Raw genomic sequence first — 45,118 nt, forward strand, 5'->3', positions numbered from 1 at the left:
GGTCGCCGCGCCGGTCGGCCTCTACTCGGCGATCTACCTGTCGGAATACGCCAGCCGCCCGGTGCGTGGCGTGGTGAAGCCCCTGCTCGAGGTGCTGGCCGGCGTGCCCACCGTCGTCTACGGCTTCTTCGCCGCCCTGACCGTCGGTCCGCTGTTCCGCGCCGGCTTCAACGCCATCGGCGCGGCCCTGCCGCCCGGTCCGATGGCCACCTACCTGATGGAAGTCCAGAACCAGATGGCCCTGGTGGCTGGGGTGGTGATGGGTATCATGCTGATCCCGTTCGTCTCCTCGCTGTCGGATGACATCATCAACGCCGTGCCGCAAAGCCTGCGCGACGGCAGCTATGCGATGGGCGCGACCAAGTCCGAGACGGTCAAGAAGGTCGTCCTGCCGGCCGCCCTGCCTGGCATCATGGCCGCCATGCTGCTGGCCATGTCCCGCGCCGTCGGCGAGACCATGATCGTGACCATGGCCGCCGGCCTGCAGGCCAAGCTGACCGCCAACCCGCTCGACACGGTGACCACCGTCACGGTCCAGATCGTCACCCTGCTCACCGGCGACCAGGAGTTCGACAGCCCCAAGACGCTGTCGGCCTTCGGTCTTGGCCTCACCCTGTTCGTGGTGACGCTGTGCCTGAACATCATCGCCCTGCGCATCGTCCAGAAGTACCGGGAACAATATGACTGACGCGACCCTCGGCGCGGCCGCCCCGCGCTCGGCCTTCTCGGCCGCCGACGACCGTCTGAAGAAGCGTCACCGCGCCGAGCGCCTGTTCAAGGCGCAGGGCATGGCCGCCATCATCATCGCCATGATCTTCCTGGTGGTGCTGGTCGGACGCATCGTGGCCCAAGGCTACACGACGTTCGAAAGCCACACGCTCAGCGTGCCGGTCTATCTGAACCCGGACCGCATCGACACGTCCGACCTTTCCGGCGTCAATTACGACTATATCGTCGCCGAGGCGGTGATGAAGAAGCTGGGCGTGCAGGACGACGACCTGGGCACCACCTCCAGCAAGGTCCAGGACCTGGTGTCGCGCGACTTCGGCTTCCAGCTGCTGAACAAGATCAAGGCCGACCCCAAGCTGATCGGCCAGACGATCACCGTCTCCGGCCCGCTGAAGGCCGACGCCGACCTCTACTTCAAGGGCGAGCTGAAGCGCTCGACCGCCGAGGGCGACCGCAAGCTGGACAACCAGCAGCTCGACTGGCTGGACCAGCTGAAGAAGGCCGGCGCGATCAAGTCGGGCTTCAACTTCGCCTTCTTCACCAACTCCGACTCGACCGAGCCCGAACAGGCCGGCGTGCTGGGCGCGGTGGTCGGCTCGGCCATGATGCTGTTCATCACCGCCCTGATCGCGGTGCCGGTCGGCGTGCTGGCGGCCGTCTACCTGGAAGAGTTCGCGCCGAAGAACCGCTGGACCGACATCATCGAGGTCAACATCAACAACCTGGCGGCCGTGCCGTCCATCGTCTACGGCCTCCTGGGCCTGGCCTTGTTCATCAACTGGCTGAACGTGCCGCGGTCCTCGCCGCTGGTCGGCGGCCTGGTGCTGGCCCTGATGGCCCTGCCGACCGTGATCATCGCCACCCGCTCGGCGCTGAAGGCCGTGCCGCCCTCGATCCGCGAGGCCGCCCTGGGCGTCGGCGCGAGCAAGACCCAGACGGTCTTCCACCACGTGCTGCCGCTGGCGATGCCCGGCGTGATGACCGGCGCCATCCTGTCGCTGGCCCACGCCCTGGGCGAGACCGCGCCGCTGCTGATGATCGGCATGGTCTCGTTCGTGCCCGGCGTGCCGGAAGGCTTCACCGGCGCGGCCACGGTCCTGCCGGTCCAGGTGTTCATCTGGGAGAACGCGTCCGAGCGCGCCTTCCACGAGCGCACCGCCGCCGCCATTATCGTCCTTCTCGTCTTCATGATCGTCATGAACGCCGCGGCCGTCATCCTGCGCCGCCGCTTCGAGCGCCGCTGGTAGGTTTCCCATGACCCAGATCCTGAACCCTCTCGCCCATCCTCTCCTGCGCGGACACGCCATGACCGTCCAAAGCCCCGATGACACCGCCGGCAAGCCGGTGATCCAGACCACCGTGCCGCAGGCCGCCGCCGTCGCTCCGGTGGGCGAGCCCAAGATCAAGGCCCGCGACGTCAAGGTGTTCTACGGCGAGAAGCAGGCGCTGTTCGACGTGAACCTGGATATCCCGGCCAAGTCGGTCACCGCCTTCATCGGCCCGTCGGGCTGCGGCAAGTCGACCTTCCTGCGCTGCATCAACCGCATGAACGACACGATCGCCTCGGCCCGCGTCGAGGGCTCGATCGAGATCGACGGCGCCGACGTCAACGCCAAGAGCGTCGACCCGGTGGTCCTGCGCTCGCGCGTCGGCATGGTGTTCCAGAAGCCGAATCCCTTCCCGAAGACGATCTTCGAGAACGTCGCCTATGGCCCGCGCATCCACGGCCTGGCCACCGGCAAGGCCGAGCTGGAAGCCATCGTCGAGAGCAGCCTCAAGAAGGCCGGTCTCTGGAACGAGGTCGCCGATCGCCTGCACCAGCCGGGCACCGGCCTGTCGGGCGGCCAGCAGCAGCGCCTGGTGATCGCCCGCGCGATCGCCGTGTCGCCGGAAGTGATCCTGATGGACGAGCCCTGCTCGGCCCTGGACCCGATCGCCACCGCCAAGATCGAGGAGCTGATCGACGAACTGCGGACCCAGTTCTGCATCGTCATCGTCACCCACTCGATGGCCCAGGCCGCCCGCGTGTCGCAGCGCACGGCCTTCTTCCACCTCGGCAAGCTGGTCGAGAGCGGCCCGACCGAGGAGATGTTCACCAATCCTCGCGACAGCCGCACCCAGGACTACATCACCGGCCGCTTCGGCTAATCGAGCCCGGGAGGATCACGCCATGACCGAACATACCGTCAAATCCTACGGCGAAGAGCTGGCCCACCTGACCGCGGAAGTCACCCGCATGGGCGGCATCGCCGAGAGCCAGGTCGCCGATTGCATCGCCGCCATCGCCCGCCGCGACGGCCCGCTGGCCCAGGCCGTGGTCCAGGGCGACGAGCGCCTGGACGCCCTGCAAGGCGAGATCGAGCGCAAGGCGTTCCGCCTGATCGCCCTGCGCCAGCCGATGGCCGTGGACCTGCGCCACGCCGTCGCCGCCCTGAAGATCTCGATGAGCCTGGAACGTTGCGGCGACATGGCCAAGAACATCGGCAAGCGCGCGCTGATCCTGACCGAGGCCGACCCGATGACCGCCCTGACCCGCTCGATCGAGCGGATGGGCAAGCTGGTCCAGGGGCGCCTGAAGGACGTGCTCGACGCCTACACCACCTCGGACCTGCAGCGCGCCATCGGCGTGTGGAGCCGCGATGAGGAGGTCGACGAGCACTACAACTCGATCTTCCGCGAGCTGCTCACCTACATGATGGGCGATCCCCGGACGATCAACGCCTGCGCCCACCTGCTGTTCGTGGCCAAGAACCTCGAGCGTATCGGCGACCACGCGACCAACATCGCCGAGATCATCCACTTCGAGCTGACCGGCGAGGAACTGGTGTCCCAGCGGCCCAAGCTCGACGTCGTTGCGCAGTAAGGCGGGAGGCGATCCGAAGTGACTCCCTACGTTCTGGTGGTGGAAGACGAAGACGCCCTCGCCACCCTGCTGCACTACAACCTCGACAAGGAAGGCTATCGCGTCACGGTGGCCGGCGATGGCGAGGAAGCCCTGACCCTGGCCAGCGAACGCGCGCCGGATCTCGTCATCCTGGACTGGATGCTCCCCAAGGTGTCGGGCATCGAGGTCTGCCGCCGCCTGCGGGGCCGGGCGGAAACCCGTAATGTGCCGATCATCATGCTGACGGCGCGCGGCGAGGAGAGCGACCGCATTCGCGGCCTCGACACCGGCGCCGACGACTATGTGGTCAAGCCGTTCTCGATGGTCGAGCTGACCGCCCGCGTCCGCGCCGTGATGCGCCGCATCCGTCCGGGCTTGGCCGACGACCGCATCACGGTGGGCGACATCGTGATCGACCGCGTCGCTCACCGCGTGAAGCGGAACGGCAAGGAGGTCCATCTGGGCCCGACCGAGTTCCGCCTGCTCGACTATCTGATGCAGCATCCGGGCCGGGTGTTCAGCCGCGAGCAGCTGCTGGACGCGGTCTGGGGCTCGGACGTCTATGTCGAGGCCCGTACGGTCGACGTCCACATCGGCCGCCTGCGCAAGGCGCTGAACGGCTCGTCCGATGGCGATCCCATCCGCACGGTCCGCTCCGCCGGCTATTCGCTGGATCTCGACGCGGCCTGATCCGCCTCGTCACCCCGACTTCACGAAGCCGCGCGCCACCTCTGGCGCGCGGCTTTTTGTTTGCGGCGGACATGGGCGAGCCAATGGCCAAGGTAACCTCGGCGTGTTTTCGCAAGGATCTTACGTCTTCGTCTGAAGGTCGTGAGGCGGAATGTCGCTATCTTGTGGGTTGCCGAATTCATGACCCATTAACCGCGCCCGGCCGACCCTTCGCTGGGCGTATCGCGGACTTCTACTCTATATTCGGCGCCATTTCGGCGGTTAAGAGCTCAGTAATCATGAGTGAAATCGCATTCAACTGTGTTGGTGCTCCCGATTTTAGCCAGATATTAGCGTTCGCATGTTTGGTCTCTAGATGCGTCTGTAGGCGCAGGATGGCGGCCTAGAGGCGAAGGGGCGTCATTTGTGAACAAAGAAAAAGAGCAACGCCCTCCACTGCTTTTACAATCTCTTTGTCTTGGTCCTGATGAAGGTCGGAGCCTCCCATGCGTATGACAATCAAGCTCAAACTGGCCCTGACCTTCGGGGCCCTCATCCTGATGATGGCGTTCGCCACCCTGTTCGGCATAAGCGAACTCCGGGTCCTGAACCGAGGCCAGGCGGCCATGGTCGAGGGCCCCGTCGCCCAGCTTCAGCGCAGCCAGGGTCTGGGCATGGCGCTGCTTGAGGTGATCCGCGCCGAAAAGAACATGGCCTTGGCGGACGACGCCAACGAGCTGAAGACCCAGAACGCCAAGGCGGACGAGAGCAAGGCCAAGGTCGCCAGCCTGCTCGAGGCTGGTCTCGCCCACGCCTCGGTGGCGGGCAAGCCCAAGTGGGAGGCGATCGCCCGCGATTGGGAGCTGTTCTCCGAAAGTGACGACTCCGTCCGGCGCGACCTGATGGAAGGCCGGCGCGAGCAGGCGAACTTGCTGATGCGCACCGGCCAGCGCCAGGTCACCAACCGCATCACCGCCGCGGTGGATGATCTGGTGAAGGTGCAGGAGGACCGCCTGGCCGAAGCCGCCGCCGAGAGCGAGCGCGCCTACGCCACGTCGCGCAACGCTTTGCTGGCCGTGATCGTGGTCTCGATCCTGCTCGCCGCCGCCGCGGCCGTCTGGATCGCCCGGACCATCGCCCAGGGCTTCGCCAAGATCAGTGGACTGGCCAATGCGGTGGCGCTGGGAGACTTGGACCAGAACGTCACGGTGAAGACCAATGACGAGATCAAGGATCTGGTCGAGACGGTCAACCGCATGACCGCGAACCTGCGCGCCACGGCGGGCCTGGCCGACCAGGTGGCGGCCGGCGACCTGTCGGTCCAGATCACCCCGCTGTCGGACAAGGACGTGCTGGGTCACTCGCTGAAGGGCATGGTCCAAAATCTCCGGGGAACCGCCGACGTGGCCGACCAGATCGCGGACGGCGACCTGACCGCCCAGGTCAAGGTGCTGTCCGAGCGCGACATGCTCGGTCTGGCCCTGGAGCGCATGGTCGATCGTCTGCGTGGGATCGTGGCGGACGCGGTGACCGCCTCCGAGAACGTTTCCGCCGGCAGCCAGGAGCTGTCCTCGGTGGCCGAACAGGTCAGCCAGGGCGCCACCGAGCAGGCCGCCTCGGCCGAGCAGGCCTCGGCCTCGATGGAAGAGATGGCCGCCAACATCAAGCAGAACGCCGACAACGCCAGCCAGACCGAGAAGATCGCCCGCCAGTCGGCGGTCGACGCCGAGACCTCCGGGCAGGCCGTCGCCAAGGCCGTCGCCGCCATGCAGACGATCGCCGAGAAGATCACCATCGTACAGGAAATCGCTCGCCAGACCGACCTGCTGGCCCTGAACGCCGCGGTCGAGGCCGCGCGCGCGGCCGAGCATGGGCGCGGCTTCGCGGTGGTGGCCTCGGAGGTGCGCAAGCTGGCCGAACGCTCGCAAAGCGCCGCCGCCGAGATCGGCGAGGTGTCGACCGAGACCGTCAAGGCCGCCCAGGCCGCGGGCGACATGCTGACCACCCTGGTGCCCAATATCCGCCGGACCGCCGAGCTGGTGTCCGAGATCAGCGCCGCCTGCCGCGAGCAGGATATCGGCGCCAGCCAGATCAACGACGCCATCCAGCAACTCGACAAGGTCACTCAGCAGAACGCCTCGGCGTCCGAGCAGATGTCGGCCACGTCCGAGGAGCTGGCCGCCCAGGCCGAGGAGCTCCAGACCTCCATGGCCTTCTTCCAGATCGACGCCGGGGAACGTCGCGCGCCGGCGCGGGCGCCCGCCAAGCGCCCCGTCCCGCGCAAGCCGGCCAAGCCCGACGCCCGCAAGAGCGTGGCCGGGCAACAGGCCCGGGCCAAGGGCTTCGCCCTGGACATGATGCAGGGCGGCCCCGACGCGGATGACGAGGCGTTCAAGGGCTACGCCGCCTAAGGGCGCGCGGGTTCCGCCCTTGACCCGGCGGCGCCCGCGCGTCACACCCCGCGCTCATGGAAAAGCTGACCATCCTCCTCGTCGGGTCCGGCGGGCGCGAGCACGCCCTGGCCTGGAAGATCGCCCAGTCGCCGCTATGCGGTCGTCTCGTCGCCGCGCCCGGTAATCCCGGTATCGGCAAGGTCGCCGAGCTGAGGAACGTCAAGGCGACCGACGCCGACGGCCTCGTGGCCCTGGCCCAGGAGATCGGCGCGGACCTCGTGGTGGTCGGCCCCGAGTCGGCGCTGGAGGTCGGCCTCGCCGACAAGCTGGCGGCGGTCGGCATCCCCTGCTTCGGCGGCAGCCAGCGGGCGGCCCAGCTGGAGACCTCCAAGGCCTTCACCAAGGACTTCTGCCAGCGTCACGGCCTGCCGACGGCGGCCTATGGCGTGTTCGAGGACGCCGCCTCGGCCGGCGCCTTCCTCGACACCCTGGAAGCGCCGTTCGTGATCAAGGCCGACGGTCTCGCGGCCGGCAAGGGCGTGGTGATCGCCGCGACCCGGGCCGAGGCCGAAGCGGCGGTGCTGGACATGCTGGGCGGTCGGTTCGGTTCGGCCGGCGCGCGGGTGGTGATCGAGGAGTTCATGCACGGCGAGGAGGCCTCGCTGTTCGCCATCTCCGACGGCAAGACCGCGGTGCTGTTCGGCGCGGCCCAGGACCACAAGCGCGCCTATGACGGCGATGAGGGCCCCAACACCGGCGGCATGGGCACCTATTCGCCGCCGCCGGTCCTGACGGAGGCCCTGATCGACCAGGCTTGGCGCGAGCTGATCGTCCCGACGGTCGAGGGCATGGCCGCCGAGGGCAACCCCTATGTCGGCGTGCTCTACGCCGGGCTGATGCTGACGCCGACGGGTCCGAAACTCGTCGAGTACAACGCCCGCTTCGGCGATCCCGAGTGCCAGACCCTGATGCTGCGCCTGGAAAGCGACATCGTGCCGATCCTGCTGGCGGCCGCGAAAGGCGAACTGGCCTCCGCCGAGCCGCCAAAGTGGCGCAACGAGGCGGCGATCTGCGTGGTGCTCGCCGCCGAGGGTTATCCCGACGCCCCAAAAACCGGCGGTCGCATTCAGGGCGCCGACGCCGACTTCGGCGGCGAGGTCGTGGTCTTCCACGCCGGCACGACCCGCGAGTTCGAAGGGCGGCTCGTCGCTTCCGGTGGGCGTGTGCTGAACGTGTGCGCCCTGGGCGCGACGCTCAGCGAAGCCCGCGATCTGGCCTACGCCGCTCTGGGAAGCGTCAGCCTGGAAGGCGGCTTCTACCGTCGCGACATCGGCTGGCGGGCGCTTTCCAAATAGCTCCCGCTCTCCACGAGGGTTGCGCGGCGCGTCGCACCCTCTAAACTCCCTTTCAAACAAGCGTTGGGGAGAAGCGCGCCATGGCTCAAGCCGCCGAACAGTCCGCCCAGGACCTGAACTCGGGCACCAAGCCGGTCGACCCGCGCCACGCGATCGACGAGGTCAAGCTGGCCGCCTGGCTGGAAGCCAATGTCGAGGGCTATGCCGGGCCGCTGGAGGTGCGCCAGTTCAAGGGCGGCCAGTCGAACCCGACCTACCAGCTGGTCACGCCGGGCCGGAAATACGTCCTGCGCCGCAAGCCGCCGGGCAAGCTGCTGCCCAGCGCCCACGCGGTCGACCGCGAATACAAGGTGATCTCCAGCCTGAACAAGGCCGACTTCCCGGTCGCCAAGGCCTACGCCCTGTGCATGGACGAGGACGTCATCGGCACGATCTTCTACGTGATGGAGAACGTCGAGGGCCGCATCCTGTGGGACGGGACCCTGCCGGACTACCAGCCGGCCGAGCGGCGGGCGATCTACGAGGCGCAGATCGACACCCTGGCGGCGCTGCACAACGTCGACTACGCGGCCGTGGGCCTAGCCGATTACGGCAAGCCCGGCAACTATTTCGCGCGCCAGATCGACCGCTGGACCAAGCAGTACAAGGCCAGCGAGACCACCCCGATCCCGGAGATGGACCGGCTGATCGACTGGTTGGCCAAGACCGTGCCCGCCGATGACCAGACCTCGATCGTCCACGGCGACTACCGTCTCGACAACATGATCCTCCACCCCACCGAGCCGCGCGTGATCGCGGTGCTGGACTGGGAGCTGTCGACGCTGGGCAATCCGCTGGCCGACTTCAGCTACTTCCTGATGAACTGGGTGATGCCGTCCGACCAGCGCGGCGGCCTGGCCGAGATCAAGGACCTGGAAGCCTACGGCATCCCCACCATTCCCCAGGCGGTCGCGCGCTACTGCAAGGCCACGGGCCGCGACGGCCTGCCCGAGCTGGACTGGTATTTCAGCTACAACCTCTTCAGACTGGCCGGCATCTGCCAGGGCATCGTCGGTCGCGTCCGAGACGGCACGGCCGCCAGCGCCCATGCGCAGCTGATGGAGGCGCGCGTGCCCGTCCTGGCCAAGGGGGCCTGGGAGTTCGCGCGCAAAGCGGGGGCTTGAGGGGCTTTATGAGGAAACTGCTGTCGGGCGCGTGCGCCCTGGTTCTGGCCGGGGCGCTGGGCGGCGTCGCTTGCGCCGAAACCGTCTTCGTCCAGGCTGGCCGCCTGCTGGCCGATCCCGCCACGGGCAAGGTCGAGACAGCCAAGACCCTGGTGCTGGAGAATGGCAAGGTCGTCCGCGTCGTCGACGGCTATGTCGCCGAAAAGGGCGGCAAGGTCGTCGACCTGAAGGACAGCTTCGTCCTGCCGGGTCTGATCGATAGCCACGTCCACCTCACCGGCCAGCAGGGCCCGACCTCGCGCCTGGACGAGGTGACCCAGTCCTCCGCCGACCAGGCGATGGTCGGGGCCGGCTATGCGCGCAAGACACTGATGGCGGGCTTCACCACCGTCGCCGATCTGGGCGCCGAGAACCAGGCGATCTTCGCCCTCCGGGCGGGGATCAAGCGCGGCGACGTGCCGGGACCGCGGATCATCGCCGCCGGCTCGGCCGTGTCGATCCATGGCGGCCATGGCGATATCAACGGCTTCTCCGACGAGGTCATGCACGTGCTGCGGCCGGCCTCGGTCTGCTCGGGCGCCGACGATTGCCGCCGCGCCACGCGCGAGCAGGTCTGGCACGGCGCCGACATTATCAAGATCACCGCCACCGGCGGCGTGCTCTCCAACACCGCCGCGGGCCTGGCCCAACAATTCTCGGACGACGAGCTGAAGGCGATCGTCGACGCCGCCCACAAGATGGGCCGCAAGGTCACGGCCCACGCCCACGGCGTCGACGGCATCAACAGCTTCCTGCGGGCCGGCGGCGACTCGATCGAGCACGGCACCTATCTCGACGCCGAGAGCATCGCCCTGTTCAAGAAGAACGGCGCCTATCTCGTCCCGACCCTGATGGCCGGCGACTTCGTCTATCGGGTCGCCTCGGGCCCCAACAACTTCCTGACCCCCGCCCAGACCACCAAGGCGCTGGACGCCGGTCCCAAGATGCTGGCCATGGCCCGTCGCGCCCACGAGGGCGGGGTCAAGATCGCGTTCGGCACCGACACCGGCGTCTCGGCCCACGGCGACAACGCCGGCGAGTTCGCCCTGCTGGTCAAGGCCGGCCTGACCCCGCTGGAGGCCATCCAGACCGCCACGGTCAACGCCGCCGACCACTTCTCGCTGAGCAGCGAGATCGGCAGCCTGGCGCCCGGCAAGGCCGCTGACCTGATCGCGGTGAAAGGCGACCCTCTGAAGGACGTCACCGAGCTGCAGCATGTCACGTCGGTGATCAAGGGCGGGGTTGTCTACAAGTAGGGCCATGAACCTTCCGCCCCGTTCGGGGGCGGACGATCGCGAAGCGGTCAGGTGGGGGCGGGTAAGGTGATTTCGCGCGGACTGACCCCCTCCGCGCCTATCGGCGCTCCTCCCCCTGAGGGGGAAGAAGGTTCGGCTACACCCCAGCCTTCGCCAGCAACTCCGCCAACGCCGCCTCGTCATCGAAGCGGGCGCGGACGGGCCAGGGCGTCACCCGCGCGCGCCAGGCGGGCGGCAGGCGGATCCAGTCCTTCTCAGTGGTGACAAGGCCCGCGTCATAGGTCTTGGCGCGGTCGGCCAGCATGTTCAGCGTCGCCTCGTCATAGGCGCCGTGGTCGGGGAACGGCGCGAAGTCCACCAGCTGGCAGCCAGCCGCGGTCAGGGCCTTCTCGACCTTCCACGGCTTGCCGACGCCGGCGAAGCCGACCTGGGGACCTTTGGGCACGGGGGCGGCGGACTCCAGGCGCGCGACGAGCACCGGCATGTCACCGAACGTGACCAAGAGATCAAAGTCCGGCAGCGGCATGTCGATCGGCAGCAGCACGATCACCGCGTCGGCGCGGGCCAGGCCGGTCTTCAGCGGCTCGCGCATGGGGCCGGCGGGAAAGACCCGGCCGTCGCCGAACGGCCACTCGCCGCCGCGCGTCTCGCCGTCGACCACGACCAGCGACAGCGCCTTGCGGACGCTGGGGTTCTGGTGGCCGTCGTCCATGACGATCGCCCCGGCGCCCGCCGCCGAGGCCGCGATGGCCCCCGCCGCGCGGTCGCGGGCCACCCACATCGGGAAGTCCTGGGCCAGCATCAGCGGCTCGTCGCCGACCTCGGCGGCCGTATGGCTGGCGGGGTCGACGCGCACCGGGCCCTTCAGCTTGCCGCCATAGCCGCGCGACAGGCCGTGGGCTTCGACGCCGCGACGGGTCAGGGTCAGCAGCAGCTCGCGGACGATCGGCGTCTTGCCCGCGCCGCCCATGGTGACGTTGCCGACGCAGATCACCGGCGCGGCGACTTCGGTCGGGATGGTCTTGGCGATCCGGCGCGCGGTCGAGGCGGCCCACAGCCACGAGATCGGGGTCAGCAGGGCGCGGGTCAGCGGGGCGGGCCCGCCGCTTCTCACGTACCACCAGCGGGGCGTGCCGAGTTTCATGGAACCAGCTCAAGAATACGGGAGAGGCCCGCGCGCGCCTCGGCGTCGCGGGCGTCGACATAGGCGCGAGCGCGTGCGGCGCGTTCGCGCGCGGCGGCGGGGTTAGCGAGGTCGGCGGCCAGAGTCGCCCCAAGCCCTTCCGGCGAGGTCATCACCACGCCGCCGGCGGCTTCGAGCCCGGCGAAGGCCGAAGCCCAGTTCTCGACGAACGGGCCGCTGATCGCCGGACAGTCCAGGCGCGCGGCCTCAAGCGGATTATGGCCGCCGATGCCCTCGACCAGGCTGCCGGCGATGACGGAGGCCTGCGCCAGGCGGAGCCACAGCCCCATCTCGCCCAGGGTGTCGGCGACCACGACATCAGCGCTCTCGCCCGGCGCCTGGCTGCGAAGGACTGCGGTGAGGCCCCGCGCCTCAGCCAAGCTCGTGATCGCCGGACCGCGCTCGACATGGCGCGGCGCCAGTACGACCGGTGGTCGATCGGGCAGGGCGGCGACGGCGTCCAGAACGATCTCGTCCTCGCCGGGATGGGTGCTGGCGATCAGCAGGGGCGGACGGAGGAAACGCGCGCGCTCGACTGAGAGGGCGGGCTCGTCGACCGGCAGCGGCGCGGCGCCGAACTTCAGGTCGGCCTCGCCGGCGACCCGGCCGCCGAGGGCCTCGAAGCGTTCGTGGGCGCGGGCGTCCTGGGCCAGGATCAAATCAAAGCCCGACAGCAGCTGGCGGGCCGCGTCGGGACGCTTCTTCCAGCGGGCGAAGCTGCGGTCCGACATCTTGGCGGAGACGAGCGCCAGGCGCGTTCCGGCGGCCTTGGCCTCCAGCAGCAGGTTGGGCCACAGCTCGCTCTCGACGAAGACGGCGAGGTCGGGCTTCCAGAGCGTGATGAAACGCCTCGCCGCGCCGGGCGCGTCGACCGGGACGTACTGATGGATCGCGCCGGCCGGCAGGCGCTTGGCCAGCAGGGCGGCCGAGGTGGTGGTGCCGGAGGTGACCAGCACCGTGACCTCGCGGCGTTCCGCGCGCAGGCGCTCGACCAGGGGCAGGATCGACAAGCTCTCGCCGACGCTGGCGCCGTGCAGCCAGACCAGCGGACCGGCCGGCCGCGCGCGGTCGCTTCGTCCCAGGCGCTCGGAGAGGCGCGCCGGATCTTCCTTGCCCCGGCGGGCGCGGCGGGACAGCAGCGTCGGCGCGAGCGGTTCGAGCAGGCCTGTGGCGGCCCGGTAGAGGCCCAGGGACAGGGTCACACCACGCCCCTAGACCACGCCGGCGGGCGCCAGGCGGCAGGCGTGGGCGCCGTGGCTGGTCTCGACCTGGATGGTGGCGTGGCCGATGTTGAACTTGCTGGCCAACTCCGCGCAGGCGTCGTGCAGGAACTGGTCGTGATCGGCGTCCAGCGGACGGACGACATGGGCGGTCAGGGCGTTCTCGGTCGTGCTCATCGCCCAGATGTGCAGGTCGTGCACCTCGGAGACGCCGGGACGGCTCGCCAGCCAATCGCGCACCTTGCCGGGATCGATGCCGCGCGGCGTGGCGTCGAGCGCTAGGTCTAGAGAGTCGCGCAGCAGGCCCCATGTGCCCAGCACGATCACCGCGACGATGGCGAGGCTGACCACGGGGTCCAGCCACAGCCAGTTCGTCAGGCTCATCGCGAAGGCGGCGACTACTACGCCCGCCGAGACGGCCGCGTCGGCGGCCATGTGCAGGAAGGCGCCGCGAACGTTCAGGTCTTCCTTCGAGCCCTTCATGAACATCAGGGCCGTGGCGGTGTTGATGGCGATGCCGACGGCGGCGACGATCATCACCGGGCCGGTCTCGATCGGTTGCGGATCGGCGAAGCGCCGCACGGCCTCCCAGGCGATCGCGCCGACGGCGACCAGCAACAGGGCCGCATTGGCCAGCGAGGCCAGGATCGTGCCCTTGCGCAGGCCATAGGTGCGGCGAAGGCTGGGCGCGCGCTTGGCCAGCACCGCCGCGCCCCAGGCCATCAGCAGGCCCAGCACGTCAGACAGGTTGTGCCCGGCGTCCGCGAGCAGGGCCAGGGAGCCGGTGATCAGGCCGGCGGCCGCCTCGACGACCACGAAGCCCACGTTCAGCGCGGTGCCGATCGCGAAGGCGCGGCCGAAGTCCTTGGGCGCGTGGCTGTGGCCGTGATGGCCGTGGCCATGATGGTGATGGCCGTGACCGTGCGCGTGATCATGATCGTGATGATCATGGTCGTGGTGATGCGCGTGTCCGGGGTGATCGTGAGCCATGGTCCTACATCCCACCAAGCAAGGGCCGGATCAATCTTCGACCAGGGCTTCGGCCCGCCGGGTGACCGCCGAAAGGCGCGCGGCCCATTCCTCGACCAGTTGGTCGGGGTCGTCGCCGCGCCCGGCGCCGGTCGGGCCGTCCCACACCATGGCGGCCTTGGCGAAGGGCAGGGGGATCATGGTCTGGTCCCAGGAGCCCAGGCGCAGGCAGGGCTTGGCCGCCAGGCCCACGAAGATCACCGGCGCGCCGGTGACGCGGGCCAGGGACGGGGTGCCCTTCTCCATGTGCTCGGCGGGGCCGCGCGGACCGTCGGGGGTGATGGCGACGCCGCCGCCGTCCTTCACCCACTTGACCATGTCGCGGAAGGCTTGCTCGCCGTGCTTGTTCTTGGCGAGGTCCGTCTTCTTGGCGGACGAGCCCCGGATCGCCGGAAAGCCCAGCTTCTCGACCGTGCGGGCGATGAACTCGCCGTCGTTCGAGCGCGAGATCAGGGCGCGCATGTCCTGGCGGCGCGAGAGGTCCTGCGGCCAGCTCAGCGGCGACATCGGGATGCGCGAGTGCCAGAAGCACAGGATCGCGCCGACGCCCGTCTCGCGGCCTCGCGCCCAGACGGCTTCGGCCTGCTCGCGACCCTCCTCGGTCATGCGGAGGGTCTTGAAGACCAGTTTCGAATAGCCGGCGAAGATCGAGGACAGCAGCCAGATCACGAACGGCGAACGCAGAGGCCTCAAGCGTCGCCCTCCAGGGTCGGCGCGTCCGGGCTGTGGTCGAGATCCTGGGCCTTGGCCAGACGCGCATAGAGGCCGCCGGCCTGGACGAGCGCGACGTGCGATCCGGTCTCGACCACCCGGCCCTTGTCGATCACGTAGATGCGGTCGGCGTTCCTCACGGTCGACAGGCGGTGGGCGATCAGGATGGTGGTCCGGCCGGCCATCAGCCGCTCCAGCGCCGCCTGGACCTGGGCCTCGCTCTCGGTGTCGAGGGCGCTGGTCGCCTCGTCCAGAAGCAGGATCGGGGCGTTCTTCAGGAAGGCGCGGGCGATGGCGATGCGCTGGCGTTGGCCGCCCGACAGGCGCGCGCCGGCCTCGCCGACGGGGGTGTCGTAGCCCTCGGGCAGGGCCAGGATGAAGTCGTGGGCGGCGGCCTGACGCGCGGCGGCCTCAATCTCCAGCTGGCTGGCCCCGGGACGGGCGTAGGCGATGTTGGCCCGGATGGTGTCGTCGAACAGGAACGGCTCCTGGGTGACCAGGGCGATGCGGTCGCGCAAGGACGCTAGGGTCACGGTCCGCACGTCGCAGCCGTCGATCGTCACCGCCCCGCCGTTCACGTCGTAGAAGCGCGGGATCAGGTTCAGGATCGAGCTCTTGCCGCCGCCCGAGGGACCGACCAGGGCCACGGTCTCGCCCCGGCGCGCCTCGATCGAGACATCCGACAAGGCCGGGATGTCGGCGCCGTACGAGAAGGTGACGTGGCTCAGGGCGATGGCGCTGTCGCCGGCCGGCAGCGGCTTGGCGTCGGCGGGATCGACGATGGTCGGCTGGACGTCGAGGGCCTCGAACAGCCGGCGGGCGGCGGTCAGGCCCTCGCTGAACACCGTCTGCAGATTGGCGACCTGGCGTAGCGACTGGGCGGCGATGCCCAGCAGGATCACGAACTTCAGGAAGCCGCCGGCGGTGATCGGCGGCAGGGTGAGAGGCCCGACGGCCAGGGCGCCGGTGATGGCGCGCCAGCCCGCATAGGCGAACACCGCCGCGATCACCAGCTGCGAGAAGAGCTCGGTGGCCGGGGCGGCCATGGCTCGGGCGTTGCTGCCCTTGATCAGGTGACGCTGGCGGCGCTCGACCACGGCGGCCACGCGGCCTTCCTCATAGGCCTCGCGGTTCTCCATCTTGACGATCTTGACCCCGTCCAGGCTTTCCATGATCGCGGTGGAGAGGTTGGAGGTCTCGCCCATGGCGCCCTTGGCGGCCTTGGTCGTGCGCTTGGAGAAGTTGCGGATGATGCCGCTGACCCCAGGCACGATGATCAGCACGCCAGCCGCCAGGATCGGATCGCTCTTCAGCAGCGCCCAGAGGGTGATGGCGACGGTCAGAGCCTCGCGGACGTAGTTGATGACACCGGTGGTCGCCGCTTCGCGGATCAGGCCCGCATCGTAGAGCACCGACGAGACGTAGGAGCCCGAGTGCGCGCCGCGCAGGCGGGCGAGATCCGCGCGGATCAGGCGGCCGAACAGGCGGGTCTGCATGTCGCCGACCACGCCATTGCCGATCCGGTTGATCAGGCTGGCCTGAATGACCTGGAAGACGCCGCGGGCGATGGCGAGGGCCGCGATCGTCAGGGGAACCCAGATCATCGCGCCGGGCTGCGGCTTGGCGATCAGCTTGTCGACGGCCGGCTCGACATACTCGCCCAGCATGACGGTCAGGCGGGCGACGATCACCGCGCTGATCATCGAGACCGCGAAGCCCTTCCAGCGGGGCGCCAGGAACTCGCGCCACATCCGGCCCATCAGGGCGCGGTTCGAGGGCTGGCGGTCCGGTGTCGTCATGGGGGAGGGGTCGGATTTCAGGCGGAGGCTGTCAATGACTTGCGAGCCGCACTGGCCGGTAAAAGCGACAGCATAAGGGCCGGTTTTGCCTTTCGGGCGGCTCTATCCTACTTAGACCGCGCATTTCGCAAGGATCGTCCCGCTTGGCTAAGTTCGACCTCACCACGCCCTGGGGCCGGTTCAAGACCTATCTCCACTATCTGTGGAACGACCACGCCTATCTGCGGCTGGGCTTTTCCAACGCCCACTGGATCAGCCCCGAGATGGTCCGCGCCAACCAGCCCTGGCCGTTCCAGCTGGCCTGGTGGAAGAAGCAGGGCATCAAGACGATCGTGAACCTGCGCGGCGGCTTCGACGGCAGCTTCTACGCGCTGGAAAAGGACGCCTGCCAGCGCCTGGGCCTGAACTTCGTCGACTTCACCATCACCTCGCGCGAGGTCCCGATCCGCGAGCGGGTGCGGGGGGCCAAGGAGCTGTTCGAGACGATCGAGTATCCGGCCCTGATGCACTGCAAGTCCGGCGCGGACCGGGCCGGGATCATGAGCGTCTTCTACGCCCACTACCGCCTGGGCCAGCCGATCCGTGAGGCGATGAAGCAGCTGGGCCCGCGCTACCTGCACATCAAGCACGGCAACACCGGCGTGCTGGACTACACCTTCGAGCAGTACCTGGAGAAGGGCGAGCCCAAGGGGCTGAGCTTCAGCGAATGGGTCGAGAGCGAGGACTACGATCCGGTCGCGATGAAGAAGACCTTCCGGGCGGGAATGCTGGGGAAGGTGCTGACGGACAAGATTCTGCGGCGGGAGTAGGGGCGCAAAATCCTCCCCCCGTGGGGGAGGCGGCCGAAGGCCGGAGGGGGGAGGGCTGTTGAGCGGGCCTCATCCCCCTCCGTCGGCTTCGCCGACACCTCCCCCGCTAGGGGGAGGATTTTTTGTTAGCCCTCGCTCGGATCCAGCAGCTTGTGGGCGTGGATGATGAAGTAGCGGGCGTGGGCGTTGTCGACCGTGGCCTGGGCCTTGGCCTTCCAGGCCTTGTGGGCCTCGTCGTAGTTCGGATAGGCGCCGACGAATTCGACCTTCGACAGGTCGCGGAATTCGGTGCCGGCGACGTCCTTCAGTTCACCGCCGATGACGAGATGAAGAAGCTGCTTATCGGGCATTTGGAGCAAGTTCCTGCGAGGAATTGGTTTTATGGCAGCTCGATATGCCCGACGCGGTTAAGGATCAATGGCGCAAGCGCCTGATTGGCGCAGACCAGGCTCGGAACCTGCGGGACAGGCCGATTATAGGCGAAGCTGTGACCCTTATGATCACTTAACGTGGCGCCCGCGCGACGAACGATCAGGTCGGCGGCCGCCAGGTCCCATTCGCTCTTGGGCGACAGCGCCACCGCCGCGTCGAACGCGCCGGAGGCCACCAGGCACATGCGATAGGCGATCGAGTTGCGGCTCTCGATCCGCATCTGCGGCCAGGGCTCGCGCCAGGCGGGATGGGCGAACATCTTGGCGTCGCCCAGCATCGCGGCTCCGAGCAGTTCGTCCGTGGCGCTGGGCGCGATGGGAACGCCGTTCAGGGTGGCGGGGCCGTCCAGCGTGGCGGCGTAGGTCTCCGACAGGGCCGGGGCATGGACCACGCCGGCGATCGGCCGGCCGTCCTCGACCACGGCGATCGAGACCGCGAACCACGGCTTGTTCTTCATGAAAGCTACGGTCCCGTCGATCGGGTCGACGACGAACTGGCGGCGGGTGGCCAGACGGGCCGGATCGTCGGCGGTCTCCTCAGACAGCCAGCCGTAGTCGGGGCGCTCGGCCTTCAGCTCAAGTTTCAGAAGGGTGTCGACGGCCAGGTCGGCGTCGGTGACCGGCGAGCCGCCGGACTTGGACCAGATCTTCAGGCCGCTCTCGCGCGCCGAGAGCGCCAGCTCTCCCGCTTGCCGGGCGGCCTCGATGATCAGGTCTAGGTCGTTCATTTGCCCGCGATGGCCAGGGCGTCGACCAGCAGCGACGGACTGTTGCTGGCGCCGCGCAGCTCCAGGTCCGAGCCGGGCACGAGACGCGCATAGATGTCGATCAGGTTGCCGGCCACGGTGATCTCGGTCACCGGCCCGGTGCTCTCGCCGTTCTCGAACCAGAACCCTGCGCAGCCCACCGACCAATCGCCGGTGTTGCCGTTCAGCGAGGGGCCGAACATCGAGGTGACGACGAGGCCGGTCCCCGCGTCCCTCATCAGGCCCTGCAGGTCTTTCTCGCCCGGCTGGACCGTGAGGTTATGCGGCGAGACGCCGGAGGGGCCGGCGAGGCCCCGCGAGGCGTGGCCGGTGGTGGCGAGGCCCAGCTGCTTGGCCGAGCTGGTGTTCAAGAGCCAGGTGGTCAGCACACCGTCGTCGATCAGGGCGCGAGCCTGTGTCGCCACGCCTTCGTCGTCGAACGGCGCCGAGCCGAGGCCGCGCACCCGGTGCGGGTCCTCCAGCAGATGGACGCCGCGGGCGAAGATCGGCTGGCCCAGCCTGTCCTTCAGGAACGAGGTGCCGCGGGCGATCGACGGGCCGGAGATCGCGCCGATCAGAGGGCTGATCAGGCTCATGGCCAGGCGGTTCTCGAAGATCACCGGGGCGGTGGTCGAGCTGATCTTGCGCGGGTTGAGGCGGGCGACCGCCTGGCGGCCGGCCTCCATGCCGATGTCGCCGGCGGCCGGCAGGTCGCCGAAATGACGGGTCGAGCGGCCCTCGCCGCCGCGCTCCATGCCCGCGCCCTCGCCGGCGATGGCCGAGGCCGAGATCGAATGGCCGGTGGCGGCGTGAGTGGCGTGGAAGCCTTCGCTGGTGACCATGGCCCAGCGCGACGACGACCAGGCGGCCGAGCCGCCGTCAGAATTGGTTACGCCCTTGACCGCGCGGGCGTGCGCCTCGGCGGTGCGCGCCTGGGTCTCGAGCGTCTCGGCCGTGGGCTCGTAGGCGTCGACGAGGTCTAGGTCGGGATAGGGCGCGCGGGCCAGGCGGTCGGCCGGCGCCAGGCTGGCGTAGGGATCCTCGGGCGCCAGGCGGGCCATGGCCACGGCGCGCTCGATCAGCTTGGCGCGGGCCTCGGCCGAGATGTCGGAGCCGGAGACCGTGGCGCTGCGCTGGCCGATGAAGACGCGCAGGCCGAGGTCCCGGGCCTCCTCGCGCTCGACTTCTTCCAGGTCGCCCAGGCGGACGCTGACGGAGAGCGACTGGCGCTCGGCGAAGACAGCCTCGGCCGCGTCGGCCCCGGCCTTGCGCGCGGCGGCGACCACGTCATGCAGCAGGTTTTCGTCCATGCGGTCTTATGGACGACGCGCGTGGGCCGGGGCAAGGGTTTCAACCCCTTCCTCCCCCTCTGGGGGAGGGGGACCGCCGAACGGCGGTGGAGGGGGCGAACCACGCTTCGCGACCCCCTCCGTCTCGCCGCGTATTCGCGGCGATCCACCTCCCCCTAATGGGGAGGAAGGATAGCTAGGCGATGGCCGAGATCAGCAGGGCGACGCCCGCGAAGATGTAGGCCAGCCAGGTGGCGATCATGCCCGCCGCGCGGGGGATCGATACGCCGCCGCTGTTGGAGAGGCCGATGGCGTGGGTCACGCGGCCGGCGAACAGCAGGAAGCCGATGATGTGGATGGTCAGGGCCGAAGCGCCGGCGACGGCCAGCACCGCCAGGGCGGCGATACCGGTCGGGACGTACTCCGTGGCGTTGCCGAAGGCGCGGATGGCGCGCGCCAGTTCTGGAATGCCCTCGTCGCCCAGCGCCACCTTGTGTTTCTGCCGCAGGCGCACGACCAGCACCGACAGGATCAGCAGGAGAAAGAGGTGCAGCCCGGCCCAGAGGGCGGCCGCATGGCCTGAGACGATCGTATCCATGACTTGCACAAACCCTATGACGCCGCCCGCCCCGAGCGGCCGGTCATATGAGACCTTCCGCCCGGTGACGGCAACCCGGTGCTACTTCGCCGCCTCGCGGGCGATCGGATAGAGCAGATGGTGGTCGTCGTAGAAGGGCGTGCGCTTGTAGAACCACGCGAGACGCGCGTCGGGATCGGCGGCGAACTTGGGATCGGCGGCCAGCTTGGCCTCGAACTCGGCCTTCAGCTTCGGGTCCGCCGCCATCATCTTCTCGGCCAGCGGGGCGATGGCGTAGGGCTCGATATATTCGACGCGGCTCAGCACCTCGGGGACCATGCCCCAGGCGAAGACGCTCTCGTTCGACTGCGGCTCAAGCAGGAGGACGACGAGGTCGCCCAGCGGCTGGTCTGTCGGCACGCGCACCGAGCCCTTGGGGAAGGTCCAGTCGCGCGTTTCCGTGGTGACCTTCTCGACGCTGATCTGCACGTGGCCCTCGTTGGCGCGCGTGGCGATCTTGGGATCGACCAGGCGGATCATCTCGACCTTGAGCGTTGTGTCGGCGGGCAGGGTCTCCAACGCCACGCCGTGCAGCTTCAGGCGCTCGATGATGTCGGCGCGGTAGCTCGGCACATAGTACGCCGCCGGGCGCTTCAGGGTCAGCGAGGGCTTGGAGCCATAGAACGGGACGTTCCAGATCTCCGGATCGGCCTCGCCCAGCCAGCGCACTTCCTTCCGGCCCGAGGCGGGGCTGTCGTAGTATTCGTATTTGATGCCCTTGAAGGCGCGCGTGTAGGCCGGCTTGTCGTCGGACACGAAATTGGCCGGGATCTCCGCCGGGCGCAGGGCGCTGTCGGCGGCGATGGCGGTCCGCAGGTCACCGCCCTTGTCGGCCAGCAGCTTCATCGCCGTCTCGATGAAGACATAGGTCCCGAGCACCCGCTGGGCGTGGGGCTTGAGGCTATGGTTCTCGATCAGGATGGTCGGCACGTGGGCCGCCGCGCCCCAGCCGTTCGAGAAGCGCTCGCCCAGGCCCCCATCCGAGAAGCCGGCCTTGGGATTGTGCTCATCGACGCCGAACACCAGCTCGCCCGGGATGTGGCCCTCGGCCTCCAGGCTCTTGTTCATGACGGGCTTCAGCACCCCGTCCAGCCACTTGGCGATGGCCGGCGAGCGGTTCCAGACGCCGTTCTCGCCGTTGAAGCCGTAGGTGACGTCGTATTGGTAGTCCATGCCGTCGGTCACGTGGACATCGACATAGAGATCGGCCTTGTACTTGGCCTGCAAGCGCTTCAGCGCCTGCATCTCCGGCTGGTCCAGCTTCATGAAGTCGCGGTTCAGGTTCTGGTTGGTCGCGGTGTTGCGCCAGCCCTGGATGCGCGGCCCGCGCTGGTTGGGGCGAGAGTAGGGGCCCGAGCGCTCATGGCCGTCGACCGACAGGATCGGGATCAGCACCAGGTTGACCTTGTCCAGCAGCTTGTCCTTGCCGTGGAAGGCCATGTCCCGCAGCAGCATCATGCCGGCGTCCTTGCCGTCGATCTCGCCGGGATGGATGCCGGCCTGGACCAGCAGCAGTGGCTTTTGGGGATCGAGCTTGTCGCCGTCCTTGGAGGCGATGACCGCGAAGATCGCGCGGCCCTGCGGCGAGACGCCGAAGTCTTCGACGCGGATCAGCTTGCTGGCCTTGTCGAGCTTGTCGAACCAGGCGCGAGTGTCGGCGTAGGTCGGCGAGAAGTCGTGCTCGGCGTCGGCCTCGAACGGCGTCACCCAGGGATCGGCCTTGTCGCGGATCAGCGCCTGGCTGGCGCCCTGCCAGTGCGGGGCTGGCGGCAGGAAAGCTTCGTCCCACGGGGCTTTAGCGGGAGGCGTTTGGGACATGGCGGGACTCGCGGACAGCAAAAGAACGGCGGCGATCGACAGAATGCTTCGCATGGATTGTTCCTCGACCATGCCGCGGCGCCCGGCAAGAGGTCAGTCCGCGAACACACGCCTCAGGATGTCCAGAAGCTCCGAAAGGGCGGCTTGGTCCAGCGTCCCCACCTTGCGCAGCATCCGTTCACGCGCGACCGACTTGATCTGGTCGGGCAATATCAGGCCGCTTCGTCCCGCGAACGCCACCGTCGGCCGGAAAGGCGACGGGCGACTGCCGGTCGTCATCGGCACGACGATGTGGACCGGCAGGTGGTTCAGGCCATCGGGCGATACGACCACGCAGGGTCGGGCCTTCTTGCTTTCGCTGCCGACGGTTGGGTCCAGCCGAACCAGCCAGATATCGCCACGGGCTACCAAACCCAGTCCTCGTCGTCAGTCAGAGGCGCATCTAGCCATTCCCGCTCTTCTTCGGTCAGGCCCAGGGCGGCGAGCTCCTTGGCCGCCTCTTCCCAGCCTTCGCGCGGATCGGCGGTGACAGGCGACAGATAGACCCGACCGTCTTCCGCCACGAAATCGATGCGATCGCCAAGCTTGGCGCCCAGCGTCTCAAGAACCGGCTTGGGGATGATCACCCCCGCCGAGTTGCCGATCTTACGAATGGCCGAGGATATGGCTTACTCCGTTAGAACGGAGTAATAACACGCCTTCGTCGCTACTTCCAGATCGGCTTGCCGTCACCCGGCAGGCCCAGCCGCGCCCACTTCTCGCTGACGGCGTCGACGACGGCCTGGTCCATGCGGATCTCCTCGCCCCACTCGCGCTTGGTCTCGGGCGGCCACTTGTCGGTGGCGTCGAGCCCGATCTTGGAGCCGAGGCCGCTCTCGGGGCTGGCGAAGTCGAGGTAGTCGATTGGGGTGTGCTCGATCACCGTGATGTCCCGCGCCGGGTCCATCTTGGTGCTGATCGCCCACATCACGTCCTTCCAGTCGCGGGCGTTGATGTCGTGGTCCACGACGATCACCCACTTGGTGTACATGAACTGGCGCAGATAGCTCCAGACGCCCAGCATCACGCGCTTGGCGTGGCCAGGATAGGCCTTCTTCATCGACACCACGGCGATGCGGTAGCTGCAGCCCTCGGGCGGCAGCCAGAAGTCTACGATCTCGGGGAACTGCTGGCGGATGAGAGGGATGAACACCTCGTTCAGCGCCTCGCCCAGCACCGAGGGCTCGTCCGGCGGCCGGCCCGTGAAGGTGGTCAGGTAGATCGGGTCCTTGCGCATGGTGATCGCCGTCACCTGGAAGACCGGGAACTTCTCGACGCTGTTGTAGTAGCCGGTGTGGTCGCCGTAGGGCCCCTCGTCGGCGAACTCGTCCAAGAGGACGTGGCCCTCGATGACGATCTCGGCGTGGGCCGGCACCATCAGCGGCACGGTCTTGGCCGGCACGAGATCGACCTTGGCGCCGCGCAGCAGGCCGGCGAACTGGTATTCCGACAGGGTGTCGGGCACCGGCGTCACCGCCGCCAGGATCGTCCCTGGATCCGCGCCCAGGACGGCGCAGGCGGGCAGGGGCTCCTTGTTGCCCGCCTTCTTGTGGCGGGCGTAGTGCTGGGCCCCGCCGCGGTGGGCCAGCCAGCGCATGATGCACTTATCCTTGCCCAGCACCTGCATGCGGTAGATGCCGAGGTTGAAGTCGTCCTCGCGGTCCTTGCCCGGCCCCTTGGTCACGACCAGCGGCCAGGTGATCAGCGGCGCGGGCTCGCCCGGCCAGCAGGTCTGCACCGGCAGCTTGGTCAGGTCGATCTGGTCGCCGGTCAGGACGACCTCCTGCACGGGGGCCTTCTTCACGGTTCCGGGGCGCATGCTCATGACCGTCTTGGCCAGAGGCAGCATGTCGAGGGCGTCCTTGAGGCCCTTGGGCGGCTGGGGCTGACGCAGGAAGGCCAAAAGCTCGCCGACCTCGCGCAGCTCGCCCGCCGTCTCGCGCGGCTCGCCGCCCAGGGTGACGCCCATGGCCACGCGCTTGACCGTACCGAACAGGTTGGCGAGCGCCGGCATTTCCGAGCGCGAGCCGTCGGGCAGCAGGACGTTCTCGAACAGAACCGCCGGACCGCCCGTCGCCAGCAGGCGCGTCTGGATCTCGGTCATCTCGAGCACACTGGACACGGGCTCCTTGACCCGGACCAGTTCGCCCTTGGCCTCCAGAACGTCAATGAATTCGCGGAGGGATCGGTAGGCCATGGGGATGCTCGTAACTGGAAACGTCTAGTTGGCTACGGCCAGGTCGTCGGCGTGGATCATCGGGCCCTCGGTGAACCCGAGCTCGGCCTCGATGGCGTCCGAGCGCAGGCCCGCGATGCGCTGGGCGTCGGCGCTGTCGTAGCGGACGATGCCGCGCGCGACCTCGCGGCCCGTCTCGTCGCGGACCCGGACGGCGTCGCCCTTGTCAAACGGGCCCTCGATGGCGCGCACGCCCGCTGACAGCAGGCTCTTGCCTGCCTCCAGCGCCTTGGCGGCGCCGGCGTCGACCGTGACCCAGCCCTGGGGCGCCAGGGAGCCGGCGATCCAGGCCTTGTAGGCGGCGGCGGGGGACGCGCCGGCCTCGATCAGCGTCGCCTTCTCGCCGTCGGCGATGGCGGCCAGCGGCCGCGGGCGCGAGCCCAGGGTGATCAGGGTGGCGCAGCCGGCGGCGCGGGCGATGCGGGCGGCGGCGATCTTGGTGGCCATGCCGCCCGTGCCGACCCCGGCGGCGGCGTTGGCGCCCTCGGCCATGCCGGCGATCTCCGCCGTGATCTCGCTGACGAGCGGGATGTGCTCGGCCTTGGGGGTCTTGCGCGGGTCGGCGGTGTAGAGGCCGTCGATGTCCGACAGCAGCACCAGCAGGTCCGCGCCCGCCATCTGGGCCACGCGCGCGGCGAGGCGGTCGTTGTCGCCGTAGCGGATCTCTTCGGTGACGACGGTGTCGTTCTCGTTGACCACCGGCACGACGTCCAGGCCCATCAGGGTCTCGGTCGTGGCGCGGGCGTTCAGCCAGCGGCGGCGGGTCTCGGTGTCGTCGCGGGTCAGCAGGATCTGGGCGACGCTGAGGCCATGCGGCTCGAAGGCCTCCTCCCAGGCGCGCATCAGCAGGGACTGCCCGGCGGCGGCGGCGGCCTGCTTTTCCGGCAGGGTGGCCTTGCGGCCGGACAGGCCCAGGCGCCGGCGGCCCAGGGCCACCGCGCCGGACGACACGACCAGCAGCTGCTTGCCCTGCTCGCGCAGGGCGGCGGCGTCGGCGCAGAACGCCTCGAGCCACGCGCGGTCGGCCGCGCCCGTCTCGTCGTCGACCAAGAGGGCCGAGCCAACCTTGAAGACGATGCGGCGGGCGCTCTTGAACGCCTCGCTGGCCTGGCTCACGGCGTCCAACCCCCGGGGGTCTCGTCGACGTGGTCCTCGTCGTCGTCGATCTCCTCCTCGAGATCGCCGCGACGGATGCGAACCTGCTTGTAGGCGGCGCGCAGCAGCGCCGTCACGCCCTGGCCCGAGACGCCCGAGACCAGGCGCGGCTTGACGCCGGCGACGGCTTCCAGAAGGGCGACCTTCTCGGCGAGCGTCTCCTCATCGAGGGCGTCGATCTTGTTCAACGCCAGGATCTCGGCCTTGTCGGCCAGCTCGTCGCCATAGGCTTCCAGCTCGCCCCGGATCGTCTCATAGGCGCCGACGATATCGTCCTGGGTGGCGTCGATCAGGTGGATCAGGGTGGCCGAGCGCTCGACGTGGCCCAGGAACCGCGTGCCGAGGCCCGCGCCCTCCGATGCGCCCTCGATCAGGCCGGGGATGTCGGCCAGCACGAAGCGTTCGCTGCTGGACAGGTCCACGACGCCGAGGTTCGGGGTCAGGGTGGTGAACGGATAGTCGGCGATCTTGGGCTTGGCGGCGCTGGCGGCGGCCAGGAAGGTCGACTTGCCGGCGTTGGGCAAGCCCACCAGGCCGACGTCGGCGATCAGCTTCAGCCGCAGCCAGATCCAGCGTTCCTCGCCTTCCTGGCCGGGATTGGCGTATTTCGGCGCCTGGTTGACCGGGCCCTTGAAGTGCAGGTTGCCCCAGCCGCCGTTGCCGCCCTTGGCCAGCAGGATGCGCATGCCGGCGTGGTCGAGGTCGGCGATCAGGGTCTCCTTGTCCTCTTCGAGGATCTCGGTGCCGACGGGAACCTTCAGGACAACGTCTTCGCCGGCGGCGCCATGGCGCGCGCGACCCATGCCGTGCACGCCCGTGCCGGCCTTGAAGTGCTGCTGGTAGCGATAGTCGATCAGGGTGTTGAGGCCTTCGACGGCCTCGATCCACACGTCGCCGCCGCGGCCGCCGTCGCCGCCGTCCGGGCCGCCGTACTCGATGTACTTCTCGCGGCGGAACGACACCGATCCGCCGCCGCCGTTACCGGAGCGGATGTAGATCTTGCATTGGTCCAAGAATTTCATGCGGTCCTTTTGTCCCAAGGCGTCCCGCGCGTCGAGCCAAAACCCTGCTGGCGCCGTGACGCTTGGCCACAGCCCCTTGCCCCAGAAAAGGGTGATCACCTGTCGGCGTCGTGACGAAATGTTAAAACACGGTATGCGACAAAGTGTCATGGCAGCAAACCGACGTGTGTTCGCGGCGGAACTGGAGGCTGACCTTGGCGACCGAAGTAGAAGGTGACGTTATTCTCGAGAAGGATCTGGTCGAGCTGTCGACCCAGGAGATTCATCGCAAGTATAGCGCCGAGGCCTCAGTTCACCGCAACATCCTGATCAGCCGCGGAACCGGCGTCGCGCCGCAATGGCGCGACTTCAAGGTGTTCCTGGGCGAGGTCGGGCTGCGCCCATCGCCAGAGCACACCCTGGTCCTGCTGAACCGCTACGAGCGGACCTACGGTCCTGGCCGGGCGCGATGGATGACGGCCGAGGAGCAGGCCGCGCACGAGGAAGAATTCGACCGCCTGCGCGCCGAGCAGCAACGCGAGGAGCAGTTGCTGCTGCACAAGGCCGCCGCCACCAAGCGCGCCAGCACGCCGGGCGCGCCGTCGTTTGGCCAATGGACACCGATGGCCGGCAAGCAGGTCGCCTATCCCGACGTCGCCAAGAAACTGGCCATTCCGGTCGCGGCGCTGTCCAAGACCATGCCGCCCGGCGCCAGCGCCGACGAGCTGGTCAAGCGCGCCGACACCGCCAATGACCTGATCAACGAGAACGCCTCGTGGCTGCCGCCGGACCCGGCGCGGAAGGCGGGCTTCTTCGAGGCCTACCGCATCTGGCACCTGCAGGTGCAGCCGCAGTTCAGCAAGGCCGCGACCCCGACCTTCCTGTTTCTCTACATCGCCCTGCCGGTGATGAAGCAGTGCCGGGATGAGCTGGTCGATCTGGACCTGTGGAATCCGCTGGGCCAGCGCGCCCTGAACGCACGCGACAACCATGTGGCCTGGAAGAAGTACACCGAGTTCATGCCGCGGGCCCAGGTGGCGATGATGGAGATCCCCATCTACGCCACCTATTCGCTGCTGACCGACCTGGACGCCCTTTGTGAGCGGATCCTGGTCGCCGAGAAGCGATTCCGCGAAGGCCCGCAGAAGGTGATCCACACCCACCGCGCGGCCTGAGGGCGGCGAGACGCCCCTAGGCCAGCCAGACCATCATGCGCGTCGCGGCCGGCTCGCCGCGCGCGACCGACGGCTTGTGCTCGACCACGCCGGTGTAGAGGAAGCCGGCCTTGACCAGAACGCGCCCCGAGGCCTCGTTATCGGCGAAGTGCCCTGCGGTGACATAGCGCTTGTTCCAGGCGCCGCGCGCCCAATCCAAGGCGCTCTTGGTCGCCTCGGTGGCGTAGCCGCGCCCCCAGTAGGGCCGGCCGATCCAGTAGCCCAGCTCGACCTGGCCCTCCAAAGTCGTGAACAGGCCAACCACGCCGATCAGCCCCTCGTCGGCCAGCTCGATCGCGAAGGTGTTGTCGCGCGAGCGATCCTGGGTTCCGCAGCGGGCGACGAAGTCTTCGGCGTGAGCGCGGGTGTAGGGCGAGGGCATGCGCGTGGTCATGCGCGCCACGTCATGATCGACACAGAAGGCCGCCACGCGCTCGACATCGGCCTTGACCGGAACGCGCAGCGTCAGCCGCTGGGTTTCGATGACGGGTCTTTCTTCGATGACGCACATCGGCGCCTCCCAAAGGTTCCTCCGGTCCTCCTTGAAGTGGGACCGTGACGCCGCCATGGCGAAGCTTGGTTTGGATGGCGGCGAGACAAAACAAAAGCGGGGAGCCCGGCGTTCCGGACTCCCCGCTAGAGATCGTCTGTCCGGATCGTCTTCAACTGAAGCACGATCCGCAGAAACCTTGGTTCGTGCTTACTCGGCCGGTTGAGCGGCCGGGGTAACGGTCACGTAGGTGCGGTTGTGCTTCTTGGTCACGAAGCCCACCGCGCCCTGTACGAGCGCGAAGAGGGTGTGATCCTTGCCAATGCCCACGCCCGAACCCGGGTAGAACTTGGTGCCGCGCTGACGCACGAGGATGTTGCCGGCGAGAACCTTCTCGCCGCCGAACTTCTTCACGCCAAGGCGCTTCGACTCTGAGTCGCGACCGTTGCTGGACGAGCCGCCTGATTTCTTGTGAGCCATCTTGCTCTCCTACCTTTAGAAGGCGTCGCCCTTAGGCTTCGCCTTCCTCCGTGGTGGCGGCGGCCTTCTTAGGGGCGGCCTTCTTCTTCGGGGCGGCTTCGGCGGCCGGCTCGGCGGCGGCGTCGGCAGCCTTCGGAGCCTTGGCCTTCTTCGGAGCCGGAGCGGCTTCGACGGCGGCCGGGACCGAGAACGGCACGGCGGCGTCGCCGAGGCCGCGAGCGCGGGCGTCCAGGATCACCTTCGGGGTCAGGTCGATCGACCCTTCCCACTTGGCTTCCTTGCCGGCGCCGGCGACGGACGTGACGCGCACGACCGATTCCAGCTGGCGGTGACCGCGGGTGCGGCGGTAGCCCTGACGGCGGATCTTCTTGAAGATCTTCACCTTCTCACCCTTGCGGGTTTCGATCAGGGCGCCCGTGACGACAGCGCCGTCGACGAGCGGAGCGCCGACCGTCACGGCCTCGCCTTCGCCAAGCATCAGGACTTCGTTGAAGGCCACGGCCGCGCCGGGTTCACCTTCAAGCTTTTCGACCACCAGCAGGTCGCCGGCTTGAACCCGGTACTGCTTGCCGCCGGTTTTGATCACCGCGTACATAGGTTTAGCGCCTTAAAAACGTGCGTTCGCAAAATAGGGAACGCCCGCTCGGAAACCCGGCGGGCGAAGAGGGCGCGACTTATACAGCCGCGAGCCTGAGAGTCAACGGCGTCGCCATGGGAATCCGGAAGGGTTTCCCCCTAAATGCGAGAAGTTCGCGATGATCCCTGGCGTGTTACTTTATAACACGCTATATCGTTGGCCGTGAACCCGACGCTTCTCGCTCCCATCGCCGCCACCGGCTTCGCCGTCGCCTTCCTGCACGCGGCGCTGCCGACTCACTGGCTGCCGTTCGTGCTGGTCGGCCGCGGCCAGCACTGGTCGGCGGGCAAGACGCTGAGCGTCACCGCCCTGGCGGGCCTTGGCCACGTGGCCTTCACCATCGTGCTTGGCGTGGTGCTGGTGGGCGCGGGCCTCGCCGTTCAGCCCCACATGGGGGCGGTGTTCGGCTGGGTGGTCGGGGCGCTGATGGGCGCGCTCGGACTCTTCTATCTATGGCGCGGTCGGCATGACCATGCCCGTGACGACGTCACTACCCGCCGCTACGCCTCGGATCGGGCCGCTATCGTCGCCCTGGTGGTGCTGCTGACCCTGTCGCCTTGCGAGGCGTTCCTGCCGATCTACCTGGCGGGCGTGAAGCATGGCTGGACCGGCTTCCTGACCTTGAGCGCCGTCCTGATGGCCGCCACCGCCACCGGCATGCTGCTGTTCACGACGCTGAGCCTGGCTGGCGTCAAGCGGTTGGGGTTGGAGCGCATCGCCCGCTACGAGTCGACGATCCTGGGTCTGGCCCTGATCGCCATGGGCCTGGGCGTGGCGTTCCTCGAACTGTAAGGGCGCACCGGCTTTTGTTTGCCGGAGCGAGCGCCTAAATAGCGCTCCATGACCCAAGCTTCCTCCGCCGCTTCCGGCAAGATCCCCGTCACCGTGCTGACCGGCTATCTCGGCGCCGGCAAGACCACCCTGCTCAACCGCATCCTCACCGAGGAGCACGGCAAGCGCTACGCCGTGATCGTCAATGAGTTCGGCGAGGTCGGCATCGACAACGACCTGGTGGTCGGCGCCGACGAGGAAGTGTTCGAGATGAACAACGGCTGCGTCTGCTGCACGGTGCGCGGCGACCTGATCCGGGTTCTTCAGGGCCTGATGAAAAGGAAGGGCGGATTCGACGCCATCATCGTCGAGACCACGGGCCTGGCCGATCCCGGCCCGGTGGCCCAGACCTTCTTCGTCGACGAGGACGTCAAGGCGCGCACGGCGCTGGACTCGGTCACCGCCGTCGTCGACGCCAAGCACATCATGCTGCGCCTGGGCGACAGCAAGGAGGCGGTCGAGCAGATCGCCTTCGCCGACCAGATCGTGCTGAACAAGACCGACCTGGTCTCCGAGGACGACCTGCGCCACGTCGAGGCCCGCATCCGCCGGATCAACCCGCTGGCGCCGATCCATCGCGCCCAGCGCTCGAACGTTCCGCTGGAAGCGATCCTGGGCAAGCACAGCTTCGACCTGGACCGGATCACCGAGCTGGAGCCGGACTTCCTCAATCCCGCCCACGGCGAGCCGGGCCATGTGCACGACGAGCACTGCGGCCACGACCATCATCACCACGATCATGACCACGTGCATGACGAGCACTGCGGTCACGATCACCACCACCATCATCACCACGACACCCACCATCACGGGGCTAAGAGCGACGTGCACGACGACGGCGTGAAGGGGATCTCCCTGACGCTCGACAAGCCCGTCGACGGCCAGAAGATCACCGCCTGGCTCAACGACCTGCTGGCCAAGCGCGGCCCGGACATCCTGCGCGCCAAGGGCATCATCGACGTGAAGGGCGAGAACAAGCGTCTCGTCTTCCAGGCCGTGCACATGATCCTGGAAGGCGACTTCCAGCGCGAATGGACCGACAAGGACAAGCGCTACAGCCGCATGGTCTTCATCGGCCGCGACCTGGATGAGGCCGAGCTGCGCGCGGGCTTCGAGGCGACGGCGGCTTGAGGAACGCCCCTCTCCCCCTTCCGGGAGAGGGTGGCCCGCTAGGGCCGGGTGAGCGGTTGAAGATGAGATCCGCCGCGGCAGGCCTGACCGCTGTCGCGGCGGCTTTCGTTTGCGCGACCCCTCATCCGTCGCCTTTGGCGGCACCTTCTCCCACAAGGGGAGAAGGGCCGCTGCGGACAAACAAAAAGCCCCGGAGCCTGAGCTCCGGGGCTTTCGTGTTCTTGGCTGTCGCCGAGGACGATCCTTAGTGGATGTCTTCGTTGATCAGGCCGACCTTGTACCAGCCCGAGGTCTGCAGCTGGTTCAGCACGCCCATGAAGTCGGCGTACATGACGTCGGCGTCGGCGCGGATCATGACGCGTTGGTCGTCCTTCGGACCCGACTGGCCGTTGGCGGCGAACTTCGAGGTCAGGTCCGCTTCCAGGCCGTCCAGGCTGGTCTGACGGTCGGCGATGAAGATCGCGCCCGACTTCTGGATCGAGATGAAGACCGGTTCCTTCGGCTTCGGCGCGTTCGGCGGCGGCGGCGAGGCCGGCGGCAGGTCGATCTTGATGGAGGTCACGGCCATCGGCACGGCGACCATGAAGATGATCAGCAGCACCAGAAGGATGTCCACGAAGGGCGTGACGTTGATTTCGGAATTTTGGCCCAGCGAATAACGGCCACCGCCGCCGCCAGCAAGTTTAGCCGCCATGCCTGACTGTCTCCCAGAAGGCCACGCGCCCCGCGCGCGCCTGAAAATGTCATTACCGCGCCACGTCTGGCGCAGACGGGCGCGGAAGTAAAGCCCGAGGACGCGGCGCAATAGCAAGCCCCTTTTTCAGACTTTTTGCCGAACGCCGTTCGAACGGGCGCCTGGGGCCAAACGCGCCTCGAAAGGCATCGCCTTGAAAGAGTCTGGCCGTGAAGGCCTCGGCGCCTTATCTCGCGCGCATGATCTTTTCCTTCGACGCCTTCGTCACCGACGTCCTTTTCGACCGGTCCGGCCGCGCCGCCTTCGCCTTGGGCGACGGGACCGTGCGCCTGCAGACCGAGGATGGCTTCGTCACCGTGGAAGCCCATGGCGGCCCGCTTGGCGGCGCCGTCCTGGCTGCGGCCGCCCATCCCAGCGGCGCCGGAATCGTCACCGGAGGCGACGACGGCCGCGTGGTCTGGACGCGAATCGAGAACGGCGAGGTCGTCGCCACGGTCCTGGCCGAGGTGAAGAACAGGTGGATCGAGCACGTGGCGACCAGCGCCGCCTCGGGCCTGATCGCCTTCACCGCCGGCAAGGAGGTCCATGTCCGCGACGCCGCCGACCCGTCCTTCGCCCGGACCTTCACGCACGAGAAGACGGTGTCGGGCCTGGCCTTCGAGCCCAAGGGCCGCCGCCTGGCCTCGGCCACCTACGGCGGCGCCTATCTCTGGTACGCGCGGATCGCCGACCAGAAGCCGCAGCTCCTGAAGTGGGCCGGCAGCCACATCGCCGTGGCCTTCAGCCCCGACGGCAAGTTCCTGATCTCGTCGATGCAGGAGAACCAGCTGCACGGCTGGCGCCTGTCGGACGGCAAGGACATGCGGATGGGCGGCTATCCCGCCAAGATCAAGAGCCTGGCCTTCTTCGACAAGGGCAACCTGCTGGTCACGGCCGGCGCCAACGGCGCGGTCATCTGGCCGTTCGCCGGGGCCAGCGGCCCGATGGGCAAGGAAGCGGCCGAGATCGGCTTCTCCCGCGATTCGATGGTCGTGCGGGTCGCGGGCATCGACACCCACCCCGTCTGCCTGGCCGGCCAGGACAACGGCAAGATCTGGGCCGCCCACATGCGCAACGGCCGCATCGAGACCCTGAAGGCCGAGAAGGGCGCTCCGATCAGCGCCCTGGCCGTCAGCGCCGACGGCAAGCGCTTGGCCTGGGGCGACGAAAGCGGCGAGGCCGGGGTCATGGAGATCCCCGACATCAGCGGCCCGCGCCAGTTCGCGGGGTAACGTCCATCCGACCTTCCCGGCGAACGCCGGGACCCAGATGGAAAAGCGTTGACGCGGTCGCCATGAGCGCGGCGTTCTTCCAATCAGCCCAAGTGCTTTGGGATCTGGGCCCCGGTATTCGCCGGGGAAATCGGAGGTAAGACGTTAGAACCCTTTCAACTCGCCCCACTCCTCGAACGGGGCGCGGCGGGAGCGGAAGTTGCTCACCGGGGCGTCGGCGTCGCGGTAGCCCAGGGCCATGCCGGAGAACAGCATGTGACCCTCGGGCAGGCCGACATGCGCGTCGACCAGCTTGTTGTAGTGCGACCAGAACTCTTGCGGGCAGGTGTCGAGGCCGCGCTCGACCGCCAGCAGCATGAAGGTCTGCATGAACATGCCGACGTCGCTCCACTGCGGCGGGCCGCAGCGGCGGTCGATCGAGAAGAACAGCTGCACCGGCGCGCCGAAGCCCTGGCCGTTGGACGCGAACCACTGAAGACGCTTTAGCTTGTCCTCGCGCGGAATGCCCAGCGCGCCGTACATGTCCTCGCCGACCTGGAAGCGGCGGCTGCGCAGCGGCTCCCACAGGTTGGCGGGATAGACGTCGTATTCGGTGGGGTCGGGCGAGGCGACACGGGCCAGCATCGCGTCGGTCAGGGCCTTCAGCGGCGCGCCGGAGACGACCTGCACCCGCCAGGGCTGGAGGTTGCCGCCGGAGGGCGCGCGCGCGGAGAGTTCCAGCAGCTCGCGCACCAGGGCGGCGTCGACGGGATCCGGCTTGAAGGCGCGCACCGACATGCGGCGGTTGACGGCGTCGATCACGTCCATCGAAGGCTCCCTTGAATCTTCTCGCCATTGTGCGTGCGACAGCGGCTTTTGCTCTGGCTAGCATCCCGCCGCAGGGTAAAGACAAGTCCGTTCGATTTGGTCTTCTCGATCCTGGGGGCGTTCCTTGCGGCGGCTGTTGCGCAACATCGCTTTGGCTCTGTTCATCATCCTGGTCGCCGGACCGATCGTGGCGGTGCTGCTGTTCCGCTTCATCCCGCCGCCGGTGACGCCGCTGATGGTGATCCGGGCGGTCGAGGGGAAGGGGCTGGACCATCGCTGGCGGCCGATCGACGAGGTCGCGCCCGCCCTGCCGCGCGCCCTGATCGCCGCCGAGGACGCTCGGTTCTGCGAGCACCACGGCTTCGACTTCAACGCCCTGCAGAAGGCCTACGCCAACAACGAGGCGGGCAAGAAGATTCGCGGCGGCTCGACGATCAGCCAGCAGACGGCCAAGAACATCTTCCTCTGGCCGGGCCGCTCCTATGTCCGCAAGGGGCTGGAGGCCTGGTTCACCGTGCTGATCGAGGTCGGCTGGGGCAAGAAGCGGATCATGGAGGTCTATCTGAACTCCATCGAATTCGGCCCCGGCATCTATGGCGCCGAGTCGGCCTCGCGCCGCTATTTCGGCGTCGGCGCCGACAAGCTGACCCAGGCCCAGGCCTCGCGCCTGGCGGCGATCCTGCCAAGCCCCCTGAAGTGGCGGGTGATCAAGCCGGGCAAGTATGTCGCCAAGCGCACCCAGAAGATCGGCAAGGCCTCGGGCGCGGTGCGCCGCGACGGCCTCGACGACTGCATCGGCTAGCTGTTCCACCATCCGCGCGTGGCGGGACAGGCGTCGAGCGCGCGCCGATAGCCGTCGCGCTGGCGTAGCCGCTTCACATAGTCCGTCTCGACCTCGCCCAGCGCAAAGTCGATGTTCCTGCGGGCCATCTCCAGGGCGTAGCCGACCGAGATGTCCGCCGCGGTGAAGTCTTCGCCGGCCATGTACGGCGCCTGCGCCAGTCGGCGCGTCACCAGGCCCAGGCGGCTGGTGAACACATGCATCGCCTGGCGGACGGTCCAGTTGTCGCGGTCGGACTCGGGGGCGAAGTGCTTGGCGCCGGTGAGAAAGAACACCGAGGCCGCCAGTCCCGCCTCGCCCAGGTGCAGGAACTGCTGGTAGGCGGGGAAGGCCGGATCTTGGGGAGCGGGCGCCAGCGCGGACGGTCCGTAGCGGCCCAGCAGGTACTCCATGATCGCGATCGACTCGACCATGACGACCTCGCCGTCCCGGATCGCCGGGATGAAGCCGGCGGGATTGATCGCCAGGAACTCTGGATCATTCTCGACCCCGGCCAGCATGTCGACGTCGCGCAGGCGATAGGCCAGGCCCATCTCCTCCAGCAACCAGACAACGCGGAAGCCTCGGCCTTCTCCGAAGACGGTGATCATCCGCGCATGCCAAGGAGCGCGAACAGCCCGCCTTGCGGGTCGACGGCGTTGACCACGAAGGCGCCGCCCGGAACCTCCATCGGACCGAGCTGGATTTGGCCGCCGCCCGTCTTCACCCGTTCGATCGCCGCGTCCAAATTCTCCACGCAGAAGTAGTAGAGCCAGGAGTGGCCGGGGCCTTGGCTATCGCACATGCCGCCGATCGCCGCGGCCTGGGGGCCGAAGGTCTGGTACACGCCCATCTCGCCCATGGGCACGGCGTCGTGCTTCACCCAACCGAAGAGCGGCGCGTAGAAGTCGAAGGCCTTCTCCCAGCCCGCCGCGTTCAGTTCGGACCAGCCCAGAGAGCCGGGCGACATCTGCTGCGGACGCGGCGGCGGCGCATCGAGCGATCCCCGGAACAGGATGAACATCGCCCCTTGCGGATCGGCGACGACCGCGAAGCGGCCGACGTCCGGAATATCTTGCGGCGCCTTGTGGATCGCGCCGCCGGCGGCCTCGACCTTCGCGGCGAAGGCGTCGACGTCATCGACGCCGAGATAGCCCAGCCATCCGGCCGGGACGTCCTTCATCTCCAGCATGCCGCCCACGGGGACGTCGCCAGCCTTGAAGATCGTGTACGGGCCGTTCGGGCCCGAGGAGGCCTCGGCGGTCCAGCCGACGACGGCCTTGTAGAAGGCCTCGGCCGCCGCGGCATCTGGGGTGACCAGTTCGAACCAGACGAAATCGCTTGCCATGAGGGTCTTCCTGCGAAGGGGGGAGGGCGGTGACGGGCGAGCCGGGGGCATGGCCTCGACCAAGGTGTTCCAGGCGCGGATCATCAGCTGGGCGGGTGTCAGGCGGCCGCGCCGCCGCAGCAGGCGGGCTTGGGCGCAGCGTCCTCGTACTCGTCGTGGCGGCGGACGAAGTGCATCGTGGCGTCCTCGTTGCGGCCCAGCGGCGCGCGATCGAGGATCATCAGCGTGCCCAGCATCTCCTCGGGCCCACGGGCATAGCTGGAATAGGTGTGGAACACCTGGCCGTCGGCGTCGCGATAGAAGGCCGACAGGCCCGGCAGCTCGTCATGGCCCTGGGCGGCCGGCAGGTTGGTGAAGTTGTAGTCGATCGTCTCGCCGGCCAACGCCTCGGGGGTGAACGAGACATGGAAGTCGCGGTTGAAGTCGCTGTCGTGGGCGGAGACCCACGGAAACGTCCAGCCCATGCGCCGCTTGTAGGCCTGGATCTTCGGCAGCGGCGCGCGGGACACCGCGACCAGGGTGACGTCGTGGTGGTTCAGGTGCGGCAGCGTCCCGTCGAAATGGTCGGCCATGAACGAGCAGCCTTCGCAGCCCGCCTCCCAGTCCGGCCCGAACATGAAGTGATAGACCATCAGCTGGCTGCGGCCATCGAAGAGGTCGCCCAGCGTCTTGCGGCCGCTGTCGGTGTCGAAGGCGTAGGGCTTGTCCAGCTTCACCCAGGGCAGGGCCAGGCGCTCGGCGTTCAGGGTGTCGCGAGCGCGGGTGTGGGCCTTTTCCTTCAGCAGGAGGGCGCGGCGCGCTTCGAGCCATTCCTCGCGGGAGACCACCGCGTGCGACATCACGTCCTCCGTAAGCTGAGCTGTTTTTCCTTGACTAATAACGTTGATATCAACATAAATGGACCATGTCAAAGCCGGTCGTGATTCCCTTCGAAACGACGATCCACGTCCGCGACACCTGCCTGTGCCTTCACGTCCAGCGGGCCGCGCGGGCCCTGGCGCGGCGCTTCGACGAGGCCCTGCGGCCGCTGGGCCTGACCAACGGCCAATTCTCCCTGCTGATGTCGCTGAACCGGCCAGAACCGGCGGGCATGGGCGGCGTCGCCAACCTGTTGGCCATGGATCGCACGACCCTGACGGCGGCGCTGAAGCCGCTGGAGCGGCGGGGGCTGCTGACGGTCGCGCCCGATCCGAAGGACGGCCGCGCGCGCGTGCTCAGCCTCACCGATGACGGACGGGCCCTGTTGGCCCAAGCCGTGCCGATCTGGACGCGCGAACACGGCAAGCTGGACGAGGACCTCGCCGGCGGGGCGGACAATCTTCGCGCCGGCCTGAGGGCGATCGCCTAGTCGACGGCCAGGATCACGTCGGACGCTGCGATCCGGGCCTCGACCCGCGCGCCCACCGGCAAGGACCAGGCGGGATCGTCGGGCCTCAGGGTCGCCACGAGGCTCTTTCCCGCCGACAGGGCGACCGTGACCTCGGCCGAGGTCTCGCCGGCTTCGCGATCGACGATTTCGCCCGGCAACCGGTTGTCGCCGTCTCCCACGTTCAGGCGAACGAAGCTGGACTTGATCAAGGCGACGGCGGGACGCCCGGGCGCGAGGGCCAGGTCCTCGACGCTGCGCTGGGTGATCGAGGCGCGCAGAGCGAGGCCCTCGCCCAGCCACAGCGTGACCCGCGCCGTGACGCCATCGCTTTCGATCGCCTCGATAACGCCTCGCAGCGCATTGCGGGCGCTGGTGCGCAGGCCCAGGCTCCAGAGCAGATCCGCGTCGCGCGAGAGGTCCGCCTCCAGCCTTGCGAAGGCCGCGCCGACCTCGCGCTCGGCGGCCCGGAAGGCCCGGATCACCGCCTGGCCCCGCGCGGTGACCTGCGCCGCCCCGCCGCTGCGGCCGCCCGGCGCGGCGCTGACCAGGGGCGCGTCGAACAGGTTGTTCAGCGCCTGCACCCCGTCCCAGGCGCCCTTGTAGGAGAGGCCTGCTTCCTTGGCCGCCGCGCTGATCGAGCCCAGCCGGGCGATGGCCTCCAAAAGCGCGATGCGTTCTAGCCCCACGCGCGCCAGGCCGCCACGCTTGAGGATCAGGGAGGCGCTGAAGTCATCCGTCACTGGTCGGCCCGCGTTTCTACCGTTATGTAGTCGAGCTGCATAACCGCAGCGCCAAGACCAGGAGTACCAGATGATCGCCCGTCGTCCGATGCTGATCGCCGCCGTCGCCGGAGTCCTGTCGCTGGCCCTGGGCGGCGCGGCCTTGGCGGGCGAGACCAAGGTCGCGGTCGCCGCCAATTTCACCGAAGCCGCGCGCGAGATCGCCGCCCGATTCAAGGCCAGGACCGGCCATGACGCGACCCTGAGCTTCGGGTCCTCGGGCCAGTTCTACACCCAGATCGCCAATGGCGCGCCGTACGAGGTGTTCCTGTCGGCCGACGTCGAGCGCCCGCAAAAGGCAGAGGCCGAGGGGCTGTCGGTCCCCGGCTCGCGCTTCACCTACGCCACCGGCCGGCTGGTGCTGTTCAGCAAGACGCCGGGCCTGGTGGACGCCAAGGGTGCGGTGCTGGCCAAGGGCGGGTTTGAGAAGCTGGCGATCGCCGATCCCAAGGCCGCGCCCTACGGCCAGGCGGCGGTCGAGACCCTGACCAAGCTCAAGCTCTACGACGCCCTCAAGCCGAAGATCGTGCAGGGCGCCTCGATCACCCAGGCCTTCCAGTACGTCCAGACGGGCGCGGCCGAGCTGGGCTTCGTGGCGCTGTCGCAGGTGATCGACGAGAAGGTCGGCTCGCGATGGGTCGTTCCCGCCTCGGATCACTCGCCGATCGAACAGCAGGCGGTGTTGCTGAAGACCGGCCAGAACAACCCGGCGGCCAAGGCCCTCGTCGCCTTTCTGAAGAGCGGCGAGGCGAAGGCGATCATCCGACGCTACGGCTACGAGGTCCGCTGAGGATGGGCGAGGTCCTGTGGCTGACGGCGAAGCTGGCGGGGATCACGACCCTGCTGCTGCTGTTCCTGGCCACGCCGCTGGCGTGGTGGCTGGCGCGGGGACGCTCGAGGTGGCGCGCGCCGGTGACCGCCCTGGTCGCCCTGCCGATCGTGCTGCCGCCGACGGTGCTGGGCTTTTACCTGCTGATCGCGCTCGGGCCCAAGAGCCCGCTGATAGCGCTGCTGGCGCCGTTCGGCGTGCGGACCCTGGCCTTCACCTTCGAGGGTCTGGTGATCGGTTCGCTGATCTATTCGCTGCCGTTCGCGGTGCAGCCGCTGCGCAACGCCTTCCTGGCCGTCGGCGACGAGCCGCTGGAGGCGGCCGCGACCCTGGGCGCTTCGGCCTGGCAACGCTTCTGGCGCGTGGCCCTGCCGCTGGCGGTTCCCGGCTATGTCGCCGCCGCGATCCTGACCTTCGCCCACACGGTCGGCGAGTTCGGGGTGGTCATGATGCTCGGCGGCAATATCCCCGGCGAAACCACCGTGCTCTCGACCGAGATCTACCGTTTGGTCGAGGGTTTGGAGTGGGGACAGGCGCACCGCCTGTCGCTGCTACTGCTGGCCTTCGCGTTCACGGTGCTGCTGGCGCTGTTGAGCTTGGAGAGCCGATCCAAAATCCTGCTGCGTCGCGATGCATGAGCAGCTTCGGTCGCGACTGACAGCTTAGAACCAAAACACCGTGTCATCCCGGAAGCCTCCTAGAGGCTATCCGGGACCCAGGGGGCGAAAGAACGCCGAGCCCGTGGCCCCTGGGGCCCGGCTCTTCGCGCTACGCGCTGCGGCCGGGATGACACGCCTTTGGAGGTGTGAGTCTCCGATCAGCACCCGTCCAGGTGATAGCGGATCAGCGCCCGGGCCGAACGGGCCACGGCGCGGACCGGGCCGTCGGCGCCGAGGGTGACGCGGGCGGTGTAGGAGCCTTCCATCAGCAGCATCAGGGCGTCGGCGAGGTCGTCGTCCTTGGCCCCGGCGCCGCGGCACAGCTCGGTCAGCCGCCGGTGCAGCTCCTTCTTGTAGTTGACCGACACCACCTGCGCGGGGTGGCCTTCCTCGTGCAGCTCGATGGCGGCGTTCGAGAGCGGGCAGCCGTGGACGTCCTTGTTGCAGGCCTTGGTCTCGAAGGCGTCGAAGATCGCCTCCAGCTGGGCGCGCGGCTCGCCGCAGCAGCAGGCGGTGACGCCTTCCCACCAGGCCCAGTATTCACGCTCCTGCTCGCGCAGCACCTCGGCCACCAGCTCGTCCTTGGACGGGAAGTTCCGATAGAGGGTCATCTTGGTGGCGTCGGCCTCGGCGGCGATGGTCTCGACGCCGACGGCGCGGATGCCGTGCTGATAGAAGAGCTCGCGGGCGGTCTCGAAGATCCGGTCGCGCGCCGGACGCTTGGACGCAGGCGCGCAAACGGCCGCTTCCTTATCGCCCACAACCCCGTCCCCAGAATTTCTTGGCGCCATTTTGGCGGACCTCTCCTTGACGTGCGAGTTACCGGTCAGTATCTCTCGCCAAGAGCGATGATACCGAACGGTCTCGTCACATCCTAAATCGTCATTCCGGTCGCCCGGGTCAAGTAACCGTCCCTGCGACATTTGATCCCTTAAACCCCTAAGGAGCGCGCGCCAATGCCCCCGCAAACAAACGTTTACGCCGCCGCGCCCCAAGTGGCCCCGTCGGCGGCTAAGTCCAAGGGTTTCCTCGGTTTCTTCAGGGCCAAGGTCGAAGACGGCCACGACTGGACCACCGTCCGCACCTTCGGCTCGTCCAAGCGCCGGACGGCGCGTCTCCCCGTCCTCGAATAGCCCTCGCGTTTCTCCGTCTCCTCCCCCGACAGGTTCCTCCCCCCATGCGTCTCCAACCCGTCATCACGTCCTTCGCCGGCCTCGCGGCCGTGGCCGTGCTGGCCGCCTGCTCGGCCCAGGCCAAGCAGGACGCCGCCGCCGCGCCGCCGCCCGCCCAGGTCACCGTCACCGATGTCGCCTTCAAGTCCCTGCGCCAGTGGGACGACTTCACGGGCCGCCTCGAGCCGATCGACACCGTCGAGATCCGTCCGCGCGTCTCGGGCTATATCGATGGCGCCCAGTTCGCCGAGGGCGCCCGCGTCCACAAGGGCCAGGTGCTGTTCCAGATCGACCCGCGCCCGTACAAGGCCGAGGCCGATCGCGCCGCCGCCGAGGTGGCCCGCGCCAAGGCCCAGCTGGATCTGGCGGTGGTCAATCGCGAGCGCGGCCGTCGCCTGATCGAGCAGAACGCCCTGGCCCAGAGCGAATTCGATCGCCTGGCCTCGGAGGAGCGCGCGGCCCAGGCCAATCTCGCCGCCGCCCAGGCCGCCCTGCAGACCGCTCGCCTGAACCTGGAATGGACGCGGGTGACCTCGCCGATCGAAGGCCGGGTCTCCAAGGCCATCATCACCCGCGGCAACCTGGTCACCCAGTCGTCGCTGCTGACGACCGTGGTGTCCGACACCCCGATCTACGCCGAGTTCAACGCCGACGAGCAGACCTTCCTGAAGTACGCCGCCGCCGAGCGCGGCAAGGGCGGGCCGGTCTATATGGGCCTGATGACCGAGGACGGCTATCCGCACGTCGGCAAGCTGGCCTTCATCGACAACGCCCTGGACGCCAAGAGCGGCACGATCAACGGCCGGGCGATCTTCGCCAACGCCGACGGCCGCTTCACGCCGGGCCTGTTCGCCCGCATCCGCCTGGTCAGCGCCGAGAGCCAGACGGTGGCCCTGGCGCCCGATCGCGCCGTGGCGACCGACCTCGGCAAGCGCTTCGTCGTGGTGGTCAACAAGGCGAACAAGGCCGAGTACCGACCCGTCGAGATCGGCCCCCTGGCCGGCAACCTGCGCATCATCCGCTCGGGCCTGAAGCCCGGCGACCGGGTGATCGTCGGCGGCCTGCAGAAGGTCAAGCCCGGCGACACGGTCGCGCCGGTCCCGGTCAAGACCGAGAAGGTCGACCTGGATCAGCTGGCCCAGGTCGAGAGCCCGATCCGCCAGAACTAAGAAAGCCTTCTTCCCCTAGCGCCCTTCAAGCCCGCCTCTCCCCTCATCTGGGGAGGGGTGTGGCCGCACACGTCTCCTCCCCGGAGCTCCAGGACGACCCGCATGTCCTTTTCCAAGTTCTTCGTGAACAGGCCCCGCTTCGCGGCGGTGCTGTCCATCATCATCTTCATCGCCGGCCTGGTGTCCCTGCCCCAGCTGCCGATCAGCGAGTATCCGGAAGTGGTGCCGCCGACCGTGGTCGTGCGCGCGGCCTATCCTGGCGCCAACCCGTCCGTCATCGGCCAGACCGTCGCCGCGCCGCTGGAGCAGGCGATCAACGGCGTCGAGGGGATGATCTACCAGTCGTCCCAGTCGGCCGCCGACGGGGCCATGGTGCTGACCGTCACCTTCGCGCTCGGCACCGACCTCGACAAGGCCCAGGTCCAGGTCCAGAACCGCGTCGCCCAGGCGCTGCCCAAGCTGCCCCAGGAGGTGCAGCGGATCGGGGTGACGACCGACAAGGCCTCGCCCGACCTGACCCTGGTCGTGCACATGATCTCGCCGAACAACCGCTATGACATGCTGTATCTCAGCAACTATGCGCAGCTGAACGTGCGCGATCGGCTGAAGCGCATCGACGGCGTCGGCGACGTGCAGATCTTCGGCGCGGGCGCGTACTCGATGCGCGTCTGGCTGGATCCCGAGAAGCTGGCCGCCCTGTCGATGACCGCCGGCGACGTCGTGCGGGCCCTGCGCGAGCAGAACGTCCAGGTGGCCGCCGGTCAGCTGGGCGCGCCGCCCAACGCCGGCTCGGGCGCCGACTTCCAGCTATCGATCAACGCGCCCGGCCGCCTGACCGACGAGGAGCAGTTCCGGAACGTCATCATCCGCTCGGGCGAGGACGGCCAGATCACCCGCCTGGGCGACGTCGCCCGCGTGGAGCTGGGCGCCAACAACTACGCCCTGCGCAGCCTGCTCGACAACAAGTCGGCCGTCGCCATGCCGATCTTCCAGCGTCCGGGTTCGAACGCCCTGGAGATGGCCGCCAACGTCAAGAAGACCATGAAGGAGCTCAAGAAGGAGTTCCCTGAAGGCGTCGACTACGAAATCATCTACGACACCACGGCCTTCGTGCAGGAGAGCATCGACTCGGTGGTCCACACCCTGATCGAGGCGATCATCCTGGTCGTCATCGTGGTGGTGATCTTCCTGCAGGGCTGGCGCGCCTCGGTGATCCCGCTGATCGCCGTGCCCGTGTCCCTGATCGGCACCTTCGCCGTCATGCTGATGCTGGGCTTTGGCCTCAACGCCCTGACCCTGTTCGGCCTGGTTCTCGCCATCGGCATCGTCGTCGACGACGCCATCGTGGTGGTCGAGAACGTCGAGCGGAACATCAGTCTGGGTCTCGCCCCCGCCGAAGCCACGCGCAAGGCGATGGGCGAGGTCACGGGACCGATCATCTCCACGGCCCTGGTGCTGTGCGCGGTGTTCATCCCGACCGCCTTCATCAGCGGCCTGTCGGGCCAATTCTACCGCCAGTTCGCCCTGACCATCGCCATTTCGACGGTGATCTCGGCGATCAACTCCCTGACCCTGTCGCCGGCCCTGGCCGCGGTGCTCCTGAAGTCGCACGACGCGCCCAAGGACCGCTTCCAGAAGCTGATCGACGCGGCCCTGGGCTGGCTGTTCAACCCGTTCAATCGCTTCTTCGCCAAGGCCTCGAACGGCTATGTCGGCGGCGTCGCCAAGACCCTGGGCCGTTCGACCGCGGGTCTGGTGGTCTACGGCGTGCTGCTGGCCCTGACGGTCTTCGCGTTCGCCAAGACCCCGACCGGCTTCGTGCCGCAGCAGGACAAGGCCTATGTGGTCGCGGTCGTGCAGCTGCCCGACGCCGCCTCGCTGGACCGCACCGAGGCGGTGATCCGCCAGATGGGCGAGATCGCCAACACCGTGCCTGGCGTGAAGCACTCGGTGGCCTTCCCGGGTCTCTCGGTGAACGGCCTGATCAACAGCCCGAACTCCGGCGCGGTGTTCTATCCGCTCGACGACTTCAAGGACCGTCGTGACCGCGACAAGCAGGCCGGCGCCATCGTGGCGGCTCTGAACCAGAAGTTCGGCGCGATTCCCGACGCCCAGATCGCCGTCTTCCCGCCTCCGTCCGTCCAGGGCCTGGGCACCATCGGCGGCTTCCGCATGCAGATCGTCGACAAGGCGGGCCTGGGTCCGGAAGAGCTGAACAAGGCCACCCAGAACCTGATCGACAAGGCGCGCAAGGACCCGGCCCTGGCGGGGATCTTCTCCAGCTACCAGGTCAGCGTCCCGAAGATCCAGGCCGACATCGATCGCGAGAAGGCCCGGGCCCAGGGCGTGTCCCTGACCGACCTCTTCGAGACCATGCAGGTCTATCTGGGCTCGCTGTACGTCAACGACTTCAACCGCTTCGGGCGGACCTACGAGGTCAATGTGCAGGCCGACCAGCGCTTCCGCCTGCAGCCCGAGCAGATGCTGCGTCTGCAGACCCGCAACGGCGACGGCCAGATGATCCCGCTGGGCGCCTTCGTCAGCTTCCACGAGACCACCGGTCCGGACCGCGAGAGCCACTACAACGGCATGCTGACCGCCGAGATCAACGGTGGCCCCGCGCCCGGCTTCTCGACCGGCCAGGCCCAGAAGGCCCTGGAAGACCTCGCCAAGAAGGAGCTGCCCAACGGCATGGGCTACGAGTGGACCGAGCTGACCTACCAGCAGATCCTGGCGGGCAACACGGCGGTCTTCATCTTCCCGCTCTGCGTGCTGCTGGCCTTCCTGGTGCTGGTCGCCCAGTACGAAAGCTGGAGCCTGCCGCTGG

46 protein-coding genes and 1 pseudogene are annotated in these 45,118 nt (G+C 68.2%); 22 read left to right on the top strand and 25 right to left on the bottom strand.

From position 1 onward, the window contains the following. From pstC to DI526_RS12190, 9 genes are all read left to right on the top strand, one after another. Nucleotides 1-688 (top strand): phosphate ABC transporter permease subunit PstC (pstC, locus tag DI526_RS12150; RefSeq protein WP_304278078.1); only part of this gene is annotated, 688 nt, incomplete at its 5' end. Continuing rightward, a complete protein-coding gene (pstA, locus tag DI526_RS12155) occupies nucleotides 681-1,976 on the top strand; it encodes a phosphate ABC transporter permease PstA (RefSeq protein ID WP_304278082.1) in 1,296 nt (431 codons plus the stop codon). The genes pstC and pstA, both read left to right, overlap by 8 nt. A 58-nt stretch (nucleotides 1,977-2,034) precedes the next feature. Next, nucleotides 2,035-2,877, top strand: a complete 843-nt coding sequence (pstB, locus tag DI526_RS12160; RefSeq protein WP_304278084.1) for a phosphate ABC transporter ATP-binding protein PstB — start codon at nucleotides 2,035-2,037, stop codon at nucleotides 2,875-2,877. Nucleotides 2,878-2,899: 22 nt separating this feature from the next. Next, on the top strand, nucleotides 2,900-3,592 hold the full coding sequence (gene phoU / locus DI526_RS12165) for a phosphate signaling complex protein PhoU (protein ID WP_304278087.1): 693 nt from the start codon (nucleotides 2,900-2,902) through the stop codon (nucleotides 3,590-3,592). An 18-nt stretch (nucleotides 3,593-3,610) separates the two neighbouring features. Next, nucleotides 3,611-4,303 carry a phosphate regulon transcriptional regulator PhoB gene (phoB, locus tag DI526_RS12170; RefSeq protein ID WP_304278089.1) on the top strand — a complete coding sequence of 231 codons (693 nt, stop codon included), beginning with the start codon at nucleotides 3,611-3,613 and terminating at the stop codon, nucleotides 4,301-4,303. A 485-nt stretch (nucleotides 4,304-4,788) separates the two neighbouring features. Next, entirely contained in the window at nucleotides 4,789-6,693 is a 1,905-nt protein-coding gene (locus DI526_RS12175; protein WP_304278091.1) for a methyl-accepting chemotaxis protein, read from the top strand. 56 nt (nucleotides 6,694-6,749) lie between these two features. Then, the gene (gene purD / locus DI526_RS12180) at nucleotides 6,750-8,030 is read left to right on the top strand and encodes a phosphoribosylamine--glycine ligase (protein ID WP_304278093.1); all 1,281 of its coding nucleotides are present in this window, start codon (nucleotides 6,750-6,752) and stop codon (nucleotides 8,028-8,030) included. An 80-nt stretch (nucleotides 8,031-8,110) separates the two neighbouring features. Continuing rightward, nucleotides 8,111-9,193, top strand: coding sequence for a phosphotransferase family protein (locus DI526_RS12185; RefSeq protein WP_304278095.1), 1,083 nt, complete (start codon nucleotides 8,111-8,113; stop codon nucleotides 9,191-9,193). A gap of 8 nt (nucleotides 9,194-9,201) precedes the next feature. Further along, on the top strand, nucleotides 9,202-10,488 hold the full coding sequence (locus DI526_RS12190) for an amidohydrolase family protein (RefSeq protein ID WP_304278097.1): 1,287 nt from the start codon (nucleotides 9,202-9,204) through the stop codon (nucleotides 10,486-10,488). A 136-nt stretch (nucleotides 10,489-10,624) separates the two neighbouring features. Here the strand turns inward: DI526_RS12190 and lpxK are convergent, their stop codons facing one another. From lpxK to DI526_RS12215, 5 genes are read right to left on the bottom strand one after another with little or no spacing between them, the layout of a single operon-like run. Further along, nucleotides 10,625-11,632 (bottom strand): tetraacyldisaccharide 4'-kinase, encoded by a 1,008-nt coding sequence (gene lpxK / locus DI526_RS12195; RefSeq protein ID WP_304278099.1) that lies wholly within the window; start codon nucleotides 11,630-11,632, stop codon nucleotides 10,625-10,627. Continuing rightward, on the bottom strand, nucleotides 11,629-12,873 hold the full coding sequence (locus tag DI526_RS12200; protein WP_304278101.1) for a 3-deoxy-D-manno-octulosonic acid transferase: 1,245 nt from the start codon (nucleotides 12,871-12,873) through the stop codon (nucleotides 11,629-11,631). Before DI526_RS12200 ends, lpxK begins: the two co-directional genes overlap by 4 nt. 9 nt (nucleotides 12,874-12,882) lie before the next feature. After that, nucleotides 12,883-13,881, bottom strand: coding sequence for a cation diffusion facilitator family transporter (locus DI526_RS12205; protein WP_304278102.1), 999 nt, complete (start codon nucleotides 13,879-13,881; stop codon nucleotides 12,883-12,885). A gap of 30 nt (nucleotides 13,882-13,911) precedes the next feature. After that, entirely contained in the window at nucleotides 13,912-14,613 is a 702-nt protein-coding gene (locus DI526_RS12210) for a lysophospholipid acyltransferase family protein (protein WP_304278105.1), read from the bottom strand. Continuing rightward, entirely contained in the window at nucleotides 14,610-16,430 is a 1,821-nt protein-coding gene (locus DI526_RS12215) for an ABC transporter ATP-binding protein (RefSeq protein WP_304278108.1), read from the bottom strand. The genes DI526_RS12210 and DI526_RS12215 overlap by 4 nt, the downstream gene beginning before the upstream one ends. 143 nt (nucleotides 16,431-16,573) lie before the next feature. On the opposite strand from DI526_RS12215, the gene DI526_RS12220 reads away from it, so the two are divergent. Both DI526_RS12220 and DI526_RS12225 read left to right on the top strand, forming a co-directional pair. Next, nucleotides 16,574-17,239, top strand: a complete 666-nt coding sequence (locus DI526_RS12220) for a tyrosine-protein phosphatase (RefSeq protein WP_304278111.1) — start codon at nucleotides 16,574-16,576, stop codon at nucleotides 17,237-17,239. Between the two features lie 5 nt (nucleotides 17,240-17,244). After that, a pseudogene (locus DI526_RS12225) lies at nucleotides 17,245-17,359 on the top strand (hypothetical protein); the annotation flags it as partial. Nucleotides 17,360-17,364: 5 nt separating this feature from the next. On the opposite strand, the gene DI526_RS12230 reads toward DI526_RS12225, so the two are convergent. The 10 genes from DI526_RS12230 to obgE all read right to left on the bottom strand — a co-directional run bounded on the left by DI526_RS12230 (nucleotide 17,365) and on the right by obgE (nucleotide 26,612). Continuing rightward, on the bottom strand, nucleotides 17,365-17,598 hold the full coding sequence (locus DI526_RS12230; RefSeq protein WP_304278114.1) for a DUF4170 domain-containing protein: 234 nt from the start codon (nucleotides 17,596-17,598) through the stop codon (nucleotides 17,365-17,367). 20 nt (nucleotides 17,599-17,618) lie between these two features. After that, entirely contained in the window at nucleotides 17,619-18,398 is a 780-nt protein-coding gene (locus DI526_RS12235; protein ID WP_304278117.1) for a 3'(2'),5'-bisphosphate nucleotidase CysQ, read from the bottom strand. Then, a complete protein-coding gene (locus DI526_RS12240; protein WP_304278118.1) occupies nucleotides 18,395-19,726 on the bottom strand; it encodes a TldD/PmbA family protein in 1,332 nt (443 codons plus the stop codon). The genes DI526_RS12235 and DI526_RS12240 overlap by 4 nt, the downstream gene beginning before the upstream one ends. 175 nt (nucleotides 19,727-19,901) lie before the next feature. Continuing rightward, entirely contained in the window at nucleotides 19,902-20,303 is a 402-nt protein-coding gene (locus tag DI526_RS12245) for an MAPEG family protein (RefSeq protein WP_304278121.1), read from the bottom strand. A gap of 81 nt (nucleotides 20,304-20,384) precedes the next feature. Continuing rightward, nucleotides 20,385-22,214 (bottom strand): M14 family metallopeptidase, encoded by a 1,830-nt coding sequence (locus DI526_RS12250; protein ID WP_304278124.1) that lies wholly within the window; start codon nucleotides 22,212-22,214, stop codon nucleotides 20,385-20,387. Nucleotides 22,215-22,253: 39 nt separating this feature from the next. Further along, the gene (locus tag DI526_RS12255) at nucleotides 22,254-22,571 is read right to left on the bottom strand and encodes a type II toxin-antitoxin system PemK/MazF family toxin (RefSeq protein WP_304278127.1); all 318 of its coding nucleotides are present in this window, start codon (nucleotides 22,569-22,571) and stop codon (nucleotides 22,254-22,256) included. After that, on the bottom strand, nucleotides 22,565-22,825 hold the full coding sequence (locus tag DI526_RS12260) for an AbrB/MazE/SpoVT family DNA-binding domain-containing protein (protein WP_369691995.1): 261 nt from the start codon (nucleotides 22,823-22,825) through the stop codon (nucleotides 22,565-22,567). The genes DI526_RS12255 and DI526_RS12260 overlap by 7 nt, the downstream gene beginning before the upstream one ends. A 41-nt stretch (nucleotides 22,826-22,866) precedes the next feature. Then, nucleotides 22,867-24,396, bottom strand: coding sequence for a UbiD family decarboxylase (locus tag DI526_RS12265; protein WP_304278129.1), 1,530 nt, complete (start codon nucleotides 24,394-24,396; stop codon nucleotides 22,867-22,869). Nucleotides 24,397-24,420: 24 nt separating this feature from the next. After that, a complete protein-coding gene (gene proB / locus DI526_RS12270) occupies nucleotides 24,421-25,551 on the bottom strand; it encodes a glutamate 5-kinase (protein ID WP_304278131.1) in 1,131 nt (376 codons plus the stop codon). Next, nucleotides 25,548-26,612: a GTPase ObgE gene (gene obgE / locus DI526_RS12275; protein WP_304278133.1), complete on the bottom strand. Its 1,065-nt coding sequence runs from the start codon at nucleotides 26,610-26,612 to the stop codon at nucleotides 25,548-25,550. Before obgE ends, proB begins: the two co-directional genes overlap by 4 nt. 194 nt (nucleotides 26,613-26,806) lie before the next feature. Between obgE and DI526_RS12280 the strand changes: the two genes are divergently transcribed. Continuing rightward, nucleotides 26,807-27,766 carry a hypothetical protein gene (locus DI526_RS12280; RefSeq protein WP_304278136.1) on the top strand — a complete coding sequence of 320 codons (960 nt, stop codon included), beginning with the start codon at nucleotides 26,807-26,809 and terminating at the stop codon, nucleotides 27,764-27,766. Nucleotides 27,767-27,782: 16 nt separating this feature from the next. On the opposite strand, the gene DI526_RS12285 is transcribed toward DI526_RS12280, so the two are convergent. The 3 genes from DI526_RS12285 to rplU all read right to left on the bottom strand — a co-directional run bounded on the left by DI526_RS12285 (nucleotide 27,783) and on the right by rplU (nucleotide 29,370). Continuing rightward, complete coding sequence (locus tag DI526_RS12285; RefSeq protein ID WP_304278138.1) at nucleotides 27,783-28,316, bottom strand: GNAT family N-acetyltransferase; 534 nt, start codon at nucleotides 28,314-28,316, stop codon at nucleotides 27,783-27,785. Between the two features lie 189 nt (nucleotides 28,317-28,505). Next, nucleotides 28,506-28,775 (bottom strand): 50S ribosomal protein L27, encoded by a 270-nt coding sequence (rpmA, locus tag DI526_RS12290; protein ID WP_010918207.1) that lies wholly within the window; start codon nucleotides 28,773-28,775, stop codon nucleotides 28,506-28,508. A gap of 31 nt (nucleotides 28,776-28,806) precedes the next feature. Continuing rightward, nucleotides 28,807-29,370, bottom strand: a complete 564-nt coding sequence (gene rplU / locus DI526_RS12295; protein ID WP_304278148.1) for a 50S ribosomal protein L21 — start codon at nucleotides 29,368-29,370, stop codon at nucleotides 28,807-28,809. 204 nt (nucleotides 29,371-29,574) lie between these two features. Between rplU and DI526_RS12300 the strand changes: the two genes are divergently transcribed. Both DI526_RS12300 and DI526_RS12305 read left to right on the top strand, forming a co-directional pair. Then, nucleotides 29,575-30,204: a hypothetical protein gene (locus tag DI526_RS12300; RefSeq protein ID WP_304278150.1), complete on the top strand. Its 630-nt coding sequence runs from the start codon at nucleotides 29,575-29,577 to the stop codon at nucleotides 30,202-30,204. 48 nt (nucleotides 30,205-30,252) lie between these two features. After that, nucleotides 30,253-31,374, top strand: coding sequence for a GTP-binding protein (locus DI526_RS12305; protein ID WP_304278153.1), 1,122 nt, complete (start codon nucleotides 30,253-30,255; stop codon nucleotides 31,372-31,374). A gap of 244 nt (nucleotides 31,375-31,618) precedes the next feature. Here DI526_RS12305 and DI526_RS12310 read toward each other — a convergent pair whose 3' ends face one another. Beyond that, the gene (locus DI526_RS12310) at nucleotides 31,619-32,068 is read right to left on the bottom strand and encodes a biopolymer transporter ExbD (RefSeq protein ID WP_304278155.1); all 450 of its coding nucleotides are present in this window, start codon (nucleotides 32,066-32,068) and stop codon (nucleotides 31,619-31,621) included. A 239-nt stretch (nucleotides 32,069-32,307) separates the two neighbouring features. Here DI526_RS12310 and DI526_RS12315 point away from each other — a divergent pair, with 239 nt between their 5' ends. Further along, entirely contained in the window at nucleotides 32,308-33,339 is a 1,032-nt protein-coding gene (locus DI526_RS12315) for a WD40 repeat domain-containing protein (RefSeq protein ID WP_304278159.1), read from the top strand. Nucleotides 33,340-33,483: 144 nt separating this feature from the next. Here DI526_RS12315 and DI526_RS12320 read toward each other — a convergent pair whose 3' ends face one another. Next, a complete protein-coding gene (locus DI526_RS12320) occupies nucleotides 33,484-34,146 on the bottom strand; it encodes a nitroreductase (RefSeq protein WP_304278162.1) in 663 nt (220 codons plus the stop codon). Between the two features lie 94 nt (nucleotides 34,147-34,240). Between DI526_RS12320 and mtgA the strand changes: the two genes are divergently transcribed. Then, a complete protein-coding gene (mtgA, locus tag DI526_RS12325; protein ID WP_304278196.1) occupies nucleotides 34,241-34,948 on the top strand; it encodes a monofunctional biosynthetic peptidoglycan transglycosylase in 708 nt (235 codons plus the stop codon). On the opposite strand, the gene DI526_RS12330 is transcribed toward mtgA, so the two are convergent. The 3 genes from DI526_RS12330 to DI526_RS12340 all read right to left on the bottom strand — a co-directional run bounded on the left by DI526_RS12330 (nucleotide 34,945) and on the right by DI526_RS12340 (nucleotide 37,153). After that, nucleotides 34,945-35,577, bottom strand: coding sequence for a glutathione S-transferase family protein (locus DI526_RS12330; RefSeq protein WP_304278165.1), 633 nt, complete (start codon nucleotides 35,575-35,577; stop codon nucleotides 34,945-34,947). The genes mtgA and DI526_RS12330 overlap by 4 nt on opposite strands. Next, nucleotides 35,574-36,314 (bottom strand): VOC family protein, encoded by a 741-nt coding sequence (locus DI526_RS12335; protein WP_304278167.1) that lies wholly within the window; start codon nucleotides 36,312-36,314, stop codon nucleotides 35,574-35,576. Before DI526_RS12335 ends, DI526_RS12330 begins: the two co-directional genes overlap by 4 nt. A gap of 98 nt (nucleotides 36,315-36,412) precedes the next feature. Then, on the bottom strand, nucleotides 36,413-37,153 hold the full coding sequence (locus DI526_RS12340) for a thioredoxin family protein (RefSeq protein WP_304278169.1): 741 nt from the start codon (nucleotides 37,151-37,153) through the stop codon (nucleotides 36,413-36,415). Between the two features lie 65 nt (nucleotides 37,154-37,218). Between DI526_RS12340 and DI526_RS12345 the strand changes: the two genes are divergently transcribed. Then, entirely contained in the window at nucleotides 37,219-37,662 is a 444-nt protein-coding gene (locus tag DI526_RS12345; RefSeq protein ID WP_304278170.1) for a MarR family winged helix-turn-helix transcriptional regulator, read from the top strand. Here DI526_RS12345 and DI526_RS12350 read toward each other — a convergent pair. After that, nucleotides 37,659-38,423 (bottom strand): TOBE domain-containing protein, encoded by a 765-nt coding sequence (locus tag DI526_RS12350; protein ID WP_304278172.1) that lies wholly within the window; start codon nucleotides 38,421-38,423, stop codon nucleotides 37,659-37,661. The genes DI526_RS12345 and DI526_RS12350 overlap by 4 nt on opposite strands. 70 nt (nucleotides 38,424-38,493) lie before the next feature. On the opposite strand from DI526_RS12350, the gene modA reads away from it, so the two are divergent. Both modA and modB read left to right on the top strand, forming a co-directional pair. Beyond that, complete coding sequence (gene modA, locus DI526_RS12355; RefSeq protein ID WP_304278175.1) at nucleotides 38,494-39,252, top strand: molybdate ABC transporter substrate-binding protein; 759 nt, start codon at nucleotides 38,494-38,496, stop codon at nucleotides 39,250-39,252. 2 nt (nucleotides 39,253-39,254) lie between these two features. Continuing rightward, nucleotides 39,255-39,929: a molybdate ABC transporter permease subunit gene (gene modB / locus DI526_RS12360; protein WP_304278178.1), complete on the top strand. Its 675-nt coding sequence runs from the start codon at nucleotides 39,255-39,257 to the stop codon at nucleotides 39,927-39,929. Between the two features lie 179 nt (nucleotides 39,930-40,108). Here the strand turns inward: modB and DI526_RS12365 are convergent, their stop codons facing one another. Next, nucleotides 40,109-40,741, bottom strand: a complete 633-nt coding sequence (locus tag DI526_RS12365; RefSeq protein ID WP_304278183.1) for a TetR/AcrR family transcriptional regulator — start codon at nucleotides 40,739-40,741, stop codon at nucleotides 40,109-40,111. Nucleotides 40,742-40,906: 165 nt separating this feature from the next. On the opposite strand from DI526_RS12365, the gene DI526_RS12370 reads away from it, so the two are divergent. The 3 genes from DI526_RS12370 to DI526_RS12380 all read left to right on the top strand — a co-directional run. Beyond that, entirely contained in the window at nucleotides 40,907-41,083 is a 177-nt protein-coding gene (locus tag DI526_RS12370) for a hypothetical protein (RefSeq protein WP_304278185.1), read from the top strand. Nucleotides 41,084-41,127: 44 nt separating this feature from the next. Further along, nucleotides 41,128-42,291, top strand: a complete 1,164-nt coding sequence (locus tag DI526_RS12375) for an efflux RND transporter periplasmic adaptor subunit (protein ID WP_304278188.1) — start codon at nucleotides 41,128-41,130, stop codon at nucleotides 42,289-42,291. Between the two features lie 102 nt (nucleotides 42,292-42,393). Continuing rightward, nucleotides 42,394-45,118: efflux RND transporter permease subunit (locus DI526_RS12380; protein WP_304278191.1), on the top strand; the 2,725-nt coding region annotated here is incomplete at its 3' end.

Origin of the sequence: Caulobacter segnis, assembly GCF_003243465.1 — a bacterium.
Classification (GTDB): domain Bacteria; phylum Pseudomonadota; class Alphaproteobacteria; order Caulobacterales; family Caulobacteraceae; genus Caulobacter; species Caulobacter segnis_A.

Coding starts and splice junctions, on each gene's coding strand:
- pstA (WP_304278082.1), top strand. CDS start 681: ATGACTGACGCGACCCTCGGCGCGGCCGCCCCGCGCTCGGCCTTCTCG.
- pstB (WP_304278084.1), top strand. CDS start 2,035: ATGACCGTCCAAAGCCCCGATGACACCGCCGGCAAGCCGGTGATCCAG.
- phoU (WP_304278087.1), top strand. CDS start 2,900: ATGACCGAACATACCGTCAAATCCTACGGCGAAGAGCTGGCCCACCTG.
- DI526_RS12175 (WP_304278091.1), top strand. CDS start 4,789: ATGCGTATGACAATCAAGCTCAAACTGGCCCTGACCTTCGGGGCCCTC.
- purD (WP_304278093.1), top strand. CDS start 6,750: ATGGAAAAGCTGACCATCCTCCTCGTCGGGTCCGGCGGGCGCGAGCAC.
- DI526_RS12185 (WP_304278095.1), top strand. CDS start 8,111: ATGGCTCAAGCCGCCGAACAGTCCGCCCAGGACCTGAACTCGGGCACC.
- DI526_RS12190 (WP_304278097.1), top strand. CDS start 9,202: ATGAGGAAACTGCTGTCGGGCGCGTGCGCCCTGGTTCTGGCCGGGGCG.
- lpxK (WP_304278099.1), bottom strand. CDS start 11,632: ATGAAACTCGGCACGCCCCGCTGGTGGTACGTGAGAAGCGGCGGGCCC.
- DI526_RS12205 (WP_304278102.1), bottom strand. CDS start 13,881: ATGGCTCACGATCACCCCGGACACGCGCATCACCACGACCATGATCAT.
- DI526_RS12215 (WP_304278108.1), bottom strand. CDS start 16,430: ATGACGACACCGGACCGCCAGCCCTCGAACCGCGCCCTGATGGGCCGG.
- DI526_RS12235 (WP_304278117.1), bottom strand. CDS start 18,398: ATGAACGACCTAGACCTGATCATCGAGGCCGCCCGGCAAGCGGGAGAG.
- DI526_RS12240 (WP_304278118.1), bottom strand. CDS start 19,726: ATGGACGAAAACCTGCTGCATGACGTGGTCGCCGCCGCGCGCAAGGCC.
- DI526_RS12245 (WP_304278121.1), bottom strand. CDS start 20,303: ATGGATACGATCGTCTCAGGCCATGCGGCCGCCCTCTGGGCCGGGCTG.
- DI526_RS12250 (WP_304278124.1), bottom strand. CDS start 22,214: ATGCGAAGCATTCTGTCGATCGCCGCCGTTCTTTTGCTGTCCGCGAGT.
- DI526_RS12265 (WP_304278129.1), bottom strand. CDS start 24,396: ATGGCCTACCGATCCCTCCGCGAATTCATTGACGTTCTGGAGGCCAAG.
- obgE (WP_304278133.1), bottom strand. CDS start 26,612: ATGAAATTCTTGGACCAATGCAAGATCTACATCCGCTCCGGTAACGGC.
- DI526_RS12285 (WP_304278138.1), bottom strand. CDS start 28,316: ATGTGCGTCATCGAAGAAAGACCCGTCATCGAAACCCAGCGGCTGACG.
- rpmA (WP_010918207.1), bottom strand. CDS start 28,775: ATGGCTCACAAGAAATCAGGCGGCTCGTCCAGCAACGGTCGCGACTCA.
- rplU (WP_304278148.1), bottom strand. CDS start 29,370: ATGTACGCGGTGATCAAAACCGGCGGCAAGCAGTACCGGGTTCAAGCC.
- DI526_RS12305 (WP_304278153.1), top strand. CDS start 30,253: ATGACCCAAGCTTCCTCCGCCGCTTCCGGCAAGATCCCCGTCACCGTG.
- DI526_RS12310 (WP_304278155.1), bottom strand. CDS start 32,068: ATGGCGGCTAAACTTGCTGGCGGCGGCGGTGGCCGTTATTCGCTGGGC.
- DI526_RS12315 (WP_304278159.1), top strand. CDS start 32,308: ATGATCTTTTCCTTCGACGCCTTCGTCACCGACGTCCTTTTCGACCGG.
- DI526_RS12320 (WP_304278162.1), bottom strand. CDS start 34,146: ATGGACGTGATCGACGCCGTCAACCGCCGCATGTCGGTGCGCGCCTTC.
- DI526_RS12330 (WP_304278165.1), bottom strand. CDS start 35,577: ATGATCACCGTCTTCGGAGAAGGCCGAGGCTTCCGCGTTGTCTGGTTG.
- DI526_RS12335 (WP_304278167.1), bottom strand. CDS start 36,314: ATGGCAAGCGATTTCGTCTGGTTCGAACTGGTCACCCCAGATGCCGCG.
- DI526_RS12340 (WP_304278169.1), bottom strand. CDS start 37,153: ATGTCGCACGCGGTGGTCTCCCGCGAGGAATGGCTCGAAGCGCGCCGC.
- DI526_RS12345 (WP_304278170.1), top strand. CDS start 37,219: ATGTCAAAGCCGGTCGTGATTCCCTTCGAAACGACGATCCACGTCCGC.
- modA (WP_304278175.1), top strand. CDS start 38,494: ATGATCGCCCGTCGTCCGATGCTGATCGCCGCCGTCGCCGGAGTCCTG.
- modB (WP_304278178.1), top strand. CDS start 39,255: ATGGGCGAGGTCCTGTGGCTGACGGCGAAGCTGGCGGGGATCACGACC.
- DI526_RS12365 (WP_304278183.1), bottom strand. CDS start 40,741: ATGGCGCCAAGAAATTCTGGGGACGGGGTTGTGGGCGATAAGGAAGCG.
- DI526_RS12370 (WP_304278185.1), top strand. CDS start 40,907: ATGCCCCCGCAAACAAACGTTTACGCCGCCGCGCCCCAAGTGGCCCCG.
- DI526_RS12375 (WP_304278188.1), top strand. CDS start 41,128: ATGCGTCTCCAACCCGTCATCACGTCCTTCGCCGGCCTCGCGGCCGTG.